Source organism: Colwellia sp. TT2012 (assembly GCF_001440345.1).
GTDB lineage: Bacteria > Pseudomonadota > Gammaproteobacteria > Enterobacterales > Alteromonadaceae > Colwellia.
Genome location: NZ_LJYX01000025.1, coordinates 1 through 57,671, shown reverse-complemented (window position 1 = coordinate 57,671; position 57,671 = coordinate 1). Strand labels below are relative to the sequence as shown.

General features: G+C 37.8%; 42 protein-coding genes (1 of these 42 running past the window's edge). 28 read left to right on the top strand and 14 right to left on the bottom strand.

The annotated features are described in order from the left end of the window. From ASU03_RS17785 to prsR, 4 genes are all read left to right on the top strand, one after another. A protein-coding gene (locus ASU03_RS17785) for an efflux RND transporter periplasmic adaptor subunit (protein WP_057833132.1) crosses the window boundary here: on the top strand, positions 1 to 930 show its 3' portion. Its footprint begins 141 nt before the window's first position; only the last 930 of its 1,071 coding nucleotides appear in the window; its start codon lies beyond the left edge, outside the window; the stop codon is at positions 928 to 930. Between the two features lie 6 nt (positions 931 to 936). Further along, positions 937 to 4,011 (top strand): efflux RND transporter permease subunit, encoded by a 3,075-nt coding sequence (locus tag ASU03_RS17780; protein WP_057833131.1) that lies wholly within the window; start codon positions 937 to 939, stop codon positions 4,009 to 4,011. A gap of 112 nt (positions 4,012 to 4,123) precedes the next feature. After that, positions 4,124 to 6,166: an XrtA/PEP-CTERM system histidine kinase PrsK gene (gene prsK, locus ASU03_RS17775; protein ID WP_057833130.1), complete on the top strand. Its 2,043-nt coding sequence runs from the start codon at positions 4,124 to 4,126 to the stop codon at positions 6,164 to 6,166. Between the two features lie 21 nt (positions 6,167 to 6,187). Then, positions 6,188 to 7,537: a PEP-CTERM-box response regulator transcription factor gene (gene prsR / locus ASU03_RS17770; protein WP_057833129.1), complete on the top strand. Its 1,350-nt coding sequence runs from the start codon at positions 6,188 to 6,190 to the stop codon at positions 7,535 to 7,537. 37 nt (positions 7,538 to 7,574) lie between these two features. Here prsR and ASU03_RS17765 read toward each other — a convergent pair whose 3' ends face one another. The 5 genes from ASU03_RS17765 to ASU03_RS17745 are packed head-to-tail and all read right to left on the bottom strand — an operon-like array spanning position 7,575 to position 13,369. Then, positions 7,575 to 8,615, bottom strand: a complete 1,041-nt coding sequence (locus ASU03_RS17765; protein WP_057833128.1) for an XrtA/PEP-CTERM system-associated ATPase — start codon at positions 8,613 to 8,615, stop codon at positions 7,575 to 7,577. A 1-nt stretch (position 8,616) separates the two neighbouring features. Next, on the bottom strand, positions 8,617 to 10,236 hold the full coding sequence (locus ASU03_RS17760) for a TIGR03016 family PEP-CTERM system-associated outer membrane protein (RefSeq protein WP_057833127.1): 1,620 nt from the start codon (positions 10,234 to 10,236) through the stop codon (positions 8,617 to 8,619). Then, a complete protein-coding gene (locus ASU03_RS17755) occupies positions 10,196 to 11,092 on the bottom strand; it encodes an XrtA-associated tyrosine autokinase (RefSeq protein WP_057833126.1) in 897 nt (298 codons plus the stop codon). Before ASU03_RS17755 ends, ASU03_RS17760 begins: the two co-directional genes overlap by 41 nt. Positions 11,093 to 11,094: 2 nt before the next feature. Continuing rightward, positions 11,095 to 12,681, bottom strand: coding sequence for an XrtA system polysaccharide chain length determinant (locus tag ASU03_RS17750; protein ID WP_057833125.1), 1,587 nt, complete (start codon positions 12,679 to 12,681; stop codon positions 11,095 to 11,097). Positions 12,682 to 12,733: 52 nt separating this feature from the next. Then, complete coding sequence (locus ASU03_RS17745) at positions 12,734 to 13,369, bottom strand: XrtA/PEP-CTERM system exopolysaccharide export protein (protein WP_057833124.1); 636 nt, start codon at positions 13,367 to 13,369, stop codon at positions 12,734 to 12,736. Between the two features lie 198 nt (positions 13,370 to 13,567). Here ASU03_RS17745 and ASU03_RS17740 point away from each other — a divergent pair, with 198 nt between their 5' ends. The 15 genes from ASU03_RS17740 to ASU03_RS17670 all read left to right on the top strand — a co-directional run bounded on the left by ASU03_RS17740 (position 13,568) and on the right by ASU03_RS17670 (position 32,884). Beyond that, the gene (locus tag ASU03_RS17740; protein ID WP_057833123.1) at positions 13,568 to 14,971 is read left to right on the top strand and encodes a TIGR03013 family XrtA/PEP-CTERM system glycosyltransferase; all 1,404 of its coding nucleotides are present in this window, start codon (positions 13,568 to 13,570) and stop codon (positions 14,969 to 14,971) included. A 5-nt stretch (positions 14,972 to 14,976) separates the two neighbouring features. Then, positions 14,977 to 15,822, top strand: a complete 846-nt coding sequence (locus tag ASU03_RS17735) for an XrtA system polysaccharide deacetylase (protein WP_057833122.1) — start codon at positions 14,977 to 14,979, stop codon at positions 15,820 to 15,822. Between the two features lie 64 nt (positions 15,823 to 15,886). Next, positions 15,887 to 16,945 (top strand): FemAB family XrtA/PEP-CTERM system-associated protein, encoded by a 1,059-nt coding sequence (locus ASU03_RS17730; RefSeq protein ID WP_231731633.1) that lies wholly within the window; start codon positions 15,887 to 15,889, stop codon positions 16,943 to 16,945. Positions 16,946 to 16,950: 5 nt separating this feature from the next. Then, positions 16,951 to 18,225, top strand: coding sequence for a TIGR03087 family PEP-CTERM/XrtA system glycosyltransferase (locus ASU03_RS17725; protein WP_057833121.1), 1,275 nt, complete (start codon positions 16,951 to 16,953; stop codon positions 18,223 to 18,225). Then, positions 18,225 to 19,733 (top strand): exosortase A, encoded by a 1,509-nt coding sequence (gene xrtA, locus ASU03_RS17720; protein ID WP_057833120.1) that lies wholly within the window; start codon positions 18,225 to 18,227, stop codon positions 19,731 to 19,733. Before ASU03_RS17725 ends, xrtA begins: the two co-directional genes overlap by 1 nt. Continuing rightward, positions 19,723 to 20,850 (top strand): TIGR03088 family PEP-CTERM/XrtA system glycosyltransferase, encoded by a 1,128-nt coding sequence (locus ASU03_RS17715; RefSeq protein WP_197411274.1) that lies wholly within the window; start codon positions 19,723 to 19,725, stop codon positions 20,848 to 20,850. Before xrtA ends, ASU03_RS17715 begins: the two co-directional genes overlap by 11 nt. 4 nt (positions 20,851 to 20,854) lie before the next feature. After that, entirely contained in the window at positions 20,855 to 22,777 is a 1,923-nt protein-coding gene (locus ASU03_RS17710; protein ID WP_057833118.1) for an XrtA/PEP-CTERM system amidotransferase, read from the top strand. A gap of 151 nt (positions 22,778 to 22,928) precedes the next feature. Continuing rightward, on the top strand, positions 22,929 to 24,152 hold the full coding sequence (locus tag ASU03_RS17705) for a TIGR04063 family PEP-CTERM/XrtA system glycosyltransferase (RefSeq protein WP_057833117.1): 1,224 nt from the start codon (positions 22,929 to 22,931) through the stop codon (positions 24,150 to 24,152). Then, on the top strand, positions 24,152 to 25,342 hold the full coding sequence (locus ASU03_RS17700; RefSeq protein WP_057833116.1) for a glycosyltransferase: 1,191 nt from the start codon (positions 24,152 to 24,154) through the stop codon (positions 25,340 to 25,342). Before ASU03_RS17705 ends, ASU03_RS17700 begins: the two co-directional genes overlap by 1 nt. A gap of 88 nt (positions 25,343 to 25,430) precedes the next feature. Further along, the gene (locus tag ASU03_RS17695; RefSeq protein ID WP_057833115.1) at positions 25,431 to 26,759 is read left to right on the top strand and encodes a putative O-glycosylation ligase, exosortase A system-associated; all 1,329 of its coding nucleotides are present in this window, start codon (positions 25,431 to 25,433) and stop codon (positions 26,757 to 26,759) included. Then, the gene (locus tag ASU03_RS17690) at positions 26,752 to 27,717 is read left to right on the top strand and encodes a polysaccharide deacetylase family protein (protein WP_057833114.1); all 966 of its coding nucleotides are present in this window, start codon (positions 26,752 to 26,754) and stop codon (positions 27,715 to 27,717) included. The genes ASU03_RS17695 and ASU03_RS17690 overlap by 8 nt, the downstream gene beginning before the upstream one ends. Continuing rightward, entirely contained in the window at positions 27,718 to 28,959 is a 1,242-nt protein-coding gene (locus ASU03_RS17685; protein ID WP_057833113.1) for a glycosyltransferase, read from the top strand. It abuts the gene before it with no gap. A gap of 11 nt (positions 28,960 to 28,970) precedes the next feature. Next, a complete protein-coding gene (locus ASU03_RS17680) occupies positions 28,971 to 30,674 on the top strand; it encodes a hypothetical protein (RefSeq protein ID WP_057833112.1) in 1,704 nt (567 codons plus the stop codon). 171 nt (positions 30,675 to 30,845) lie between these two features. Next, positions 30,846 to 31,361, top strand: a complete 516-nt coding sequence (locus ASU03_RS17675; RefSeq protein ID WP_057833111.1) for an NAD/NADP octopine/nopaline dehydrogenase family protein — start codon at positions 30,846 to 30,848, stop codon at positions 31,359 to 31,361. A gap of 56 nt (positions 31,362 to 31,417) precedes the next feature. Beyond that, positions 31,418 to 32,884 (top strand): oligosaccharide flippase family protein, encoded by a 1,467-nt coding sequence (locus ASU03_RS17670; RefSeq protein WP_082627339.1) that lies wholly within the window; start codon positions 31,418 to 31,420, stop codon positions 32,882 to 32,884. An 11-nt stretch (positions 32,885 to 32,895) separates the two neighbouring features. On the opposite strand, the gene ASU03_RS17665 is transcribed toward ASU03_RS17670, so the two are convergent. After that, positions 32,896 to 34,053, bottom strand: coding sequence for a hypothetical protein (locus ASU03_RS17665; RefSeq protein ID WP_057833109.1), 1,158 nt, complete (start codon positions 34,051 to 34,053; stop codon positions 32,896 to 32,898). A gap of 373 nt (positions 34,054 to 34,426) precedes the next feature. On the opposite strand from ASU03_RS17665, the gene ASU03_RS17660 reads away from it, so the two are divergent. The 3 genes from ASU03_RS17660 (at position 34,427) to ASU03_RS17650 (ending at position 38,732) form a co-directional block, all read left to right on the top strand. After that, complete coding sequence (locus tag ASU03_RS17660) at positions 34,427 to 35,911, top strand: hypothetical protein (protein ID WP_057833108.1); 1,485 nt, start codon at positions 34,427 to 34,429, stop codon at positions 35,909 to 35,911. Between the two features lie 5 nt (positions 35,912 to 35,916). Continuing rightward, complete coding sequence (locus ASU03_RS17655; RefSeq protein WP_057833107.1) at positions 35,917 to 37,116, top strand: hypothetical protein; 1,200 nt, start codon at positions 35,917 to 35,919, stop codon at positions 37,114 to 37,116. Between the two features lie 185 nt (positions 37,117 to 37,301). After that, positions 37,302 to 38,732, top strand: coding sequence for a mannose-1-phosphate guanylyltransferase/mannose-6-phosphate isomerase (locus ASU03_RS17650; RefSeq protein ID WP_057833106.1), 1,431 nt, complete (start codon positions 37,302 to 37,304; stop codon positions 38,730 to 38,732). 56 nt (positions 38,733 to 38,788) lie between these two features. On the opposite strand, the gene ASU03_RS17645 is transcribed toward ASU03_RS17650, so the two are convergent. From ASU03_RS17645 to prlC, 4 genes are all read right to left on the bottom strand, one after another. Beyond that, entirely contained in the window at positions 38,789 to 40,003 is a 1,215-nt protein-coding gene (locus ASU03_RS17645) for a hypothetical protein (RefSeq protein ID WP_157465956.1), read from the bottom strand. A gap of 14 nt (positions 40,004 to 40,017) precedes the next feature. Next, positions 40,018 to 41,580, bottom strand: a complete 1,563-nt coding sequence (locus tag ASU03_RS17640; protein WP_057833104.1) for an MBOAT family O-acyltransferase — start codon at positions 41,578 to 41,580, stop codon at positions 40,018 to 40,020. 77 nt (positions 41,581 to 41,657) lie between these two features. Further along, a complete protein-coding gene (locus ASU03_RS17635; RefSeq protein ID WP_057833103.1) occupies positions 41,658 to 42,389 on the bottom strand; it encodes a DNA-3-methyladenine glycosylase I in 732 nt (243 codons plus the stop codon). 146 nt (positions 42,390 to 42,535) lie between these two features. Continuing rightward, complete coding sequence (gene prlC / locus ASU03_RS17630; protein WP_057833102.1) at positions 42,536 to 44,587, bottom strand: oligopeptidase A; 2,052 nt, start codon at positions 44,585 to 44,587, stop codon at positions 42,536 to 42,538. 249 nt (positions 44,588 to 44,836) lie between these two features. Here prlC and ASU03_RS17625 point away from each other — a divergent pair, with 249 nt between their 5' ends. After that, positions 44,837 to 49,411 carry an EAL domain-containing protein gene (locus tag ASU03_RS17625; RefSeq protein WP_057833101.1) on the top strand — a complete coding sequence of 1,525 codons (4,575 nt, stop codon included), beginning with the start codon at positions 44,837 to 44,839 and terminating at the stop codon, positions 49,409 to 49,411. A gap of 172 nt (positions 49,412 to 49,583) precedes the next feature. Next, on the top strand, positions 49,584 to 50,951 hold the full coding sequence (gorA, locus tag ASU03_RS17620; protein ID WP_057833169.1) for a glutathione-disulfide reductase: 1,368 nt from the start codon (positions 49,584 to 49,586) through the stop codon (positions 50,949 to 50,951). 767 nt (positions 50,952 to 51,718) lie between these two features. On the opposite strand, the gene ASU03_RS17615 is transcribed toward gorA, so the two are convergent. Further along, positions 51,719 to 52,159, bottom strand: coding sequence for a DUF4399 domain-containing protein (locus ASU03_RS17615; RefSeq protein ID WP_057833100.1), 441 nt, complete (start codon positions 52,157 to 52,159; stop codon positions 51,719 to 51,721). A gap of 353 nt (positions 52,160 to 52,512) precedes the next feature. Here ASU03_RS17615 and ASU03_RS17610 point away from each other — a divergent pair, with 353 nt between their 5' ends. The 3 genes from ASU03_RS17610 (at position 52,513) to ASU03_RS17600 (ending at position 54,828) form a co-directional block, all read left to right on the top strand. Beyond that, complete coding sequence (locus ASU03_RS17610) at positions 52,513 to 52,869, top strand: hypothetical protein (protein ID WP_057833099.1); 357 nt, start codon at positions 52,513 to 52,515, stop codon at positions 52,867 to 52,869. 174 nt (positions 52,870 to 53,043) lie between these two features. Next, positions 53,044 to 53,721: a TolC family protein gene (locus tag ASU03_RS17605; RefSeq protein ID WP_231731632.1), complete on the top strand. Its 678-nt coding sequence runs from the start codon at positions 53,044 to 53,046 to the stop codon at positions 53,719 to 53,721. 132 nt (positions 53,722 to 53,853) lie between these two features. After that, a complete protein-coding gene (locus tag ASU03_RS17600) occupies positions 53,854 to 54,828 on the top strand; it encodes a transposase (RefSeq protein ID WP_057833098.1) in 975 nt (324 codons plus the stop codon). 211 nt (positions 54,829 to 55,039) lie between these two features. On the opposite strand, the gene ASU03_RS20910 is transcribed toward ASU03_RS17600, so the two are convergent. Both ASU03_RS20910 and ASU03_RS17595 read right to left on the bottom strand, forming a co-directional pair. Further along, positions 55,040 to 55,207: a hypothetical protein gene (locus tag ASU03_RS20910; protein ID WP_157465955.1), complete on the bottom strand. Its 168-nt coding sequence runs from the start codon at positions 55,205 to 55,207 to the stop codon at positions 55,040 to 55,042. A 136-nt stretch (positions 55,208 to 55,343) separates the two neighbouring features. Continuing rightward, positions 55,344 to 56,015, bottom strand: a complete 672-nt coding sequence (locus ASU03_RS17595; protein WP_057833097.1) for a PEP-CTERM sorting domain-containing protein — start codon at positions 56,013 to 56,015, stop codon at positions 55,344 to 55,346. A 523-nt stretch (positions 56,016 to 56,538) separates the two neighbouring features. On the opposite strand from ASU03_RS17595, the gene ASU03_RS17590 reads away from it, so the two are divergent. Further along, positions 56,539 to 57,249, top strand: coding sequence for a hypothetical protein (locus ASU03_RS17590; protein WP_057833096.1), 711 nt, complete (start codon positions 56,539 to 56,541; stop codon positions 57,247 to 57,249). Between the two features lie 5 nt (positions 57,250 to 57,254). Here ASU03_RS17590 and ASU03_RS17585 read toward each other — a convergent pair. Further along, a partial coding sequence (locus tag ASU03_RS17585; protein WP_157465954.1) for a DDE-type integrase/transposase/recombinase occupies positions 57,255 to 57,671 on the bottom strand: 417 nt, incomplete at its 5' end.

Genomic DNA, 57,671 nt, shown 5'->3' with positions numbered 1-57,671 from the left:
GTTAAACAGATTAACCGTACCGGTAAGTTAGCTTTTAAGCGTACTTTAACGTTGTCATTTAAAAGCAGTGGCTACCTGAGCCAGCTTAACATTGATGAAGGCGAAAAGTTTACTAAAGGGCAATTGCTTGCCCAACTTGACTCAACTGAGCTAATAGCGGAAAAAAATGCCAGTTATGCGCGTTTATTACAAGCAAAGCGAGCTGTTAAGCGTATTAAAACCCTGCTCAGTAAAAAATTAAGCTCACAACAAGCTCTTGATGATGCTAAAACCTTGTTGTTAACGACGCGTGCCAGTTATAAAGTGGCTTCATATAATCTTAGTAAAGCGCAATTACGCGCGCCTTTTGATGGTGTACTAGTAAAGCGCTTTACCGAATTGGGTGAGTTGCAGAGCCCTAATCAAAGTGCATTGCAATTAGCAGCCACCGAAAATAACTTAGTGGTGCGTGTCGCGTTAACGGCAGCAGAAGTGAAATTAGTTAAATTGCGGCAAAAAATTTCGGTAAATTTAACTGAATTTTCTGCTATATCTGGCACTGTCAGTAAAATCCCAGCGATTGCCGATCAACAAAGTCATTTATTTACCATTGAGATATTTTTAGAAAATATAAGTTCTAATCAAGTGGTTGTTGGCCAGTTGGCCCGGATAACAACAGACATTACTACTGATAGCTTGGCTTATCGCTTGCCTATTGAGGCGCTTAATAGTGTTGATAGCCAAGGTCGAGCCTTAATTATGGTGCTCGTCAGCCATTCGACTGAAACTGAACATTACCAGCAACAGGCGTTTGTGATTAAGCAGCTCTCAAATACATATATCTATTTATCAGCTAAACAAAGCGCCCTACCCTTAACCATAGTCACGCTAGGCTGGCAGCAGCTCGTTTTGGCTAAAGAGCCGCCGTTAGATGCAGCTCATAAAGGCTAATAGCAGATGAAACTTCCTCGATTAGCCATAGATAATGCCCAATTCACCCTAACTGTTTTTTTATTATTAGTTTTGGTTGGTGTGCTGTCCTATTTTAATATGCCTCGCTCAGAAGACCCACAGTTTGACTTACCGGTAACCTTAATTGAGGTAGTTTATCCTGGCGCCTCGCCCAGTGATATTGAAACGTTAGTGGTTGATCCCCTTGAACAAGAAATTGCCGATATTGAAAACATTAAAAAAATTGAAGCAAAAATACACAATGGTGCGGTTAGAATTACCATTGATTTTCTTTATGGCACCGATGCGGAAGCCGCATTTAATAAAGTAAAACAGGCAGTAGCAACCGTAAGACCTAGCTTACCTACCGGCATTGCCGAGTTGCTAGTCTTAAAAGCAACGCCGAGCAGTGTCGCCATAATGCAGTTGGCTTTGTGGTCAGAGCCGACAGACTACAAAATCATGGAATTACAGGCCAAGTTACTAGAAAAACGACTCGAAACCATAGCCAGTGTGCGCAAGGCAAGTATATGGGGATATCCTCGGCAAATTGTCGCCATAGATATTGATTTGGCGTTATTGAAACACTATGGCTTAGCACTGACGGATATTAATCAAATCCTTCAGGGGCGAGCAATGAATATCACCCCAGGTTTTGTTGATGCGGGTACTCGGCGCTTTAATGTCAAAGCCAGTGGTAACTTTAGCCAACTAGTTGATATTGAAGATACTATTATTAGTAGCAGCAATATAGCCAAGGCTAATGGCATATTAAAGGTGAAAGATATTGCTCAGGTTAGTTTTGCTAGCGCAGAGCCGAGCTATTTAGCTTATTTTGATGATATACCGGCGATATTTATTACGGTAGAACAACGAGAAAAAACCAATATATTTGTTTTAACGGAGCAAATAAATCAAGAGCTTGAGCTGTTTAAGCAGAACTTACCTAGTGGCCTAAAATTGGAAAAAATATTTCAACAAGCCGATAGTGTTAAGGTGCGTGTGAATGGTTTTTTTGATAACTTGACGCAAGGGCTGGTGATTGTAGGTTTGATGGCCTTGCTGTTTTTAGGTTTTCGCGAAGCTTTAGTGGTGATAATTGCTATCCCCATTTCATTTTTGATGGCCATTGGTTGGTTGGATTTTAGTGGTTATGGTTTACAGCAAATGTCTATCGTCGGTTTAATCATAGCTTTAGGTTTGTTGGTCGATAACGCTATTGTGGTAACCGAGAGTATTCATAGAGAAAAGAAACTTGGTAAAGACATAAAACAAGCGGCAGCAGATGGCACCAGTAAAGTCGCTTGGGCCATAGCCAGTGGCACAATTACTACCATGTTGGCTTTTTTACCTATGCTGATGATCCAAAGTAATACTGGGGATTTTATTCGCTCAATGCCAGTAACTGTGGTGTTAGTACTACTTGCCTCGTTATTAGTGGCATTAACCTTAACGCCTCTGTTAGCCAGTAAGTTACTCGTTGTTATTACACCAAACAATAATCCGAAAGCGTTGAAAATACAGACTTTACAGCATTATGCTAATCAATTTGCCGAAAAAAATTATACCGATATTTTAAAGGTACTTATGCGGCATAAAATAGCCGTTATCATGGTTAGCTTGGTGGCACTTGTTGCTATGTTATCTTTGTTTGGGCAAGTAGGTGTTAGCTTATTTCCTAAAGCGGAAAAACCGATGTTATTGATTAATGTCACCACACCGGCTAACTCATCACTCGCCTATACCGACAAAATTCTTCAGCAAGTACGCCAGCATGTTAAGCAATATACTTTAGTTGATAAAGTAGCACTGAATATAGGTAATGCCAACCCACGTATTTATTATAATGAAGTGCCTAAACGTGGCATGATTCGCTTTGGTCAAGCCTTGTTAGTATTAAAGTCCTATCAAGCGGATGAAGTAACCGCTTTGGTAAAAAATCTACGAGATGATTTTAATCACTGGCCACAGGCTGACATAAGCGTTAAAGAGTTTACTCAAGGACCCGTGACCGATCAGGTTATTGCCATTCGGCTGTTAAGTGAATCCTTAACTGATTTAGAGCAAGTTGCTAATGATTTAGCCGCGAAAATGCGACAATTATCAGGTGTGGTAAATATTGATAATCCTATCGGTATGGCAAATACTGAGTTAGTGCTTACTATTGATTATCAGCAAGCTTCCCTTAGTGGTGTTAGTATTGAACGATTAGATAAGACCATTAGTACCATATTATCTGGCACTAACATTGGTCAGTTTAATGATACTAACGGTGAAGACTATCCTATTATGGTGCGTCGAAATAACCCTAGTCTTGATAGTTTATCGGCAATTGAGGTGAGTAATAACCAAGGTGTGGCTATTCCGCTGGCACAACTAGCGACCATGGAGTTAAAAAAAGGCGGCAGTGACTTTTTTCATTATCAAAAATTACGCATGGCCAAAGTATCTGCCGATGTTGAAACCGGTTATTCAGTGGGTGACATCACTAAAGAATTAGTGGCTTATCTTGAGCAGTATGACTTACCTAAGGGCATGTATTTTACCTTAGGTGGTGAAGAAGAATCACGGCAAAAAACGTTTGCCGGTTTAACTCAAATAATGCTAATTACTGCGATGGGGATATTTGCGGTATTAGTTTTACAGTTTAAATCTATTTTACAGCCGATGATAATTTTTAGTTCAATACCGTTTGCCATGGCTGGCTCTATTATAGGTTTATATTTAACTGGTTTATCTTTTTCTATGATGGCTTTTGTCGGCCTGATCAGTTTATTTGGTATTGTGGTAAATAATGCCATTATTTTGATTGATAGCACCAATGCTAATTTACGAGCTGGTTTAGAGCTGCACTCGGCAATATTAAAGGCCAGTGCAGTTCGCTTTACCCCCATATTACTAACCACGTTAACAACCATAGGGGGGCTAATTCCATTAACCTTATTTGGTGGTGGTTTATGGCAACCACTTGGCGTGGTGTTAATTTCTGGTTTATGTATTTCCGCTATTTCTAGTTTCTTATTGGTGCCTATTTTAACTGAGTTATTTACCCCTAAGGCAAGTCTAAAAAGCCCTAGCTAAACCATTATATTCTTTAATAAAACCAAGACAAAATAATGAATTAATATATAATGGTGTCAATTCTTTTCAATATGTAATCACGTCTAGTTGTACGTTTTCAGGATAACTATAAATGGAAGTTATTGGTAGCTCAGGTTATTTTTTAGCCGCTTGTGCTTATGCAGTTTTTATTTTATTACTGTTAGCGGCACGAAATAAAACCCTTGCCGGTGCTTTAGTCTTGTTAGCGGCCATTTTAGTTTTTGCCTCTAGCCTTAGCGCTGCCTTACAAACTAAGCAAGGTTTTACCTTGCTTATTGTTCTCGCCATCGAGACTTTAAAGTTAGCTGCCTGGTCGCTGCTAATTATTTGCACCCAAGCCAATATTACCTCGGTAAAAGCCTTTATTAGTCACCCCAAAGTTAGGCAGTATCTACAAGTTTGGGCTGGTTTATCGGTACTGTGCTGGGGCGCCGTACTCTTTATTCCGGGTAGCGTGAAGCTGTTATTCTCTTTGTTTTTATTGCTTAATTTGTGGCTTTTGGTGTTACTTGAACAGTTATATAGAAATGCTGATGTTAAAGTAAAGTGGGCGGTATGGTCATTGATCATCGCCCTAGGTATGGCAACCGTATTTGATTTTGTGCTTTTTGCTCAGGCGGCCATGGTTAACCAATTAGACTTTTCTTACTGGTATGCCCGTGGTTTTATTGCGGCTATAGGTATGCCATTAATCTTGGTCAGCACTCGGCGGATAAAAGATTGGTCAGTTGATGTTTTTGTCTCTCGTGAAATGGTTTTTTATAGCTCTATGTTATTAATTTCAGGTGTCTACTTATTGTTATTAGCCATAGCCGGCTATGCGATTAATTTTTTTGGTGGTACCTGGGGGGATGTAATTAGTATCGCTTTTATTCTTTTAGGCGGTAGTGTTTTAGCGGCACTATTAATGACCGAAAGATTACGTCGAGAAGTTAAGGTCTTTATCACTAAACACTTTTTTGCCAATAAATATGATTATCGCATTGAGTGGCTTAAATCGATAGAGCAGCTCGAAATTGGCGCAAGTGATGATTACTATCATACCGCGACTCATATTATTTGTTCATCTTTAAATATCCAGCAAGGGGCATTAGTTAAAAAAGTCTCTAGTGGCAATTATCAGTGCCTTTACCAACAAAATTATCGTCTTGAAGCCGATGACTTACGTTGTTTAGCCACAGTTGATGAATTTTGCCAACAACATGGTTGGATTATTGATGTCCGAGAACTCGCTGTTGTTGAGAACAGTTATCCTAATTTATCGTTAGATGCGCAAGCCTGTCGACAAAAACACATAGATATTATTATTCCCATTTTTATGAAAAAATCTGTGTATGGTTTTTTCTTATTGGCTATGCCGCCAGAGCAAGGCTTATTAAACTGGGAGGACAGGGACTTACTTTTTTCTATCTCTAGGCAACTCAGTAACTATTTGTCCCTTAATGAAGCGAATGAGAGTTTAGCTGAGTCTAAGCAGTTTGACGCTTTTAATCGCATGTCTGCTTTTTTAGTGCATGACTTGAAAAATATTCAAGCGCAATTGGCGCTTATTAGTAGTAATGCGAAACGCCATAGAGATAATCCAGATTTTATTGATGATGTCTTTGAAACTGTGACTTCGGCAACTGGGCGGCTTGATAAAGTACTGACACAATTGCGCAATAAACAACTGGTTGAGTCAAGCAAAAAAAATACTGATGTGCAGGCGTTAATCATGGCGGTAGTTAAACAGCGTAACGTAGACAAGCCGAATATTAGTGTACAGTTAGCACTTGCTAGTAGGATTTGTATTGATGAAGAGACATTTTCTGCCGTGCTAAATCATCTTCTACAAAATGCACAAGAAGCGACAAACGATAATGGCTGGGTTAAGATAATTGCTGAGATGATAAACAATGAGCTGCATATCGAAATTATTGATAACGGCTGCGGAATGTCAGTAGATTTCATCGCTAATCGCCTATTTAAAGCCTTTGATACTACAAAAGGTAATGCGGGTATGGGTATTGGTGTTTATGAAGCAAAACAATTCATTGAGAGCGTAGATGGCACCATGCAGGTAACCAGCCAGGTAAATGAAGGCAGTCATTTTAAAATAATTATACCCGGTAAAAGTATAAATATTAAAAAATAATATAAAGGAAATAGCATTGTGATGGAAAAGTTACTGATTGTTGATGATGATCTCGGTATACAAAAACAATTGAAATGGAGCTTAGCTGATTACGACGTGGTCTTAGCGGATACCCGAGAGAGTGCTATTGCCGCAGTGAGACGACATGAGCCTAATGTAGTCACCTTAGATTTAGGTTTACCGCCAGATGCCACTAATGCGAGCGAAGGCTTAGCCACGTTAAAACAAATACTGGAGCTTGCCCCTCATACCAAGGTTATTGTTATAACCGGTAATGATGATCGAAGTAATGCCTTAAAAGCCATAGAAATGGGCGCTTATGATTTTTACCAAAAGCCCGTTGATGCCGATGTTATTAATGTCATTGTTTCTCGCGCTTTTAGTTTAGCAAAGATAGAAAAAGATAACCGCAATATGAAGTCTGTGGTGGGTTGTGACACAGGTATTATTGGTAGTAGTGAAAGTATTGATAGACTACGCCTTATGGTGCAACGTATTGCACCTACTCAAATCACCACGTTATTACTCGGTGAAAGTGGTACTGGTAAAGAAGTTACTGCCAAAGCTATTCATAAAGTGAGTGAGCGTAGTGATAAACCTTTTATTGCCATTAATTGTGCTTCTATCCCGGAAAATTTATTAGAAAGTGAATTGTTTGGTTTTGAAAAAGGTGCTTTTACCGGGGCTCACAAAACCACGTTGGGAAAAATAGAATGTGCTCAAGGTGGGACACTATTTTTAGATGAAATAGGTGATATGCCTTATCACTTACAAGCCAAATTATTACGCTTTTTACAAGAAAAAGTAATAGAACGCTTAGGTGGCCGTAAAGAGATAGCGGTTGATGTTCGTATTATTTGTGCCACCAACCAAGATCTAGAAAGTATGGTCGCGCAGAAAACATTCCGAGAAGATCTTTTTTACCGTATTACTGAAATAACCCTTAATATTCCACCATTGCGTGATCGAGATGAAGATGTACTTATTTTAGCTAACTTCTTTTTACAGCAATACGCTGGTGAGTATAAGCGCAATGTCAAATCGTTTGCCGATGATGCGCTATATGGTTTAAGACACCATAAGTGGCCGGGTAATATTCGAGAATTACAAAATAAAGTCAAATCGTCGGTAATTATGTGTACCGGTAGTCAAATTAGTGCTTTTGATTTAGGCTTTTTTGATAAGGAAAATGCCGAGTATGAGTTGTCGTTAAATTTACGCGCGGTGCGTGAACAAGCCGAAACTATTGCGATTCAAAAAGCCTATGCCTTGACGGAAGGAAATATGTCAAAAACGTCGGAATTATTGGGTATCACCAGACCGACGCTTTATTCATTAATAGAAAAGTATAAAATTGCCATTAATATTTAAGTGGTTAATATTTGAGGATAAGTAATAGCACGGATAATTATTTATCCTCGGTGCTATTACTTTGTAGTTCAGCTAACTCTCTACTTTTTTGCTTTAAAAGCTTATCAATATAGCGGGTCATTTTAACTTTTTGTTGAATCGAACCTTCTAATATTTCTTCCACTTCTCGTAAAACATTCTTTATATTCTCAACATTTTTAGTTGAGTTTATCACTAAGGGTTGAGCTTTCTTATCGCCGTCAAACTCGGTGCCACTAAGTGAACCCGTTAGCTCTTCAGACATTTCCAGAGCAACTTCATTAATGACTTTACAATTTATGTTAGTAAGTTCTTCTAGGAAACCAAATAGTAACAAGCGATCAACAAATATATTTATTTTTCGTGGTACGCCAAGCGTTTTTTTAAAAATCAGTTGAAAAGCATCATCGCTAAACAAGTCCTCTTTATTGTAATTTGCCTGGGCTAACCTGTGATTAATATAATCTTTAACTTCTTGCTCATTAAGGGGCTTTAGATGTGCTGAGGCAATAATACGTTGCCTAAATTGTTCCATATCAGGTGCAGAAATAATGGTTTTTAACTCTTCTTGACCTAATAAGAAACTTTGAATAAGTGGCTTATTATCAAGCTGAAAGTTAGAGAGCATTCGTAATTCTTCTACGGTTTCTGGTGGTAGATTCTGAGCTTCATCCACTAATAATAAGGCACGTTTGCCTTGTTTATGTAAGTTAATTAAAAACCGTTCAATACTTTGTAGCACATCTGCTTTACTACTGCCTGATACAGTAATGTTAAACTCAGCTGCCACAAGCTCAAGTAATTCATCGGGAGATAAATTTGTGGTAACTAATTGAGCCGCGACTATATTTTCATCAGCAATGTTGGCTAATAAATTCCTAGCTATGGTTGTTTTACCTGTGCCAATTGGACCGGTAATAACAATAAAGCCTTCACCTTGATCTAAGCCGTATTGCAAATAAGATAAAGCACGTTGATGATGTTTGGTGGCAAAGTAAAACCGGGGATCTGGGCTTAACTGAAAAGGTCGCTCACTAAAGCCATAGTAATTTTCATACATGTTAAAAATCTTTTGTTAAATTAATGGAAGCTCGGGCTTCAGTGTAAGTGTAACGCTTAAAATTTGATTGTCTATCAAGGTATTGTAACGTAAAAAAGGCCTTGAGTGATGAAGCTAAGCCTCTATTGTAGGTTGCTGAGAATGTTTTATACATATCTTCTTGTCGAGGGCCATCAGGTCTATACTTGTCAAAAACATTTTTACTGTAATTCACATAAACCGTAACATCGCTTCTAGTCGTCATACGACGAGTAACGCTAAAACGTGCCTCAAGGTAGTTATCTATAATGCCGTTACTTAAACTTTTGCGTTCGCGGTTAGATAGATCGAAGGTAAAAGTAGTACGTGCTAGCGCTAACTGAGATTGCCATGCTAGACGCTTGTTTAAAGTGAACTCATTATCCTCTACTAGTTCAAGCGAACTAACGGGGACACTTTGAAAGTCACTAGTATCATCAGGTATTTGGCCAAAAGGTAAGCAATCACTAACATTAAAGCTATTATTGGGACACCAAACATCACTGTTTACTTCTTGGAAATTACTACGGTCAAAAGCGTCAATGGTTTCATGGTAAGACAGTGTGTTAGTTAACCGTTTAGTACGATGTGAAAAGTCTAACTCATAAGAATTACCAAAAAAACGCTTTGAATAACTAGCCTTAAGTGAGGTACGTGCAGATAGTTGCCAATCTATATCAGCAGCAACATAGTCATCACTGGCTTGGCTATTATCATCTACATAGTTATAAGATAAATCGATGATAAAGTGCTTAGCAACCTGATAGCGCAAACCCGGCCCCCAAGACGGAATTTCCTCAGGGTTACGGCCCGCTAAAGTGCCGGTCACTCTTTCATTATAGAAGCGCACAAAAGGGTTAAGTTTATATGGCGAAATGACGCCAATCTTGGCTTCGAATTGATAATTCTCACTGGTGAAACCACCCTCCATACCACTGAATCCACCACTTGCCCGGTTCGCAAATGAACCGTCGACTTGCCAAAAAATAGTGCGGGCAGCATTACCACTTTTACTATTAATTAGTACCGTGTAACCATGACTTTCACCGATACCATCTTCAGTATCCACTGCGCTAGAAATAAGTGAGGAAAATAGCGAGTAATCACTGTTGGCACTGTTATATTGTAAGCCGGCTGACAGGTATCGTTGCTGAATCGTATCGGCAGTAATTAGGTCGGCTAAACTATTGGCGGTATCATTTTTACTGACATTGCTTATTGAAGCGCTAGCAATGGCGGTTAAATTATCTTGCCACAGTGAATATGAGGTATTAGCAACCAGCGTTTGGTAATCATTATTAAGTCCACTATCATGGCTATAGGCTGCTAGTGTTTCAGTGCCGGCAAATGAGAATTGTAATTTTCTGGAACTAAAATGAATATCAGCACCAATAATGAACTGGCTCACTAGACTCGATTTTTTATCTAATTGATTCAGTTCAATATTATTAGTGTGGGTTTCGGTTAGCCCTAAACTCGGCTCAAAACGCCACTCACCCGCTAATGAGCTGGCAGATAAAAATAAGCAAACTATACCTAAGCAATGTACTAATGACAGATTCTTACTGGGTTTTTCTGCCATAGCCATATCCATAATAGCCATAGATATCCTTTTTAGATCGAATGGTTTTATTCATGACTAAGCCTATAGCAATATCACTATTTAACTGACTTACTGCTGCTTTAACATCATCTATTTTAGTTTTTGACTCTTCTACCACTATGATCGCTTGGCCGACAAGATCCGATAATACTGGCGTTTCGGTAACACCGAGTATTGGTGGGCAGTCAAAGATAACGATACGGTCTGGGTAACGTTCTGCTAGCTCTTTCGCTAATTTTTCCATCCGTTCACTGGCCAATAATTCATTGGTTAAGTGGTGTGGTTTACCGGCAGGAATTAGTTTTAAGTTTTCAATATTTGTACTATAAATAATATCGGAAATCGATGTCACTTCCGCTAATAAATATTCGAGTAAGCCCTTTTTGCTATCAAACTCTAATTCTCTATGCAAACTAGGCCTAAGTACATCGGCATCAATTAGCAGTACTGTTTTATCCTGCTCTAAGGCGATACTTAATGCTAAGTTAATGGCGACATAGGTTTTACCTTCATTAGCATGAGAGCTGGTCACCATAATCAGGTTACTATTATGTAATGTTTTTGATGCTAAGCCAAAGGCATTGTTGATCAGTTTGCGTTTAATATGGCGAAATTCTTCTTGAATATGATGAGTGCTATCTGGGCTATAAATAAAGCCTCGCTCATTTAATCGATCACCATTTAAAATAATTTTATCTTTATTTGTAGTGCTGTTGTGCTCGGGTGCTCCAGCTACTGAGGTATTAGTTGTCTCTGCAGTAGTTGCCGCAGTAATAACTTTATACTCAGAGGTTTGAACAGATTTTACTTGTTGCGCTAATTTTTGTTTAGCCAGGGCTTTTTCAATGGTACTCATGGCTAAAATATCCTTTTCAATGGCGTTGGGACTAGTTCAGGAAATAAAAAATAACTAATAAATAGTACTAATAAAGAGAGTAATAACAGGTTCGAACCAATAAAAATCATGGTTTTCTTTTGATGCCATTTTTGTAAACCTAAGTTGTCATTGGCCGAGACCATACCAAAAATAGGCACTCCCGTGGCTTTTGATAATTGCACTGTGGAGGTAGCTACTGGGTTTAATAGGCTCATTAATAAAGATAAACCAATACCAACACCAAAACCTAGGAAAGTGACAACAGCAAATAAAACATAGCGTTTTGGCCCAGAAGGCTTGGTTGCTATACGCGGTGGATCTAAGGTTCGAAATTGAATTCTATCTGTTGTTTCATCTGCTTGTTGTGCTAATTGTGCGGTTTCTTTACGTGATAATAACTGTTCGTACTTTTCTTTGGTAATAGAGTAACCACGGTTTAGGGCGACTAATTCAGCCTCTATTTCAGGTATAGTATGTATACTACTTTCAAGTTCAATAATACGCTGGCGGTAATGATCAGCCCTGACATTGAGTGAGGCAATCAAGTTTTCCAACTGATTGACTTGAATTTGTAATTCTTGAATAACCGGATTAGCACTTAAGCGTTTTAAGCTGCCGCTATTTTCACTATTTTGCGTGAAATACTTGTCTATTTCAGTACGGCGTAACTTATTTAAGTGCGCTAAATTTCGGCTCACTTCAATGACATCTGGATGTCTGTCGGTATAACGAAGTTTTAAGGTATCGAGATGCACTTCGAGCTCAGTAATACGGTTATCGTAAGTGGTTTGAATAGAGCTATCACTTTTGATTTTATTATTACTGCTGGAATTAGTAACGATCGACTGTGCAAGTTGTTTATTAGCGGATGCTAATCGCGTTATATTTTCCAAAATATCTAGTTCAATGTATTTTAACTTATCTCTACTGTTGTTCAACTTTATGTAATAGCCGCCCGACTGATTAGGTAAAATACCACTATATTTTTGTTTAAAGCTAGTCAGTCTAGCTTCAGAATTACCTAATCGATTTTCATAATCTTTAATTTGAGTACTTAAAAATCTTTGTGCACTATCTGAATCGTTGCGTGTTTCTCCCAAGGTATTTTCAATAAAAACAGTTAAGGCAGAGCGAACAATATTTCTGGCCATTTCGGGGTTTTTATCTTCAATGCTTAGGGTGTAAATATTTTCTCGACCAACCCTAGATATTTTGATGTTGTTTTTTAGTGATTTAATGATTTGTTCATACTCTTCACTATTACTGGCTTGTATATCCAGGTCAGTCATACGTGATATACGTTCTAAATTCGGGCGACTTAATAGTGTTTTAATCATAAGGCGAATTTGAATGTTCGGATTAGTTTCAACGGTTAATCCTTTTAGTAATGGCCGCAATAATGATTGCGTATCAACATAAACCCTTGCTTCTGATTTATAAATATTGGGTAAAGAGGCAACAAAATACCAACCCAGCGGACAAATAAGCCAAGTTGCTATGATGATATAACGACGTTTTAACCAAATTCCCTTTAGATAATCAATTATCTCTTCAAATATTTCTTGCATTACTTGCCTTTAATTTTTACGCTCATTTTAGATGTTATTAGTGATGACAGTCTTAAAACCATGCCTCAGGAATAATGATAATATCCCCGGGTAACATATCTACATTGGCACTAATTTTGCCATCTTTCAGTAATTTATCTATCAGGACTTGATACTGTTTTTGTTGACCATTTTCAATACGTATTAACACCGCATCATTGCCATCGGCAAACTCAGTTAAGCCACCAACTTGAATCATAACATCTAGTAAAGTCATGTGCTGAGTGTAATTAATTGCTCGTGGTTGAGCGGCTTCACCAATAACACGAATTTGCTCACTAAAAGGGCCAACAAAATTTTCTACCGTAACAGTAACAATAGGGTCACGCAGATAAGTTGCTAATATTTCTTCAATTGAACGGGCTAATTCGGTTGGGGTTTTACCTGCAACCTTGATATCCTCTACCAAGGAAGTGGTGATCATACCGTCGGGTCGCACGACAAAAGAGCCTGATACCTCAGGGTTTCGCCAAACAAAAATATTGAGTACATCACCAGAGCCGATTAAATATTTATATGAATTTATATTAATAGTATTTGATGAGTGTAAGGTTGCACTTGGTAGGGTACTGTTTGAGCTACAGCCTGAAAGAAGTGTTGCTACTACCAGCAATACCACTTTAAACTTGCTGACAAAGTGATTATCCATAATTTACACCTTTTTAAAATACATTTTATTTAAAAAAACAATGATCTATTGTAGGGTATTTTACCTTATTTTAACAATGTAAAGTAACAAAGGTAAATTAAATGTTAACTTTAGTGCGTTTTTTGTTAGAATTAACGCTGTTTTATCGGAAGGTACTTGCAGTTTAGCAGTTATCAATTAAAGGGAATCTAGTCGGTTATGTCTAGTGCGAAGTTTCGTGACTTATCAGCAGGAAGTAAGTCTTTAATTATTATAGAGCAAATATTATTTGCCGGTGCTTTGTTATTAGCGGTGCACTTTAATGAGCTATTTAAAGTCATTGAATCTCAGTTGATTCCCGATGGTTTCTTATTGCTCTATGCTGTTATCTTTGCTTTACTTAATCAATTAAGCGCTTTAGCTTTAGGTTTATATAACTCAAAACTGAGGGAAAGCTTTCGAGGCATTTTCCGTCGCATGTTAATGTGTGTTTCGGTGGCCTTTTTTGCTGCCACCATTATTAACCCTTTTTATGGGCCTTATCACCTACCGATTGAATTATTGGCTATCGCCTCATTGATCAGTGTTTTTCTTATTAGCTGTTTCCGTTATTTTACCTTTAAGGTTGATTTTTTTGGCTTTGGAAAACGTAAAATTTTAGTGTTGGGTTCAGGTGAACGAGCATCAATCATTGAAAAACGTATGCGCCGTGATGTTGATAGGCAAGACTTTTCTGTCCATGGTTTTGTCGTCATGGTGGGAGACACACCAGACGGAATTCAATACGAAACACGTATCAATTTAGAGGAATCCTTGGTTGACTACTCTTTAGCCCATGAAATTGACGAAATTGTTGTTGCCAATGATGAACGTCGTAATAACTTACCGGTAGATGAACTATTTGCTTGTAAAATTCGTGGTGTTGAAATAACCGACATATTAGATTTTATCGAACGTGAAACCGGCCAAATAGCCGTAAATCTTATTTACCCAAGCTGGGTCATTTATTCCAACGGTTTTGCCTCTAATAATCACTTGCGTAATACCTTAGATTGGATTTTTAATGCGGTAATGGCAGTGTTTTTATTGCTAATTACTTGGCCTATTATGCTTATTGCTGTGCTATGTATGAAGATCACCGAAGGTTTTAGTGCACCGATATTTTATAAGCAAGAGCGGGTTGGTCTAGACGGCGAACCCTTTAATATTATCAAGTTTCGCAGTATGCGCTTAGATGCTGAAAAGCACGGCGCACAAATGGCCAGTGAAAATGATAGCCGTATTACCAAGGTGGGCCAATATTTGCGTAAGTACCGTATTGATGAACTGCCACAAATATGGAATATACTTCATGGTGATATGGGTTTTGTTGGACCAAGACCTGAACGTCCACAATTTGTGCAAGGATTAATTAAAAATCTGCCTTATTATAACGAACGTCATAATGTTAAGCCGGGCTTAACGGGATGGGCGCAATTGAAATATCCTTATGGCGCAACAGAAGCGGATTCACTGGAAAAGTTAAAATACGATCTGTATTACATCAAACACCGTAGTTTCTTATTGGATTTGTTGATATTAATTAGAACCGTTGAAATTGTCTTGTTTGGTAAAGGTCGTTAATTAGTATGCAAAAAAGTAAAATACCAGATAAACAAGCGTTAACGGTAGATGTAGAAGATTACTTTCATGTCTCAGCATTTGAAAAAGCTATTGCTAAGTCTGATTGGCAAAACTTGGAGATGCGAGTTGAGCGCAATACCTATCGCTTATTAGAGCTATTTGAGCAAAAACAAGCCAAGTGTACTTTTTTTACTTTAGGTTGGGTGGCTGAGCGTTGTCCTAATTTAATTAAAGCCATTGTTGAGCAAGGGCACGAGTTAGCTAGTCACGGCTTTGCTCACCAACGGGCGACGAGAATGACCCCCGATGACTTTCGCGCTGATGTCAGTAAAAGTAAACAGGTGCTTGAAGATATTTCAGGGCAAGCTGTTATTGGTTATCGCGCACCAAGTTTCTCCTTTAACGATAGTAATACCTGGGTTTATGAAATATTGGTTGAGCTTGGTTTTGACTATAGCTCGAGTACCTATCCTATTGAGCATGATTTATATGGTGTACCTAATTGGCCGCGCTTCAAATATCAACGACCGGAAGGGATTATAGAAATTCCTGTGCCGACGGTACGCAAAAACAATCGTAATACCGGTATAGGTGGCGGCGGTTATTTTCGCCTTTATCCTTATTTTTTATCAAAAAGACGTATTGATAGCTACTTAAGTAACGAGCAGCAGCCTTATAGCTTTTATTTTCACCCTTGGGAAATAGACCCTGATCAGCCTCGTGTGGCGGGTGCCTCCATTAAATCAAAACTTCGCCATTACTTAAACTTATCCAGTATGGAAGCCAAGGTAGTGCGCTTGTTAGATGATTATCAATGGCACACCATGAAAAGTGTTTATTTGGATAAATAGTTAAATAGAGATAATGCTTTTATGGTGAATTAATCATAAAGCTAAATATAAAGAGAAGGGACACTTGAAAACTATTTTAATTACTAATAATGCCATTAAGCAGCTAACACCAGCTGACTTTGAACCGTGGGACCACTATGTTAAAAATCACTCACAGGGTAGCTTTTTTCATTTAAGTGGTTGGCAGCAGGTTATCTCAAAAAGTTTTAATCATGACTGTTACTTCTTGTATATCGAGCACGAGGGTAATATTGCCGGTGTGTTACCCTTAGTTGAAGTTAAAAGTAAATTATTTGGTCATGCGCTTATTTCTACGCCTTTTTGTGTGTATGGTGGCGCTATTGCCGATACAACAGAGCAAGTGCGTAAATTAGAGCAAGAAGCTTGTCAGTTAGCCGAAAAACTCTCTGTTGATTATTTAGAACTGAGATACCAAGAAAAACAAGATTCAGCCTTGTTACTTAAACAAGCGCATAGTAGTTTTGGCTGTGAATTAGCCGAAGACAAGGAACAAATTCTAGCCAGTATTAAGAAAAAACAACGGGCGGTGATCCGCCACTCGCTAAAAAATGAACTCAGCTTTTCGCTTGAGTCAGGTAAAGCCAATCTAGCTGATTTCTACCAGCTACTGTCAACCAGTTATCGTAATCTTGGTACGCCTATTTTTAGTAAAGCTTATTTTGAAAACTTGGTAGAGGTGTTTGGCGATAACGTTGATATCGCGGTTATTAAAAATAAAGAAGAGCAGCTATCTAGTGCGGTAATGAATTTTTATTTTAATGAACAAGTATTGCCTTATTATGGTGGTGGTAATGCTAGTGCTCGTGGTCTTAAAAGTGCTGATTTCATGTATTACCAAGTGATGTGTAATGCCAGCGAAAGAGGTTACCGTTGGTATGACTTTGGCCGCAGTAAAAATGACAGTGGTCCGTACAAATATAAGAAAAACTGGGGCATGGAGCCCAAGTCGCTGTATTACTATTACCACTTAGTGAATGCGACTGAATTACCAAATCTCAGCCCAAACAATCCAAAATACAAGATATTTATTCAGCTCTGGCAAAAACTACCGTTAAAAGTTAGCCAAATCATTGGTCCCTTTTTATCTAAGTTTTTGGGTTGATAATCATGACCATTGCTAGTGAGCCAGTGCAAGCCAATAAAAAACCAAGCAAGAAAGAGCCATTATTGTTTCTCTGTCACCGTATTCCTTTTCCGCCCAATAAAGGCGATAAGATCCGTTCATTTAATATTTTGAAAAAGTTAAGTGAACACTATGATATCTATCTTGGCTGTTTTATTGATGACCCTTTTGATAAGCAGTATGTAGCAACCTTAGCTAAATATTGCGCTTCAGTTTTTCATTTAGATCAGCACAAAACCATCGCAAAAATTAAAGGTTTAACGGGTTTTTTTACCAATAAACCAATCACCTTACCTTATTATTTTGATAAACGTATGCAGCAATGGAGCAATCGAATCCTTGCTGAGCATAATATTAGCAAGGTCTTTGTTTATTCATCCTCTATGGCTCAGTACGTTCAAGGGGATGAATACCAATCACTAGAGCGAGTGATTGACTTTGTTGACGTAGATTCTGATAAATGGCGCCAATATGCGGAGAAAAAATCCGGTATCGCCAAGTGGTTTTTCAATCGTGAATATAAATTATTGGCACGAGAAGAAAATGCAATTTGCGCACAATTTACCCATAGCTTGCTTGTCTCTGCCGATGAAGCAAAACTCTTTCGTGATAATCAGCCACAAGCCCAACAAACCAAGATACACGGCGTTCTTAACGGTGTTGATGTTAAATTCTTTGATCCTAGCGCTGATTTTTCAAAAGAAAGTTTAGTGCCAGATGTGCCCTTTATTAGTTTTACCGGCGCCATGGATTATTGGGCTAACGTCGATGCGGTATTATGGTTTGTAGATAAGGTTTGGCCGTTAATAATAGCTAAACAACCGGATGCTATTTTTTGCATCGTTGGTGGCAACCCCAGCAATGAAGTCAGTGCTTTAGCCAAACAGAAAGGTATTATGGTGACCGGGCGCGTGCATGATGTTCGACCTTTTATAGATAAAGCTGAATGCGTCGTTGCGCCATTACAAATAGCGCGTGGCATTCAAAATAAAGTATTAGAAGCCATGTCGTTAAATAAGCCCATAGTGGTAACCAGTATGGCAATGGCAGGTATTAATGCACAACAAGCAGATGGCATTGTTATTACCGATGACCATAATACTTATGCGCAAGCATGTTTAACGTTTTTAGCAGAATCAGCGCTTGAAGTTGAAAGTCGTCAGTGGATACTTGATCACTTTACGTGGCAGCAAACTTTGCAGCCGTTAGCGCAATATTTTTCTGCGGTTAATACGGTTATCAGTAAGGAAACTAGCTAATGAATATTGCAGCGAAAAAAGTTATTTCTATGCAGACAATGCAAGTAACGAATAAACGCTTTTTAGCCTTATTGACGTGTCTGGTTTCTGCATGGGCACTGGTTTATTTTGATGCCTTGCTGGGCATGGAAGCGATATGGTCAACCTCTGATACTTTTGCCCACGGTTATTTCATTTTACCCATAAGTTTGTGGTTAGTCTGGCGTGATAAAGACTATTTATTACAAAGCCGAGTAAGACCAACGTGGCTAGCATTACCTTTTTTAATGGGTTCTTTATTTTTTTGGTTATTTGCTTATGCTGCCGATATTAATGTTTTAGGACAGCTTTCCGCGGTTAGCTCATTGATCTGTTTACTTTGGTTGATGATAGGCAATAAACTGGCGTGGCGTTATAAATTTCCACTGGCGTATTTGTTATTTGCCGTGCCTATGGGTGAAAACCTTATTCCATGGCTGCAAGATGTTACTGCTTGGTTTACCGTGTTTTTCTTGAAATTAAATGGCATACCGGTTTACGTTGATGGCTTATATATTCAAATACCAACGGGCATGTTTGAAGTGGCCGTCGCGTGTTCTGGTATACGTTATTTAATTGCTTCACTGGCGGTAGGCACCTTGTTTGGTTATTTAACTTATAACAAATTATACAAACAGGTTTTGTTTTTCTGCTTTGCCATGTTCTTGCCTATTCTCGCTAACGGTATACGCGCTTACGGCATTGTGGCCATTGCCTATTATTCAGATATGGAATATGCCACCGGTGCCGATCACTTAATTTATGGTTGGTTGTTTTTTGGCCTCGTCATTATGCTAATGTTTTGGATTGGTGGTTTGTTTGCCGATAAAATACTGGTTGATGAAGAACTTACCGATAAAGCGACTCTTAATGAGTTAGCTAATAATGAAGCAAAGAATACGGTAATAAAAGCAAACAAAATGCTTTTATTACCGTTGCTAACTTTTCCCCTATTATTTTTTACTTTATTGATATTAAAAGCTATTCCCGTACTGCAATTGAGCGAGCCTGTTAATGCGACCACTCAGATAAAAAAATCATCGTGGGGCATTCATTTTGAACATGCCTTTGACAGCCGTTTAACGATGGATAATAGCGGTATAGAAAAATTCAGTGCCGTTTATGGTAACAAACAAAATAAAGGTGAGTTAATTTCGTGGGCAAATGTTACTCATGATCACGATCGCTGGACTGAAGTTGCCAGTAAAACGCTGATGCTTGCGGGCAAACCTGCCATGTTAGTACATATGCGTGATATTAATGGTCGACCGCGCAGTTATCTATATCAATATAAAATCGGCGACTTTTATACCGTCAGTAATAACAAAGCAAAATTAATGCAAGCGTGGAATAGTTTATCGCGCCAGTCGGATTATAGTGAAATACGCGCAGTATCACTTGCGGGTATTAGTGATTTAACGCATGTTGAAAAAGTATTATCTAAAGCTTTTTTAACACAGTTATTCAATGGGTCTAATCTTGAACAATAGTGCTGTTGAACTAAGGCCAATTATTGCCCATTTAATTTATCGACTTGATATTGGCGGATTAGAGCGGGTAATGCTTAATTGTATTCATCAAATGCAAGCGGATAATTTTAAGCATATTATTATTTCGTTAACGGATGCTAATAACTTTGCCCAAGATGAAAATAACGCCATTGAAGTATTCTGTTTAGGTAAGCAGCAGGGGGCTGATTTAGGTATTCATCTGAAATTATACCAGCTGTTAAAGCAACTTAAGCCAGCAATATTACATACCTACAATTTGCCAACCATTGAGTATCATCCTATTTCATGGCTTGCAGGTGTTAAAGGTCATATCCATGCAGAACATGGGCGTGATATTGGCGATCCGCAAGGTTTGAATAAAAAGCACAACCTGTTGCGTAAGTTAATGAGTTATTTTATTCAGTCTTATGTTTGTGTTAGTGAAGAATTACATACATGGTTAATTAATACTGTTGGTATCTCTACTAAAAAAGCGTTATTGATACAAAATGGTATTAATACCGAACGTTTTAACCTACCGAAAACGAATAATCAAGAGCATAAAAATCAACTTCGCTTTGCTATTGTTGCTCGTATTACGCCAGTAAAAGATCATCAAAACCTACTCAATGCTTTGGTATTCTTGCAAAAAGAAATTGGCGCCGAAAATATGCCTGCGCTGGCGATTGTTGGTGATGGTGCTCAGCGAAACCAATTAGAAAAATTCTGCCAAAAAAACCAGCTCAATACCGTGGTGTTTTTAGGTGCGCGTGATGACATAGAGCAGATATTAGCGAATACCGATGTTTTTGTTTTATCTAGTATTGCCGAAGGTATTCCGATGACCATTTTAGAGGCTATGTCGGCAAAAACACCGATAGTAGCAACACGTGTTGGCGGCATTCCTGAAGTGGTTACTGATGGTGTAGAAGGCTTTCTGGTAGAAAAAAGTAATGCTAAAGCACTAGCCAATGCACTAAAGCTTTATATCGACCAACCTAAATTAGTTATTGAGCACGGCAAGAATGCTCGTGAAAAAGTACTAAGAAATTTTAATGAAAAAAACATGGTGCAAGCGTATTTAACGCAATATCAAGCACTAGTTAAAGGATTATAAGCAGATGTGTGGTATTACTGGATTTTTAAATTTATCAGCGAAAAAAGCAGTACATCAGCCGTTATTAGCAGAAATGAATCAAGCCCAATTTCACCGAGGTCCTGATGAAGGTGGTGAGTATATCGATGACCATGTTGCTTTTGGGCACAGACGTTTATCTATTATCGACTTATCCTCAGGTCAGCAGCCAATGGCCAGTGATGATGGCGATTATGTGCTGATATACAACGGCGAAGTTTATAATTTCAAAGAAACGCGTATTGAATTAGAAACGCTAGGTCATGTATTTCATAGCCATAGTGATACCGAAGTTATTTTGCATGCCTATATGCAATGGGGTGATGCTTGCATTGATAAATTGCAAGGCATGTTTACCTTTGCTATTTGGCATAAAAGCGAAAAGAGCTTGTTTATCGCCCGCGATCGTTTGGGTATTAAACCGTTATTTTACGCCATTATTGATAACAGCTTATATTTTGCTTCAGAATTAAAAAGCATTACTTTAGTGCCAGGGTTAAGTAAAAAAATTGATGCTAAAGCAGTTGAGCAATACTTTGCCCTAGGTTACGCCGCCGAGCCTCATACTATTTATCAGCAAGTTGCCAAATTACCGCCAGGTCATACCATCAACATTAAGGTTGGTGATAGCAAGCCGACCATCAAACAATATTGGGATGTAAGCTACGCACAGCAAATACAAATGTCAGAAGATGACTATGTGCTGGAAATGGCAAAACAATTTAAAAGCGCTGTTGATAGCCATATGATGGCCGATGTGCCGCTGGGCTCTTTTTTATCGGGCGGCGTTGACTCTAGCGCAGTGGTTGCGATGATGTCTAACCTTTCTCAAGAAAAAGCAGGCAACAATGGCACTGTTAGCAAGCCAGTAACCACCTGTTCTATTGGTTTTGATGTAAAAGATTATAACGAAACTGACTTTGCTCGCATGGTGGCGAAAAGATATAATACCGATCACCATGAAAAAATTATTGCCAGTGATGATTTTGAATTAGTTGATGTACTTGCGGGTTTATATGACGAACCATATGCGGATAGCTCAGCCATGCCTACTTATCGTGTTTGCCAAATGGCGCGTGAGCAAGTCACCGTGTGTTTATCAGGCGATGGTGCCGATGAATTATTAGCAGGTTATCGCCGTTATGGTTTAATGATGAACGAAGAAAAAGTACGTGCCCTTTTACCTTACGCAATTCGCAAACCTTTGTTTGGTATTTTGGGTAAGTTATACCCTAAAATGGACTGGGCCCCGCAATTTTTACGTGCTAAAACAACCTTTCAATCACTTGCTATGGATACCACTGAAGGATACTTCCACGGGGTATCATTGCTTAATAACGCACAGCGTAAAGCACTGTTTTCGGATGAGCTTTATCAAGAATTAAAAGGCTATACCGCGTTAGAAGTATTTCGCGAGCATCAAAAAAACTTTGATGGTGATGATCCTTTATCTCTTATCCAATACCTTGATATTAAAACTTATTTAGTTGGCGATATTCTCACCAAAGTTGATCGTGCTAGCATGGCACACAGCTTAGAAGTTAGAGTTCCCTTTTTAGATCATAAATTTGTCGAGTGGACGGCAAAAATTCCGACCGAGTTAAAGCTTAAAAATGGTTGTGGTAAATATATTTTTAAAAAAGCGATGGAACCACATCTACCACACGATGTGCTTTACCGAAAGAAAATGGGCTTTAGAGTACCTTTGGCTGATTGGTTTAGAGGCCCGTTAAAAGAAAAATTACGTGAAGCACTATTAAGTGACGACATGCGTAATAGCGGTTTGTTTAATATGGCTACTATTGAGAAGTGGCTCAGTGATCATCAATCAGGTCGCAAAGAATATAGTGCTCCGTTGTGGACATTATTAATGTTTGCCTCGTTTTATAAACAAGCAGAGCTGGCTTAATGTTGTTGAGTAAACAAGCGAGTCGCATAAACCTTTCCGTGGGGCACAGTACCAGCATGTATACTGATGAAGTTCGCTCTTTTCACCTCAGCAACACTTATTCTAAAGATTAGCGGATTACAAAATAAACGATGGAACATAGCCAATAATTATGAAAGTCTTACATGTATTTGACCATTCAATCCCACTACATAGTGGTTATACCTTTAGAAGTCGCTCAATATTAAAGCAGCAACATGCTTTAGGTATTGAAACATGTCATGTCACCAGTCCAAAACATGGTAATGACCAAGCTGAGATAGAAGAGCTTGATGGCCTTAAGTTTTATCGCAGTGCACCTATTTCAGGCTTAATGTCTAAATTACCCGTGCTAAACCAAATGGCTTACATTGCACCTATGGTAGAGCGCATTCTAGAAGTCATTGCAATTGAAAATCCAGATGTTATTCATGCTCATTCTCCTGCGCTAAATGGTTTAGCGGCTTTAAAGGCCGGCAGGAAGTCAGGTTTACCCGTTGTGTATGAAATTCGTGCTTTCTGGGAAGATGCTGCTGTTGATCATGGTACCTGTAAAGAAGATGACTTACGTTACCGTTTAACCCGAAAAATGGAAAGCCACGTTGTTAAAAATGTCAATGCAGTAACGACTATCTGCGAGGGGTTACGTGGTGATCTTATCGGTAGAGGTTTCGATGCAAGTAAATTTACTGTTATTGCTAATGCGGTAGATATTGAACAATTTAAGGTGATTACACCACAAGATAAAGCGAATAATGCTGAGTTAGCTGAAGCCTTACAATTAACCGATTGTGATGTATTAGGGTTTTTAGGTTCCTTTTATGGGTATGAAGGTTTAGACCTTGCCATTGCGGCGATGCCAGCTGTGCTAGTTAAAAACCCTAAGGCGCGTTTATTACTCGTTGGTGGCGGTCCACAAGAGCAAAGCCTTAAACATCAAGTCACGTTATTAGGTTTAGAAGGTAAGGTTATATTTACTGGTCGTGTACCTCACAGTGAAGTAGGGAAATATTACAGTTTGGTCGATTTATTGGTGTACCCGCGTAAAGCCATGCGTTTAACGGATTTAGTGACACCATTAAAACCGCTTGAAGCCATGGCGCAAGGTAAGCCAGTGCTCGCTTCTGATGTTGGTGGTCATAAAGAGCTAATTAGTGACAATGAAACCGGCTTCTTATTTAAAGCCGGTGATAGTGTCGAGCTTACCGAGCGTATTACTGAGTTATTGACCGATGAATCTAAGCGTAATAGTGTCTTAGCAAGTGGCCGTGATTATGTTGAAAATGTGCGCAACTGGCGTAATAGCGTCAGTAACTACTTGCCACTTTATCAAAAGCTAATGAAAAATACTAAGTAATGAATATTCTGCTATTAACGACACTTTACCCTAATAATATTCAGCACAGACATGGCATTTTTATTGAAAATAGAGTGAAAGAATTAGTAAATCGTTATCCAGACGCTAAAGTTAAGGTAGTTGCGCCTGTGCCTTACTTTCCTTCTTGGCTACCTATTCATGAATATAAAAAGTACAGTGAAGTAGTGCAGCATGAAACTCGCTCCGATATAGAAATTGTTCACCCCAAATATTGGGTAATACCTAAAATAGGGATGAATATTACCCCGCACTTTTTATATCGAACTTGCTTAAAAGCAATAAGTGCAATTCAAGCGACAGGTTTTTCAATTGATGTCATAGATTCTCATTATTTTTACCCTGATGGTGTCGTCGCCAGCTGGATTGGGGAAAAGTTAAATCTTCCTGTAATGGTCACGGCCCGAGGCAGTGATATCAATATTATTCCTAAAAATAAAACGGCGAAAAAGCGTATTGTTAAGGCATTAATGGATATACAAGCCAGTGCCGCTGTATCACAAGCCCTCGCTGATGAAATGATTAAATTAGCACCTGCAGCAAAAGCGCCTATAGTGTTAAGAAATGGCGTGGACTTAGATTTTTTTCATCCTAATGCTGAGGAACCTGTGCTACCTTTTTCCATTGACGGGGATGAAAATCTTATTTTGAGTGTCGGTAATTTGATTGAACTAAAAGGGCATCATCTTGTTATAGAGGCACTTGTCTCTATGCCTAAAGCTAAATTAGTGATTGTCGGTGATGGGGTGATGAAAGCTAAGTTACAGCAACAAGTACAGCAGCTTGGTTTAACAGCAAGGGTTCACTTTACTGGTAACATCCAGCAAAGTGAGCTGCCAGGTTATTATGCTTGTGCTGACTTGTTGGTATTAGCGTCAAGTAGGGAGGGCATGCCGAATGTACTGCTTGAATCATTAGCCTGTGGTACTCCTGTAGTCGCCACAAATGTTGGTGGTAGCTCCGAAGTAGTTAGCCAAAGTGAAGCTGGTGAGCTCATTAAAGATCGAACTGTTGTAAGCATAACAGCGGCGATAGTTTCAGCATTATCTAAAAACATTCCACAACAGTCTGTTCGGTTATTTTCTGAAAAATTTAGCTGGCAAGAAATAAGTTTAAAGCAATATAATTTATTAACAGAAGTGATTGCAAATAATTGTAGAGTAGAGCGTTAATATGGATAGTATACTGTTTTTAGTTAATTTGATTTCTATCGCCTTTTTATGTTATTGGGCCGTCAAAAATGATACTGAGGATAAATAGTTGCGCGATATATTATTAGTTTTAGTTTTTCCTATACTGTTATATTTTATTTTTAGGCGGCCCTATATTGGTGTTTCTTTATGGATCTGGAGTGCCATGTTTTTTCCAAACGGCTGGGTTTGGGGCTTCGCTTCATCTATACGTTATAACATGCTGATAGCAGCTGCGACTATTATCTCTTATGTTTTTCAAAAAGATAAAATAAAAACAGATAGCTCTGCGTTAACGACTCTAATTCTATTATTTTTTATTTTGACCACTATTTCTAGTATTTTCACTATTTCGAACCCTGATATTGTTTGGTTTGAATGGAATATATTTTTTAAAATAATAATTTTTTATATTTTGTGTATTTTAACCATTAAAACTAAACACCATGTAAATATATTTATTTGGGCTATTACTTTATCGGCAGCGTACTTCGGTGCCGCAGAAGGTCTTAAATATATTGTGACAGGTGGAGGTCATACGGTTGCAGGTATTCCCGGTAGCCGCTTAAGTGATCGTAATGAATTAGCTCTTGCGGTTAATATAACATTACCTTTGATTGTTTTTTTATTGTCACAAACAACATCTAAATGGTTGAAAATAGCTTTGATTTGCGCTGTTGTCTTTAATGTCGTGGCAATTATAGGCTCTTATTCACGTGGAGGTTTACTGGGCTTGATTGTCATTGGTGGTTATTTCTTTTTGCAAAGTAAGCGGAAATTACTGGTATCCATCGTTTTAATTTTAAGTGTATGTATTGGCGGTGTATTTGTTTCTGATAAATGGACAGATCGCATGGATACTATAAGCACCATGGGGCAGGATAACTCATTTCTTGGACGTGTTGTAGCTTGGAAGCAAGCAGTGTTAATGGCTGTTGATAACCCTATATTGGGTGGTGGATTTAAGGCAGGTCAAAATCCGAGTGTTTGGTACTTATATGAAGATGACTTTCATCATCTGGATTTTATTATTGATACGGGTGACTATAAAGTTACTAGGCCAAAGGCAGCCCATAGTATTTATTTTCAAGTATTAGGTGATCAGGGCTTTGTCGGCTTATTTGTTTTTTTGGCTATTTTGTTACTTGCTTATCGTAAGTTAGTTTGGGTTACAAAAAATACCACTGATGAATGGGTTATTGGATTAGCGCGAATGCTGAAAGTCTCCTTAGTTGCTTATTGTGCTGGTGGTGCAGCGCTTAGCTTGCCTTACTTTGATTTATCATTTGCTATATTTGCCTTAAGCCATATTTTATACGAAATAATTAAGCGAGAGAAAAATAAAAAATCTTTGCCTGTAACGGAAGAAAATAAAGCTAGAAGGACTCGATATGTTTAGTTGGATGTTATCTTCAGTAATTAACAGTGTAACGGCTTTATCGGGGGAGAATAAATTGAGTGTATTGACCTACCATCGTGTTGGTGAGTCTTACAATCAATTATTTATGGATGAATATTTATTTGAACAGCAGCTTATATGGATAAAAAATTACTTTAATCCTATAGGGTTGACTGAGGCATTAGAGTTACAGAAAAAAGGAGAGCTGCCTAGGCGATCGATAGTCATAACTATTGATGATGGGTATGTTGATAGCTTTACCACTATATTTCCTTTGCTTAAGAAACATAACCTAACGGCCACTTTTTTTATCTGCACCTCAGGTTTAGAAAAAGGGTATTTATGGGATGAACTTATTTCATCAGCAATATTGACTATGGATTTAGGTGTTGAAGAGTTGGTGTTTTTAGACAAAACCTACCCGTTAATGACTTATAACCAAAGATTAGCCTGTGCTAAAGAAATAACCGGTAAAATAAAATACAGCACCATGGTAGAGCGAGAACTATTAATAGAGCAGTTATTACATATAACAGGACAGTCTAATTTAAATCATCAGTTTCTAAATGAACAACAAATATTGTCATTACATCAAGCTGGTATGGGTATTGGTGCCCATACGGTTAACCACCCTATATTGTTTTGTGAAGAAAATCATATAGCTAGAGCTGAAATTATAGAATCAAAGAAAGTATTAGAACGTATTATATCTGCACCAGTGGATTTTTTTGCTTACCCAAATGGCAAAAAAGGTATCGATTTTAATGAGTATCATCAACAGCTAGTTAAGGAGTGTGGTTTTAAAGCAGCCTTTACTACAGACTGGGGTTGTATTGATTCATCATCCAGTACACCTTATGCGCTAAAACGATTTACTCCATGGTATCTAAGCGAAGTGATGTTTAATCTGCGCTTGGCACTAAACTTTAACAAGGTTTTTACGGAGCTATTTAATTAAATGGAAGAGCAGACAAACCGCACTATTTTAATGGTGGCGTTAGAGTTTCCACCTTGTCAGAGTGCGGGTGTACAACGAACCTTAAAATTTGCCGAGTATTTAGCTGAGTTAGGTTGGCAGGTCATAGTCTTAACGGTTGATGAAAGTGTTTATGTGGTAAAAGATCAACAGATAAGTATTCCTGAAAATATAAAAGTATATCGTTGCCATGCTTATGACTCGGCAATAGATTTTTCAGTTAAGGGCAAGTACTTTGCCTGGAGTAAAGTGCCTGACCGTTGGTGGACATGGGCAATAAAAGCAATCCCCTTAGGTAAAAAACTGATTGAAAAATATCAACCAGATATTATTTGGTCTACTTATCCAGTGTCAACGGCGCACTTCATTGCTTATAAATTACAGCAATTTAGCAAGCGTCCTTGGATTGCTGATTATAGAGATCCTTTGCAATGTCGTTATGATAATAAAGTATTAAAATATAGCTATATAGCCAAGTGGATTGAGAAAAAAACCATTCTACATTGTAGTAAAGCAGTATTTACAACCGAGCGGGCAGCACAGTTATATCGTCGGCTTTATCCTGATGAGCAGCTAACTAAATTCAACGTTATTGAGAATGGTTTTGATGAAGCTAATTTCAATGATTTACCAAAATTGCCTGACATAGAAAATTCTCGCTTTACTTTACTTCATAGCGGGGCTGTTTATTCTCAAGGGAGAGATCCGAAAGCTTTATTTGAAGCTATACACCTATTAAAAAATGAAGGTATTGTGGATAGCAGTAATTTCACGCTCATTTTTAGAGGTGCTGCAAGTAATCATGTGATTAAATCTCAAATTCTTCAGCTAAAAATTGAAGACCTAATTGAGTGTAAACCCAGTATTCCCTATAAAGAGTCATTAGCAGAAATGAAGTCCGCCAGTGTTTTAGTTTTAATACAAGGGGAGTTATTTAACAATCAAATTCCCGGGAAAGCGTATGAATATATAAGAGCTAATAGACCTATATTGGCTCTAACACCTAAGACAAGTGCAACAGGAGAACTCTATAGAAACTATGCGCTTAGTCGGACGGAGGATAATGCTGATTTAATAAAGCAGGCAATCAAAATTTTTATTGAAAATCGGGACGAATATGTAGATAAACCAGACGTTAATATGTATTCACGACAACAAAAGGCACTGGAGTTGGGTACTCTGTTGAATGAACTTTGCTTGAATAGCGTTAAAATTATTAACTAAAAGGAATGTAAGTGAAAATTGATATTAAGCAACTAAGTCAATCAGCATTTAAAGAGACAGAATTCTTTATCTGCGTTTTTGATCCTGAAAACAGCATAGAGTTAGACTTAGTTGATAATCAGGATTTTGATATATATCACGAGAATAATTTTTTTATCATATCCTCCAAATCTAACGCAGCAGAAGGTTCTTTAATTTCGAGGTATGAAGGTCACTGTATTCTATTTCGAGGTTATGATTTAGATTTATCCATACATAGTTACTCTAACGATGCAGACAAAGCAGTTTTACTTCAGGGTTCAGATGTTAATAACGGTGTTTATACTTACCTAAATTATAATAGTAAATTAAATGAGTTATCTGTTAAATCAGACCCTTTTGGTGTTTCTCCGTTATATATGCGGACAGTAGGTTCTACGGTTTTTTTCTCTACTCACCCATCGTTGATTAAATTGGATAATGACAAACCTGATTTAATGAGTTTTTTGTCTCTGATTCAAAATGGTTTTATTTTTGGTGATAGAAGTTTTTATCAGGATATTAAGCGGGTTTCTGCTGGCACAAAGATAAACGTAAGCTCGACAGCTATTGAAATACATAATTGGTTTAATTTTTCTGAATTACCTAAAGGTAATAAAAATATAACCGAGCAATCATTCGTCGATGTAGAGCAGGCCTGTCAATCGTCAATTAATAAGTGCCTTAAATTAAAACAGAAGCAAGTGCTGTTACCTTTTTCAAGTGGTTTTGATTCTAGGCGATTCTTTGCCTATTTTCAGAAGAAAAAAGTGAAATTTAAAGCCGTAACGGCTCAATCATTTCATATGAAGAATGGTAAGCTTTATGATATTGATGCGCCATTCGCCACTATTATTGCGAAGAGTTTTGGCGTGGACACTACTATTGTTTCTGCAACTAAACCTGAAGACTTAGCTAAAGATTTTACTAAACGTAATACGCTAATTGGCTCAGAGACATTTATGCACTCCTGGTCAATTCCCTTAATTAACTGGCTCATTAAAGAGCCACCTTCATTAATTTTTGATGGACTAAGTGGGGATACATTTGGTAATGGTGGTTTCGAATTCCCAGGCTTACACCAATCAGCAGAGAAAGATATTGAGATAGCGCTTAAAGAAATGGTGAACAATGATATATTTTCTCACTTAAATGCAACTTGGCCATCTGCTGAAGAGTACAAAGAGGCTTTTAGAGAGGAGATGAATAAAATTCCAAGTTCCTTGAATCAAATTGAGCTGGTTTTTTTACAGTTCAGGAGTCGCCGAGCGATCAGTCCTTGGATAACTATGATGCATCCTCCTGGACATGTTGTTGTGTTTCCGTACTATGATTTAAATTTTGTTAATATTTGCTTGGCTCATAATCCAAAAGACAAATTAGCGGTATTCTTTCAAAAAGAATGTTTGAAGCGTTTTTGGCCGGAGTATTATGAATTTCAAGGGAGTCGAAACTTACCAAAAGACTTTCATTCATTAGGCGAAGTAATGACAAAACAGATAGACAGCGCAAAAAAAGAGTGGCTAAAAAATTCCACAAAGTTAGAAAATGAATTGCTTAGTATGATTAGTATGAAAAACTATCTATTAAGAAAGCTACCAGTTTTAAATCAAAAACGCAGTTGGCTTTTTGAACCATTGTCTCAATTACTAAAGTTTGATGAAGAGTCATTACCTATAATCAAAAATATAAAATAAGGAATGTTATGAAAATCACAATTGTTGGCTAAGGGAATGCGGGCTGTGCTCATGCTTGTATTCTTTCAGATACAGGAAATGAGGTAACTTTAGTAAAAACTTCATTTTCGTTGCATGATGATAATTTTGAAGCAATACGGCATTCAAAAGTAATTAATTATAAGTTACCCAATGAAAATACGTATAAAGCCAGGGTATGTTGAGATATTGTTTAAAAATGCTAGAAATTCCATAGGTGTACTTCAAAGTGAAAGAGTAACAGAGGCTGTAAATTTAATGGGGTCTTTAATAGACACATATCAGTATGCTCGTACAAATATTGTCGAGTCTGCATGGCATAACCCTAATTTAATAGTCCATACGGTGGGGGCAATAATGTCTGCTAGCCGTATCGAGTATAGTAGAGGTGATTTTTGGATGTACAAAGAAGCATTTACACCATCTATTTGGAATATTATTAAGCAATTAGATGCTGAAAAAAATAGTGTAATTAAATCCTTCGGAGGTAAAGAGTCTGCGTATATTGATGAATGTAAGTTTAGAACTGAAGATGATTTACAACAAGACTCCATGGAAGTTTTTAAGTCATATGCCGCAGAAGGTGGGCCAAAAGGGCCTGACTCATTAGATACACGATTTATATATGAAGATGTACCCGGATTCAATGGGTGTTATGAACAAAGCTAATTTTCACCTAAGTTACACAGCCTTATAAATTACCAATTGGATAAATTGTTGCAACCATGAATGATAATATAGGAAAACAGATAGCCAGAGGAACTTTTTGGACTGTCTTTATGAGGTTGTCTATTCGTCTTTTAGGTGTTATTAGCCTTTTAATTTTGGCAAGAATTTTGCTACCTGAAGATTATGGACTGATTGCCAAAGCAGTGCTTATTGGCGGTTTTTTAGAGCTTATAACTGAGCTGGGCTTTTCTGCAGCACTAATTAAGACTCAGAATGCAACCAAGCAGGATTATGATACGGTATGGACGCTAAGTGTATTACGCGCACTTATTTTAGGGGGAGTCCTAGCGTGTAGTGCTCCTAGTATAGCAATATACTTTGTGGAGCCAAAAATTGAAACGTTAGTTTATTTTTATGCGTTCGCTAATATTATCACTGGTTTTAATAACGTTGGTATTGTTGATTTTCATAAAAAGATGGAATTTGATAAAGATTTTACCTTTAATGTAATAAAAAAATTAAGTTCTTTTTTCACGACTATCTTTATAGCTGTTTTTTGGCAGAGCTATTGGGCCTTTCCTGTGGGGGTGCTTGTTGGTAATATTACCGCACTTATTACTAGTTATATTATGTCTTCTTATCGCCCCTCTATTTCATTTTCATCATTCAATTCCATTTTTTATTTTTCCAAGTGGATATTTCTATATAGCTTTATGAAAGCCCTTTCTGAAAAAATGGATGCTTTCTTAATGAGTAAATTAGCCTCAGAGTCAGAACTAGGCCTATATACCGTGGGCAAAGAAGTATCTACTATGCCCTCCCTAGAATTGGCCATGCCGGTCGCTAGGGCTGCACTGCCAGGGTTGTCATTACTCAATCATGATGTCGGGAAATTTAATTTAATGTATAGCAATATTCTCGTATCAGTACTGTTTTTAGCTATACCCGCAGCACTTGGCGTCTCTGTTTTAGCAACGGAAATTACTTTTGTTCTACTTGGTGAAGCATGGGCAGGAGCAGCACCTTTTATTGAAGTATTGGCGCTGGTTGGTCTCACTCAAGTTTTTGGTGCTTGTTCAGTATCGTCATTAATTGCTTATGATCGTCCGGATTTACTGGGTAAAGTATCAATAATTACTTTATTGGTAAATATAGTCGTTCTACCCGTGGGCTATTTTTTAGCGGGCATTAGTGGTTTAGTCTTAGGAGTTTTAGTGGCAAACTTTATCAGAATGTGTATTTTGATTTTCCTGCAAAGATACCTTGGTATTTTATCGTTAACCATATTATTTCAAGGGCTCTGGCGAGTCGTTATAGCTACTACGGTTATGTATTTACTATTAGTGGCTTTGTTACTTTGGATAAACAATGATTCAATGCTAGCTAGCCTTATATTTTTAATTGCAACAGGGGGGGCTGTTTTTTTTACCACATTATTATTGCTCTGTTTATTGACTGGATGTAAAAATGGACCTGAAATTAAGTTTTATCACCTTATTAAAAATAAGCTAATAGCTAGATGATGCTATTTATCTTAGGTAAGCGATTTTTTAATTTCTCGGTTATAAAAAAAGGCAGCTATTCGCCATATTACCGGTAATTTTGTTAGCTTTTTTAGCCAATCAATTCGATTAGAACGTTTGATGCTTTGTCTTATTGCCCTTGCTAATATTGTATTATCCATTTCTATAGCGAAGGAGTATATTTCTTCTAGAAATATTCGGTCGCCATAGAGTAAGGTTAACTTTTCAGGAGTTAGGGGGGCATTGTTAAATAGGGTAGCTTGCTCTAGTTTACCAAGTAGCTCCAGCACTACCATTGTACGATAACATTTTTCACAGTTACAGCAGTTACCTTGATCTTGACCCAAACCATCACTTCCTCTAAAACAAACGTGTAAATTTTTTAACACATGGTCATATTGACATAGTTTTTTTATTTTTTCGGTTCTAGAGTAACCGCAGCCGTCATGTATAAAGTGTACATTTGAGGTAGTAAACAAGTTGTCTACCATAGGGTGAGATCCCCAAGGATGTAAAATTTTATACTCATAAGATGAAGGGATAAATACTTCGCCAAAATGTTGTTCAAATAATAATGCTATGGCGTTAAGCGCTGGACCATGACCCAGTAATTCCCAATGGCACCTTGACCAACGAGTATCTCTAATATTTGTTGCTGTGGGAATCAACTCACCACCACACTCCTGTGCACTCTTAGCGATCCTAGCACAGTGAACATCGAACTCATCAACATAGCTATAAGGCATATCAAAGCCTCGAGTGATCAGCATATATTTGGCGTTAGGGTGGCGAACGGTGGTGAAATATGAATCAACTCCAGAAGAAAAAAATGTAGCACAGTCTTTAGTTTGTTGTGGTGCAACAGCCGTCTCAGCAAATATTTTTATATTATGTAGCTGAGGGTACCAAGTTTTCCATAACTTAATTAAGTCATCGGTAGCATTTAACAGCAGAGGATCAATAGGCAATGATATAGTTAAGTCTTCACCGAGAGTAACTGCTAAAGGTAATAAACAGGCAAACCATGGGTTGCCGGATAGACTGACATTATAATTATCAGGTAATTCAAAGTAATAATCTTCAGAAAAACCATCATCATAACGAACCGTACCACAAAGACGCTGCATTTTACCTGTGATTTTAGTCACTATAACTTGAGTTAATTCCATTAATTATCCTTAATATAACTTACTCAAGAAATGCACTTATTTTTTTTATTCCCTAGCAAGTAGATTAAAACTTTTCACACTCAAAATAATAATTATAGTCTTTATTATATTTTTTACTTAAATCGTTTGATTAGCGCTGTTCTATACTGTTTTTTATTTTTCAGTGAAATAACCAAGCACCAAAGCGGTTGCGATCATGGTTAATAAAATAGCTGTTATTAGATAGTCTTTACCTGGAATGTCTGTGAGGTAGGAAAAACAGCGGGCGCGGTTACAAGACCAATTAGGTCGAGGCAGATAGAAAGAGATTTATTCGTTATGGTGTAATATTATAAACAAATACGGCCCTAACTATGAAGATTTAAGACGTTTTATGAAAAAATACTTTGTTATCATCGGAGCATTATTGAATACAGGTATTATTTTTGCCATTATTTTTGTCTTTCAGTATATTTATTCCTCGGGTTTATCTTTACCACTATTTAGTGATAAAGTTAAAGAAAGCTTAATGGTAAACCAGTCTAACCTCTATAAAATAGTAGCGCCGGCATTAAGTGCACTAAGCTATTTTGAAGTGAAAAACCATTACTTTCGCCAAGTAGACCTTGCGCACTGGGTTGGCATAGGAGCAAATAAAAACGACTCAAATAAGCAAAATTCAAATAAAATCAATTTCTCAAGCGTTAATAAAAATATTGAGGTTCATAATACACCTGAGCTTATTTTTGCTTTAAAAACAGCACAAGCAGGACAAACAATTATTATTAGCCCTGGTGAATATCATCTCACTTCAAATCGGATAACTATTGGTCAAAGTGGTACCGCTGTTATGCCTATTCACATGACGGCACAAAAGTTAGGAACGGTAACGATATTCTTAAAAGGCGAAGGGATTGTGGTAAATAAGCCTTTCTGGCAGTTCAGTAATTTACACTTTATTGGTAACTGTAAGAGCCATACACAATGCGAGCATGCTTTTCATATTGTCGGAAAAGCGCAGTATACGGTCATCAAAAACAATATAATGCAAGACTTTAACGCCATGATAAAAGTAAATGGCGTTGGAGACAATTACCCTGATTATGGCAAAGTTATTCAGAACACATTTTTTAATACCACAGCAAGAAAAACAGCTAATCCAGTAACCCCTTTCGACTTAATGCATGCTAATTATTGGCAGGTAAGTGATAACTTTATTTTTGATATTCAAAAGTCGGCTGGCAATAAAGTGAGTTATGCCGCTTTTTTTAAAGGAGGCTCAGAGTATGGTGTTTTTGAACGTAATCTAATCATTTGTGCAGCTAATTTACCCGATAAATACACCGCGCTAGGCTTGTCTTTAGGTGGCGGCGGATCGGCTAAACGACATAGACGTAATCAAAATAGCGCAGAGCATGTAGGTGGGATTATTCGTAATAATATAATTATGCATTGCTCTAATGATGTTGGGATTTATCTTAATAGAGCACGTGATAGTTTAATTGAACATAATATTCTTTATAACACTCTAGGTATTGATATTAGATATCCGGAAAGCGATGCTAAGGTGAGTAATAACATTCTTTCGGGCCGGATAAAAATTCGCGATAACGCGAAGCTAATTAAACGTAATAATATTGTTGTGAGCCGTAACTTTATTACCGGGGAAGATAACTTGTCAGATTATTTCGTTGCGCCAGATATTGGTGATTTTACCTGGGGAAGTACACCTGACACTCACGTAGCTATTAACTCTACGGGCTCAATAGCGTTTGATTTTTGTGGTGCAACGCCAAATAATCAATATATTGGTGCTTATTCAGCAATCAGCTTTTGTCTGGATAAACTGAATATTAATAATAAGATCAATGGTGAGTAAATACGATGAAAGCATTGATTAAAAAAACTGTCACAAGCTATTTATTTTTATCAGGTGTTTTAGTACACATATTTGTTATTGCTCTGTTTGTAATGCAGCCGTTTCTGTTTCATAAATTGACCAGTAAGGTCACCAACTATTATTACGCATGGCAAAAAAAACAGGACTATCATGCATTGACGCAAGGTAAAAAATATACCTTGGTAGATGAAATTAATAGAGTCTTTTCTCCATGGCAAGCAGAGCCACAAAGTAAAGTAATGTTGCAAAATTTTGAGGTTAATGGCATTGGTTTTTCTGACGTTAATGCTGCGGTTTCTGCATTGAAAGGGGGTGACGAGTTATTCATTGCCGCAGGAACCTATAATACACCATTCACCATTCGTAAAAGTGAGATTACTATTACCGGAGTCGGGCATGTTATCTTTCAACGTGGTGTTGTTGCAGGTAAAGGTTTTATTTTAAGTAAAGGCAATGATTTAACTATTAATAATATAGAGTGCAGGGATATTGCTGTAAGGGATGGTAACGGTGCCTGCGTTCGCCACGAGGGTGTTAACTTAACCCTAAACCATGTTTTTTTTCATAGTAGTCAGGAAGGTGTATTAGAAACAGCACGCCAAGCTGGTGTGATAAAAATAATTAATAGTCGTTTTGAGCGTTTAGGGCACAACGGGCAAGCTCACGGTGTTTATACTAATAAAGCGGAACTGTTTATTTATCAGTCGTTGTTTATTGCCACGAAGAGTGAAGGACATGCCATTAAGGCCAGAGGAAAAAAATTAACGATAGAAAATAGTATTATCGTGTCACTTTCATCTGATGATAGCCGCTTAATTGATATGCCTAACGGTGGGGAGTTGTTAGTCGTTAACTCTTTACTAGGTCAAGGACCTAATTCGGTTAACGGGCAAATGATAGGCTATGGTTTAGAGGGGATGACGCATCAACGTAATACGATAAAACTTCTCGACAATGTTGTATATTTAGAGCGATTAGGTTCAAATTATTTGTTAGCTTTACCTAAAGATGAGCTTTCAATTACTCTCATTCAAAATAATAATCTGATAATCGGCAAAGATAATTCGCAATATAAGGATACAGCGAATGCTTATTTTAGTGATAGAGCTGAAATAGGTTTGCCTCTTTACCCAAATCTACCAAAGAAGTTCTGTGATTCATGGCGTTATTGTCCAATAAATTAAGACCACTTCTAGATTTGTGAAAACAGCAGGCCTTATGTTGCATTATTGTGTTATGTCTTATTTTAAAATCTCAGGCTAAAGCTTTGTTTATTTCTTTTAGTTAAGGTTTTTCAGTCTTATTATGTAGGAAATGATATAACGATAGCTTAGTATTACTGCATTATAATCTCATCGACGGAATAAACATGAGCTCAGCTAAAATTTACCCAGCAATTATGTGTGGCGGCAGCGGTACACGCCTTTGGCCTCTTTCCCGTGCACTTTTTCCTAAGCAATTCATTCCTTTAGTTAACGATACCAGTATGCTGCAAGACACGCTTTTACGCTTGCCTGAAAATAGCCAAGAGCCAGTATTTATTTGCAATGAAGAACATCGGTTTTTAGTAGCAGAGCAAGTTAGGCAACTATCACAAAGCCAAGGCACTATTTTACTTGAGCCAGAAGGGCGCAATACCGCACCTGCCGTTGCCTTAGCAGCTATTCATGCCTTAGAAAAAGATAAAGATGCCTTGTTGCTGGTGTTAGCGGCCGATCATGTTATTCAAGACAAAGACGCTTTTCATCAGGCGGTTGCGCAAGCAGCTATTTCAGCACAGCAAGGTAAGTTAGTTACCTTTGGTATTGTGCCTACTCATGCGGAAACAGGTTACGGTTATATTAAAAAGGGTACCGAACAAAGTTCAGGTGTTTTTGAGGTTAAGCAATTTGTTGAAAAGCCTAATCAAAATGTAGCAGATGAGTATTTAGCCTCAGGTGATTATCTGTGGAATAGCGGTATGTTTTTATTTAAAGCCTCTCGTTATTTAGAAGAGTTAACTAAATACCGTGGTGATATCTTTGAAAGCTGCCAAAAAGCCATGACTGATGTTGAGCTAGATTTAGACTTCTTACGTCCTAATAAGGATGCTTTTTTGGCTTGTGCCAGTGAATCGATTGATTATGCGGTGATGGAAAAAACTGATGCAGCGGTGGTTATTCCTCTTGACGCAGGGTGGAGTGATGTTGGCTCTTATTCGGCATTGTGGGAAGTCTGTCAGCAAGATAACAATAAAAATGTTATTAAAGGTGATGTCATTGCCCATACCACCACTAATAGTTATATCCATAGTCAACATAAACTGATCGCAACGGTTGGTGTTGATAATTTAGTGATAATTGAGACTCATGATGCTATTTTGGTTGCCAATAAAGATAAAGTGCAAGAAGTTAAAAATATTGTAGAGCAACTGAAAAAAGAGCAACGATCTGAAGCTGTTATTCACCGAGAGGTTTATCGCCCTTGGGGTAAGTACGATAGTGTTGATGCGGGTGAACGCTTTCAAGTAAAACGTATTACGGTAAAACCTGGCGCTAAGTTATCGGTGCAAATGCATCATCATAGAGCCGAGCATTGGATCATTGTTTCGGGCACTGCAAAAGTTACCATAGATGATAAAACAGTATTGTTGACAGAGAATCAATCGGCGTATATTCCGGTTGGTGCAGTGCATGCCTTAGAAAACCCAGGAATACTGCCTTTAGAAATGATTGAAGTGCAATCAGGTAGCTATTTAGGTGAAGATGACATTGTTCGTTTTGAAGATAGATATGGTCGTATTACCGCTGATAATAAATAGTTGATTAAACTTGAGACCATTAGCGTTTATTAACATTAATGGTCACTTTATGTTATTTACAAGTTTTTTTGTAAATTTTTCCACTGTACTAAATGCTCTTGTAAGCAGGCTTGATTTGTTTTGAGTAAGCCTGCAATATTCTCTATAGTCAGTATCTTACCAAAATGAATATTATCGTTATTTTTCTTTGCAAGTAAGGTTGCTAACATTATATCTCCTAATTCCTGACGATAGTGTGCCGGCTCCCAAAACCATTGCATTTGTTGTTTTGGCTTAGTTAGTGGTACCGCTTCATTAACAAAATTACTGGCACCACTAAAGTCCCATAAGTTAAAATCATTGCCATATACTTGGTTAAGGTACTGTACTAAGGTCTGTTTCCATAGTTGAAAGTTTTGCCATTGACCGCTATCAGCTAAGGTATGTAAGTAACTGAAATGGTAGGGATTGATAAAGAATATCACATTAATTTTATTTTTTTTTGTAATGTTAATTAATCGACCTAAATGGGCGAAAGCTGGCGAGTATGGGGTAGTTTCTTGGGCTTTAATAACCCATGATTTACTTGTTAGTCGAGTTGATATTTCTTGCAACTTTTGTCTGAAAAGTGGTTTTATTCCCTCGCTATCCATAATGGCAACGTAAGATAAAGCATTGTTAAAGCCATGGGCGTTTATGCTGCTAGCCATGGATCTTTGTTGGAATATGGTCCTTATGCTGGCGCTAAAGGCGTCTAGAGAAAATACCATGGTCATCTTTTCTTTTAAACGAGCAAAGCTAGCAGGATTAAAATCATTGCCAACTGAATTTAGTCGGAAGGCATAACTTGGTTGGGTATGATGATGAATTTCGGCTTTGAAGTTAGTTACCTGTTGCTCGCTTAATAAGAAATCGAGAAAATCTACGCCAACAAGTAATTGCTCTATGGTGTCGTTGTTGTTAATGGCATCTATAGCATAATCAACCTGCATGGCAATACCAGCCCCCGGCATCCCTTGGTTATAAACAGCTTTCCCAGTAAAGAGTCTATTAGTTGGGTTCAAGCCCATTTCGACTCTTGAATTACCGACAATTAATATTTGTGGTTTAATTTTATGCACTTGATAGGCTTTGCTTATGCGTGAACGTTTGCCAGCTTCTGGTTTTATTTGGTTAATTCTATCGATTTGCGGAGACCAAAACATGCCGAAAGGGTCGATAAACCAGTTAAATGTTGCTATGAAAAAAAGTACGATAGCGAAACTGGTGAAGTATGTGCTTATATATTTCATTACGACAGTCAGACCTAAAATTGAAAGTATAAAAATTCACTAACTTGTGAAAGTGTTAACATACCTAAGGCTAAACAAGCGCCAGAGAATAATGCCCATTGGCGAGTATCCGACCAAGTAAAGCTTAAAGTTAACTGCCTAGCAGGCCAAAAGGTGCTTCGACTTTCATAGTTAAACCTGCTTAATGTACCTTGTTGTTTGAAAAATAGATCTTGAATATTAGGTAGTGTTAGTACAAATATTAATAAAACACTATTCCACAACCAAGTCATTATAAATACTTTACCGCCGTTGGATGGTGTTACTCCCCACGATTGCAACATGTCACCGAGTGAACCTGTACGTGCAAGAAGCGCATTGGGTATTTCAATACCATTTAAACCAAGCATGCCTTTAATGATGATAAGTGCGCCGTCTAGTGTTACCGCCCTAAAAAACACCCAACCGATAACTACGGCAATAAAAGTAATTAACCAAGTAGTAAAAATATAAAGCTTACTTTCAGCGGTGAATAATGAATACTTAACCTTCATTGCTTGCCAGCCAAGGTTAATCATCAAGTAAGTACCATGCAAGGCACCCCAAATAATAAAGTTCCAGCCAGCACCATGCCATAAACCGCCAAGCAGCATAGTAATAAATAAGTTACTATAACGTTTTATTTTACCGTTACGATTACCGCCAAGGGCTATATAAACATAATCTCTTAAAAAGTGAGATAGGGTTATATGCCAACGACGCCAAAATTCAGCAATATTAGCGGCTTTATAAGGTGAGTAAAAGTTAAGTGGTAAGACAATGCCGAACAGTCTAGCCAAGCCTATGGCCATATCAGAGTAACCAGAAAAATCAAAATATAATTGGAAGGTATAAGCCAGAGCGCCGCCCCAAGCCATAAAAAAATCGACGTTATTACCAGCATCGGCAATATTAAATATCGGGTTGGCATAAACCGCAATACCATCGGCTAACACTGTTTTTTTAAATAAACCAATAGCAAAAATGGTCAAACCAATTTTAAAGTTAGTACTATTTATTTGATATCGTTTGAAGCTAGAAAATTGTGGCAGCATGTCTTTGTGGTGCACAATAGGGCCGGCAATTAATTGCGGAAAAAAAGAGACAAATAAAGCGTAATGCAAAAAGCTATATTCTTTAGTAATGCCTTTGTACGAATCAACCAAGTAGGCAATTTGCTGAAAGGTAAAGAAGGAAATGGCTAAGGGCAGAATGATATTGCCGAGACTCCAACTTTCACCTATCACTGCATTCAGGTTAAAGACGATAAAACCCGCATATTTAAAATAGGCAATAGCGGCTAGATTGAGGGCTATGCCAAAAACGAGTCGTTTTTTATTATTATTATTACCGAGGTGTTTACCAAGATGGTAATTGAGTGCCATTGAAATTAATAATAAAACTAGATAGCTAGGGTTCCACCAACCATAGAAGAATAATGAAGATACAACCAAGCTAGCGATTGCTACCTCATTACCCCAACGCTTAGCGAGATAAAAGAATAGCAATAAACTAATAGGTAAGAAGAGAAAAATAAATTCAGCAGAATTGAATAACACAGCTATCTTCCATGAAGACTATTTACAAATGGGCAATATGTTAATCTTTTCTCGATGTATTGTCTTTAGATTTCACTTTACCTCTCAATCTGCACATAATTATCACCACAAGAAAAAGCAATCAATCGGCTCAGTTGCGTTAAGCTATAGCCACTTTCTTTTTGTAATTTATTAAAGTGTGCTTGTATAGCAGTTAAACTTTTTTTACTTTGTAAACCACCATCAATAATTTCTTGTGCTCTTAAGTAAGCTTCAACATCGCTGCTTAAAATAAAAGTATCTTTACCTAACAAGCGCAGGGCATAAGGACCGGTATTACCGCCTAAGCGTTGACCGTGCTTTTTCAGGTAAGCCCATAAACCAATAATGTCGGTACTTGGCCAGTCGTTGATAAACTGGGCAAAACTCGTATTTGTATCAATGTGGTGATCGAACATCATTTGTGCGTTGGCTTGAATGGTTTTTACTTTATTAAAGTTACGAATTATTTTTGGATCCGCCGCTTTTCGTTCCCACATTTCTTCTGGCATCATCATTATCTTTTCCAGGTTGAAATTGAAAAAATGCTCTTCAAAGTCCGGCCATTTTTTTTCGACCACTCGCCAGACAAAACCTGATTTGAAAATTTGTTTGGTAAAAGCGGCAAGGATACGGTCATCGCTTAACTCAGCGATACTTTGTTGTGCTGCGGTATCATCGAGTAACTTCTTACCAAGGATTTTTTTCCCTAATAAAACCTTAAGTGCAGGAACACCACCTTTTCGTTCGGCAGCGCGTTTAAATAATGATTTAAATGATTCGTGAGTCATAACTTCTTCATAAAGGCAAATGTATTGCTAAGTGGTGTCATTCCCGCACTCCTGCATTCGCTGAGCGGAAGCCGGTATTATGCCTTAGCCTCTGGTTTAGGCTAAGGTGCTGTTAATGCGAGAGCTTGCTTTTCGCTAACGGCTCGTTACGCTTCAATACCACAGTGACGTAATAAAGCCTCAATCTCAGGTGCTCGGCCACGGAATTTTTGGAATAATTCACTCGGCTCTTCACTGCCACCTTTCTCAAGGATATTCGTTAAGAATGATTGTCCAGTTTGCTCATTGAAGATACCTTGCTCTTCAAATAAACTAAAGGCATCAGCCGATAATACTTCTGCCCACTTGTAGCTGTAATAGCCGGCAGAATAACCACCACCAAAGATATGACTAAAACCGTGTTGGAAGCGATTAAATTCAGGTGCTTTGACTACTGAGTACTGCTTTCTAACACTATCGAGCACTTGTTGAATGTGTGTTTCATTGTTTGATGCTTTGGCATTATAACTTTCATGCATGGTAAAATCGAAGATACTGAATTCGACTTGACGCAACATTTGCATGGCCGATTGGAAGTTTTTGGCTGCTAGCATTTTGTCTAACATTTCTTGAGGTAAGGGTTCACCACTTTCAAAATGACCAGAAATAAAGGCTAACGCTTCGGGTTGCCAGCACCAGTTTTCTAAAAATTGACTAGGAAGCTCAACCGCATCCCAAGGCACGCCATTAATACCGGCAACACTGCTAGCATTTATTTGGCTTAACATATGGTGAATACCATGACCAAACTCATGGAACAAGGTAACTACTTCATCATGAGTAAATAACGCCGGTTTATCGCCTACAGGGCCATTAAAATTACAGGTTAAATAGGCAACTGGGTATTGAATCGAACCATCAGCTTTCTGGCTGCGACCGACACAGTCATCCATCCAGGCACCACCGCGTTTTTTCTCGCGCGCATAAAGGTCTAAATAAAAGCTACCACGTTTTTCTCCGGCTTTATCAACTATGTCATAGAAGTTAACATCGTCATGCCAAACATCAACACCCGCTCGGTGTTTGATAGTTAGACCAAATAATTTATGCACTACGGCAAATAAACCCGAGACAACTTTGTCTTTCGGGAAGTAGGGGCGTAATTCTTCATCTGAAATGGCGTAGCGACTTTGTTTTAATTTCTCGCTGTAATAAGCCAAATCCCAGGCCTGTAAGTTATCTTGCTTGAACTCACTGGCAGCAAAGTCGCTTAGTTCTTTAAAATCTTGCTTACCTTGCTGTTGTGATTTAAGGGCTAAGTTCTCCAGGAAGGCCATCACTTCACGGGTAGAGTTTGCCATTTTGGTTGCCAATGAGTGTTGGGCATAGTTGTCAAAATCGAGCAAAATCGCTAGCTCATGTCTCAAGCTTAGTAATTCATTCATAATGCTGCTGTTATCAAACTCACCGGCGTTAGGACCTTGATCTGAGGCACGGGTAACAAAGGCAGTATAAAGCTGTTCACGTAAGTCAGTATTATCACAATACATCATCACTGGTAGGTAGCTTGGAATATCTAGGGTGAAACTGTAACCGGTTTTATCTTTACTTTTAGCTAACTCTTGCGCTGCTGCTAAGGCGCTTTCAGGTAGACCTGTTAGTTCTTCTTTATTTTCAATGGTGATACTAAAAGCTTGGGTCGCATCAAGCACGTTATTGCTAAAACTTGAACTGAGTTCAGACAAGCGCGTCTTTATTTCACCGTAACGTTTTTTATTTTCATCATTTAGCGCTATGCCCGATAACTTAAAGTCACGCAGTGCATTGGTTATTACTTTTTGTTGCGCTATATCGAGCTGTTCAAATTGCTTACCCTCTTTAACGCTAAGGTAGGCTTGATATAAACCCTGATGCTGACCAACAAAAGTGCCATATTCAGATAAAAGTGGCAGACAAGACTCATAAGCTGCACGCAATTCATCACTACTCACCACGGAATTCATATGTGACACCGGAGACCAAAGTTTAGCTAACACATCGTCTACTTCATCAATGGGCAATACTAAATTCTGCCAAGTGAATAGCTCATTGTCAGTGAGAACCTGCTCGATAACTTTTTTACAATCGTTAATGGCTTGTTCTACAGCAGGTTTTACGTGCTCAGGTTTTATTTTTGCAAAGGCAGGCAGTTCGCTAGATACTAATAATGGATTGGTCATGATACTTAAAAATTAGTTTATGTTATTAGTGATGTAAGACTGAGAGAGGCTTTATTCAAGGCAATTGCAGCATATAGTTATAAAATATTTATTACTCTATTACCTCTTGTTATCATTTTATTTTATTGAGTAAGTTAACTTGCTGTTAACAGCCGCTTTTTAGTTAACTTTTCATTTGCACAAAAACACAAAGAAGTTATAGTTTGTAGCACCGTTGGTTTTTTTTGTTAAGTTTGTTATTGAGTGATTATGTTTAAGAAGTTACTTATTACCTTGTTATTAATATTAAGTGTATTACTTACCCTTTTCATGGTACCAACCAGTTATGCCGTAATAGAAAATCTGTCCTTAGACCATCTATCTGTTGATGATGGTTTATCGCAGGGTAGTATTCATGCAATTATCCAAGATAAAACCGGTTTCATATGGCTAGCCACAGAAAATGGCGTCAATATTTATGATGGTAATAAAGTTAGGCAATTGCCTGGGCCAAATAATAATTTTGAAGATGTTGCTATCTATACGTTACTTGAAGATAAAAATGGTTTGATTTGGTTAAATGTTGATGGTCGAAAACTTTATAGCTATAACCCTAAAACTAATATCTATCGACATATACCAATAAAAATCTCGCCCAATTCAAACTATTATATTGCCGATCTGCTTAACAGTAATGACAATAAAATATGGCTATTAACCTCTAAAACACTCGGGTTTTATAATCAAGTTACCAATGAATACCAGCAAGTAATAGACTTGGCAGCAGAATTAGCCGGTGACCTTTCATTGTTTAAAATGTCATTGCATGAAGGAGTCATGTATATAGGCTCACAGGTAGGTGTTTTTGCCTATAACATTGATAAAAATCACTGGAAAAAATTACCTCAAATACCCGCTGATATCACTGTACAGTCGAACATTGAAGAGCTCAACAAAATATATACCGTACACGCGGATATTAATCAGACCTTATACCTAGGCTCTAACGATGGCTTTTTTGCTATCAATGTTGCAGATATTAAAGCATATATTGCCGGTGAATCATCATTACCCAACTACCAACGACTTATTGAAAATATGGCGGCATGGCAGACATTATCTGATGGGAAAACGCTTTATATAGCTGCTGATAAAGGTTTGTATTCGATTAATACAGTCAATAATAGCAGTGAGTTTTTGTTTGGTTTTAGTGATTATTTTGACAATATCAGCGATGACAACATACCAACCTTGATTAAAGATAATCAAGGTGTTTTTTGGTTAGGTTCAAGGGCTATGGGTGCCTATCAATGGGATCCCAGAAGAGAATTAATTAAAAATTACGGCTATAAAAAAAATCATGCAGCTAGTTTAAGTTATAACGAAGTTTGGCATATTTTACCTGATGGCTTAAATGATGATTTTCTCTGGGTTGCTACTTCAAATGGTTTGAACTTAATTGATCAGGCAAAACAGCGTGTTACCCCATACTTAGTGAATAATGACTCTAAAAGTATATATACCAAAAGTCACCTTTATAGCCTGCTAAGTTTAACACCTGAGCAACTCCTTATCTCAGCTGCTAAAGGTGTCTATCTATTTGATAAAAAGCAAAGGATAGAGTTGGCCTTACCCTTTAATGATGAAATTAAGCAACTGCTTGCAGTAGAGCAGTATGACATCATAAAAGAAGACGAATTTCTCTGGTTAGTGAATGAAAAAGGTGTCTTTAAAATAAATTTAATCACTGATGAAATCGATATTTTAAGTGAAATTACCGAAATTTTTCCTCCTGAAAAATTATTGTCTTTATTAGGTTCCTTACCTGATAGCGACTGGTTTTTACTTTCAAGTAATGATGGTTTATGGGGATTTAATGCGAATACACGACAATTTATCCAGCTTTATAAGTTGCAAGGTGTGCTGGCTGGTGAATATACCTCTATTGATAATTGGGCAATAGATAAAAACCAAATTATGTGGTTGAGCTTTAGTGGTAAAGGTCTGGTTGGTTTAACCTTGCCTGACTTTAAAGAGCAATATTTTTACCATAAAGGCAACTCTATTATTGATAATAATATTTACGGTGTAATGGCCGATGAGGCAGGAGATATCTGGTTCTCTAGCCATAATGGTTTATTTATGTTGGACTCCAATAGTCAACATATCAGTCATTTCACCCGTAAAGATGGCCTTGGCGCGACTGAATTTAATGGTAGGGCTTATGCAAGATTACCTAATGGTCGTTTTGTCTATGGTTCAATGGAAGGTATTAGTATTTTCGATCCGTTAAAACTAAAAAAAGTACACCATAGCGAAAACTTTAAAGTCAAAGTGACCGCTATAGCATTGTTATCCCGCAAATTAGCCCTACCTTTGATCATTGAAGATAATGCCGTTATTAACCTTCACTATGATGATGTAGGTATTCGCATTGATTTTTCCACCTTTTCTTATGGCAATGAGAAAAACATCAGTTATAAGTATCATGTGACGGGGGTAAATAATATTGACTACCCCGCAACTAGAGAAGGCCATATTACCTTTCCTAGCCTAGCATCAGGCAAGCATACCTTCTCTATTCAGGCTAAGTCACCCTACTCGGGAGAATATTCAACTCCCGTACATATTAACTTTAACGTCAGCTTTGCTCCTTGGCGTTCACCTTTGGCATTGGCTTTTTATTTCATTGTGTTCCTACTAATGACGTTAACTTGGTATCGTTATCGTAAAGGCCAGCAACAGTTGTTGCTTGATGCGCATGAGCAAGTTAAGTATCGAGAAAATCGTTTACAACTAGCCTTAACGGGTAGTAATAGTGAGGTCTGGGACTGGCAAGCGGATGAAAATCTAATGTTCGGTAAACGCATAGTGTTAGATTTAGGCTACAAAGAAGAAGCGTTATTTTATAGTTTTTCAAAGCATATTGCCCTTATTCATCCTGAGGATCATGATGATTTTATTCGCAGCTGGCAATTATTTATTAGCAGCGCCAGTTTAGAGGATAACTTTTCTTGTACTTATCGTTTGAAAACAGCAGATGGTCAGTGGCTTTGGTACAAAGACTTAGGAAAAACAGTCGCGGTAGATGCTAATAATAATCCCATTAGAGTTACGGGTTCTTATACTAATATTACCAAGTCTCGTGCTAACGAAGAGCGCGCGCAATATTACGGTGATGCATTTCAGCAAACTCAAGACTGGGTATTTATTATTGATGAAAAAATATCGAAAGTAACGGCAAACCAATCAATGCGAGTTGTTTTTGATTGGCCCGAAGAAGAGTTTGATTTTAATGCGAAATTATTAGGTATTAGTCAAAAACGACGCAGTTTTTACCGTAAATTAATGCTGTCTTTAAACGAAGGTGAACATTGGCGTGGCGAGGAGTTAATCGATACCCCTAATAAGGGGGAGTACCACGTTATTATCAATGTGACGGTAGGCCGAAACTCCGTGAGTAACGCTTTGCATTATTTGTTTGTATTAACGGATATTAGTGCACAAAAAAGTGCCGAAAATGAATTAAGGCTATTAGCAAATTATGATCATTTAACGGGATTGCCTAATCGTACTTTATTGCTTGAACGCATTAAACATGCAATAGACTTTTCCCACCGAAAAACTAAATCATTGGCACTTTTTTTTATCGATTTAGATCGCTTTAAACAAGTAAATGACTCTTTAGGGCACGAAAGTGGTGATTTTTTATTAAAAAAAGTGGCTAAACGATTAGGAGATGTATTGCTGGTAGATGATACGGTGGCACGTATAGGTGGTGATGAGTTTGTGGTTTTGTTGGAGAATTTTACTAATAATAATCAACTTAGCCGCATCGCCAATGAAATTATTGAAACGATTGGTAAACCCATTGATTTAGGCGGCCATTTAGTCAGTGTTGGCGCGAGTATTGGCATTGCGGTATATCCCAATGATGGCCATAACTCAGACGAGTTGTTACGCCATGCTGATGTTGCTATGTATCATGCCAAACAAGCAGGGAAAAATAACTTTAAGTTTTATACTGCACAAATGAACATTGAAGCCATGGAGCGCTTAAGCAAGGAGTCGGCGTTAAAGTTAGCGGTAAAAAATAAGGAGTTTATTAATCACTACCAACCAATAATTGATGCGCATACAGGTAAGGCGGTAGGTGTAGAGATGTTAATGCGTTGGCAAACACCGACGGGTTTAGTGCCACCTAATGAATTTATTCCTTTATCAGAGGAGCTAAATTTAATTATCACTATGACAGAGTCTGCACTTGAACAGGCATGTAAACATCTAAAAGAGTGGCATGCCATCCGACCCGATTTTTATGTGTCGATAAACTTATCAGTACAACACTTTGTTGAAGCAGATATAGTCACATATATTAGCGATTTATTAGCGCGTTACCAATTGCCAGCCAAAAATTTACGTGTTGAAATAACAGAAAGTGTGTTAATTTTACAACCTGAAAATGCCATAATCACAATGCGCAAACTATCGGAACTTGGCGTGGTTTTAGCGCTAGATGACTTTGGCACAGGCTTCTCTTCATTATCTTATTTAAAACAATTACCCTTAGATATCATAAAAATAGATCGCAGTTTTGTTGCTGGCATTGGTATTAATGAAGCAGATGAAGCGATTGTGGATACCACGTTAGTTTTAGCCAAAAGGCTTAATATGTACTGCATTGCTGAGGGGGTGGAAACGGTTGAGCAGTTACACTATCTAGTTGCCAAACAATGCCATTATATACAAGGGTATTTATACAGTAAGCCAATACCGCCGGAGAAAATCATGCAAAATCTGTTGTTAAATAAAACAGAAATTATCTCTACTACTCGGGGTTTTTGACCTTTCGATATAACTAATATCCCTAGTAAATTTACAAACGTTAGCAGCCAAGTACCGAGAACGGCTATAAATATTATGCTTTTCTCCTTGAATAAAGCCTTTTTTGCGCCCACATCCTATTTAAGTAATACATTAACTAATTGAAACACTACACTAACTAATGAGTAATACCATGATACAACATTTTGATTACCTTGCCATTGGCGGTGGCAGTGGCGGCATAGCATCTGCTAACCGCGCAGCAAAACTAGGTAAAAAAGCAGCCGTTATTGAAGCCAAGTATATTGGTGGTACTTGTGTCAATGTTGGTTGTGTGCCTAAAAAAGCCATGTGGTATGCCGGGCAGATAGCCGATGCCTTAAAATATGCCAATGATTACGGTTTCGGTCAGCAGCTAAATCAAGGCGAATCTCAGTTTGATTGGGCAAAGTTGGTTGCCAACCGCGAAGCTTATATAAAACGAATTCATGCCGCTTACCAACGTGGTTTTGATGCCAATAATGTCACCGTGATTAAGGGTTTTGCCAAGTTTATTGATAAAAATACCGTGGAAGTAAATGGTGAGTTAATCACCGCTGATCACATTACTATTGCCACTGGTGGTCGACCTGTTATTCCTAATATCGAAGGTGCCGAGTATGGCATAGATTCGGATGGTTTCTTTGCGCTAACTGAGCAGCCTAAAAGTGTTGCTGTTATTGGTGCAGGTTATATTGCCGTTGAATTGGCCGGTGTTTTTCAAGCCTTGGGCACAGAGTCCTACTTAGTCGTGCGCAAAGAGAAACCATTGCGTGGTTTTGATGACATGTTAAGTGATACTTTAGTTGAGCACATGGCTAAACATGGTCCTAAGCTACACAATCACAGTACACCAGCACGCATTGAAAAATTGAGTGATGGTCGTTTAGTTGTTCATTTTACTAATGGTAAGTCATTAGAACCGGTCGATACTTTGGTCTGGGCAATTGGTCGTGAGCCAGCTACTGACAATATTAATTTAGCGGCTGCTGGCGTTGAAATTAATGATCGAGGTTTTATTGAAACGGATAAATATCAAAATACTAATGTCGCTGGTATATATGCGGTCGGAGATAACACTGGCCGTGCGCAGTTAACACCGGTAGCTGTTGCTGCGGGTCGCCGTTTATGTGAACGTTTATTCAATAATAAACCCGATGAACATCTAGATTATTCTGGCATCGCTACCGTAGTGTTTAGTCATCCGGTTATAGCTACCGTAGGTTTAACGCAAGATGAGGCTATTGCTGAGTACGGTGCAGAAAATATTACCGTATATAACTCACAGTTCACCGCGCTTTATCAAGCTATTACCGAGGATTATCGTGATCCTACTCGCATGAAGTTAATTTGTGCTGGCAGTGAAGAAAAAGTAGTTGGTTTGCATAGTATTGGCTTTGGTAGTGATGAACTCATACAAGGCTTTGCTGTTGCCATGAAAATGGGCGCTACCAAGGCTGATTTTGATAACACAGTTGCCATACACCCTACCAGTGCGGAAGAGTTTGTTACCTTGAATTAAGTAACAGAGCATAAACGTAAGCTTGCTCGCCTTTATGCTCAAACTATATCCATGTGCTGAGCTATTATGGTTTCAGCGAATGCAGTTAGCATTCGCTACTAAGTGGTATAACTTCTTGCCGTTTTAACTTTAAAACTGAAAATCAATTTTAAAGTTAAAAGCACTATCCGATGAATGATAACCAGCCCAATTGCTACTTGAATAAACCAGTTCGGCGCCGATACCCAAGCCATAAGTAAATCGATGTTCAATGGCTATATTCGCGCCGATACTGCTGCCGTTACTATTGAGGTTTTTACTCGTAATATTAGAAACGTTTTTATTGCCTTTTAAAGCACCCCATTGATAAAATGGACCGCCGTAAATAATGTTGTGTGGTGATAATTTATAACCGACAATCCAAGCAACATCGTAAATACCAGTGTTATGCTGCCAAGAGCTATCATCATAAGTATAGCTATAGTCACTTTGTATCCCTGTAGTACTAGTGCCCTTTTTTTTCGTCTCGTAACCTAACGTAATTGCTTGGGAAATATTACTTGTTTTTGATTGGTCACTATATTGGCCATAAAATTGATATTTAGCAGCAAAGTGTAATACAGAGCCTGCGCCATCATTTACGGAGTCACCTTGATAACCGAGCTAGGTATAGCGCTTTATTTAGTTAATCTTGTTTAAGAAAAAGCCCTTAATACTTATTTGAACATAGGTATTAGGGGGCTTTGTTATCGATGTGTTTTATCTAACGGTTTTTACTTAAAGCTAGTTTACTCAACAGTAATGGTTATCTTCTTAGAAACAACTGCTGGTTTGTGAGGGATATGGTGATGATCGCCTAAAATCAGCTGTAGCGTATGTTTGCCTTTAGGCAGGGTTAAAGTCGTTTGTGTTTGTCCGCCACCGAAGTGTTTAACGTCACCACCCATAGGCATATCAAAGGCTGGCAGCGAGTCTTTATCGATTAATAAGTGATGATGACCGGTATTTTTTTTCTCCATACCCGCTGGTGAAACGCCCATATCTTTTAAACCAAACGTTACGGTAAAGGTAGCTGGCACTGTGGCACCATCGGTCGGTGAAATAATGTAAACATTAGCACTCGCTGGAGCAACAGATTGCGGCATACTGCTGGCGTTAGCTAGTTCAGAGGTTAATAGTACAGGGCTTAAAGCCAAAGTTAATAGTGAGAACTGGATGATTTTTTTCATAATATAATTCGCTTATTTCAAGTAGAATAGTTTCAATTGATTATTTTAATTGATTTTTATAGGGTTGTGATAAAAATAGCGGTACTCAATACACCAGTCAATAGTTATAACAATTTTATGTGAATATTTATTCTAACCATAATAGGGTAAATTTATTTGTGGACTCATTCATACACTACCAAAACCCCTAGTTCAAAATATAATCATTCAGTTGTCCTAGGGTGGTTACATTTCATTACTTAATAGCACTTTAATGTTTTGAGACAACTTGTAATACTGATGTATCGCGAGGTAGGCGAGATGATTAACATCTGCCTCCACAGGTTCTTATCTTTAGGGTAAATGTAATACAGATGAAAAACACTTGGCTTGGCTTAGTATTAGTATTATTGATTGCATTGCAATCGTATGCTGCTGTGGCTAATTCAGATAAAAATCATCTAGTTGACTCTCAACATATTCAAACAGAACATTCTCATGATGTTGATGACATCGCACTTTTCGATGGATCATCTGACAGCGAACATAATATTAAAGATTGTCATCATTGTCATCATTGTGGTCATTGTCAAGGCGCTCACACACAATGGGGCGTCAGTAACAAATCTGCTTTACCGAAACCTGAATTTATCACCATAAATCAATATTTCTATACTGACGCTCTTGATAAGAGATTTATTGAAGAACTTATACGCCCCCCAATATCTTAATTTAATTTAAAAATTACCCGCAACAAACTTTATTCATCCCTAAAGCTTAACTAAAAATCAAGTTAGCTTATGTTGACTTAGTTGCGACATTCTATTGTTAAATTAATACCATTGCGCATAAAGAATTCTCGCTAAGCGAACACTTTCTTATGCGGATTGGTATAAGAGATTATTATGAAATTTTTCTCAGTGAAATCTGCTGGAATAGCCTTATTCATTAGTTACTCGGCAAGCTTATCGGTAAGTTGTTTTGCTTTTACTAATACAACGTTATCAAGTGGTTGGCTTGATCGGCAAATCAATAAACACCCTGATATTGTCTCAGCGCGTGAACTTATGAATGCTGAATTTTCAAAAGCACAGGGCAGTAAATTACCACTTTATAACCCGGTATTGTCGACAGGTTATGAGCGAGAAGGTGAAGGCAATAACTTTAATATCGGTATTAGCCAGACCATTGACTTGTGGGATAAACAGGCAGTTAATGCCGCCATTGACGATAAAATATTAACTGCAGCCAGTAAAGAATTTACTTACGCCGTAGCGCAAAAAAAAGCCCAAGCATTAAAAGCATTGATAAATTGGCAACTTGCCACGGACAAATCGGTACTTACTTTTGAGCAGGAGCAACAATTAGAAATTCTGCTCAACATTGTTACTAAAAGGCTGAAGGTTGGCGATCTTGGTCAGGTTGATGCTGAATTAACTTTCTTGAATTTATCACAAGTACTTAATAAAACCGCGAAAATACAAGCACAATTAAGCCAAGATCAAGCGGAAGTTAATGAACTACTGCCTGACTGGCGTCCGAATACTCAAGTGTATCCAGAGCAGGGCTTGGGAGTAACATAAATAGAAAATAAATAGAATAAATAGAAGACACCCCTCCCAATTAATTAAATAGAAGACACCCCTCCCAATGGAAATAAACAAAAGCCTCAACTATGCTTATTTAATCAGCAATAAAATAAGGTTGAGGTTACTATGGCAACAGCAAGAAAACAGCAAATCAGTTTAATTGATACCTGTTATTATCACTGTATCTCTCGTTGTGTTCGTCGTGCTTTTTTATGTGGCGAAGATAAAGTGACAGGGCAAAGTTATGAGCACAGGCGAGGTTGGGTTGAAGATAAACTATTAGCGTTAAGCCAAACCTTTGCCATTGATGTATGTGCTTATGCGGTAATGAGTAATCATACCCATATTGTTTTATATGTTGATGTTGAACAAGCCAAAATATGGTCATTACATGAAGTTATCACCCGTTGGCATCAGTTATTCAAAGGCACATTAATCACTCAACAATACTTACGTGGTGATAAACTGATTAAGCCTCTGCAACAAATACTGGAAGAAACCGCAGAGGTGTATCGAGCCCGGTTAACCGATATCAGTTGGTTTATGCGCATTATAAATGAAAGCATTGCCGTACAAGCCAACAAAGAAGATAAATGCACAGGACGCTTCTGGGAAGGTCGCTTTAAATCTCAAGCCTTACTGGATGAAGCCGCTATTATAGCCTGTATGGCGTATGTTGACTTAAACCCAATACGGGCCAATATAGCCATAAGCCCCGAAACATCTAATCACACCAGTATTCAACAACGTATAAGTGCGGCTAAAAAAGCAAAACAACCCAAAGTACTATTCCCCTTTATTGGTAATCCCCGAAAAAACGCCCCAAAAGGCTTAACATTTGAGCTAAACGATTATATTGAACTGGTCGACTTAACGGGTCGTTGCATTAGAGAAGATAAGCGTGGTTATATTGACAATAACCTGCCTAACATATTAACGCGATTAAACATCAGCACTGAAAATTGGCTAATATTAACCACACAATTTAGAAAGGTATTTCATGGCGCAGTGGGTAATCCCGAAGCGTTAACGGAGTTTTGCCAGCATCAACACCTTAAAAAACGTGCAGCAGTGTCTGTTTGTCAAAAGCTATTTGCTTAGCATCACTTTATAACCAAAAACATCACAAAAAGTCATAACCAATTAAGCTTATTTATTGAGAATTAAAGCTTAATGACGCCTAAAATTTATCAAATATCATATTTTATCCAAACCTCTCAATAATTTATTTTTTGTTCATATAAAAATCAAGATATCAGGTGATTTTAATGATGAATATTAAAGGGCTTGTGATAATTTATGGTGATTGTTTTTAGAGGGGTGTCTTCTGTTTTTTCTGTATTCTGTTCTTTTCTGCTTTAGCAACTCCAGATTGTGCTAATGCATCAGCAACGAGGTTAGGCTCTAATAGCTCACTTAGTGCAGTAAACTCGGTGAAATTGTTTTGTGAAACTTGTGATAAAGCGGTAGATAGCTGCAAAAGAAAAGGTTCCTGAATAAATTCAGAAGCCTTTATAACCTAACCAGAAGATCGGTTAATGGATCTTAAAGATTTCCTAACTGATCGGCATTACCTAAATAGGTACTTCAAAGATTCATAAAACTTTTTAACGTTATTACTTTTTAAAACGACGTGCAGATAAACCCATCATTCCTAATGCAAAAATAGCAAGTGTTGATGGCTCTGGAACACTAGTAGCTGTTAGGCTGACAGCACCTTGGGGATCGTTAAAATGCATAAAATTTCGAGAAGAATCAGCAATACTAAACTCTAGGGATGCTTCCCCACTATTCTCGAAAAAATATAACTCAACAGAATGAGAGCCAACATCAAGAGATTTTGAACCTTCAAAACGTCGTTCTGGATGTAGGCTCGAATCATCAATAACAAGCTCACCATCTATAAATACAAAGACACCGTCATCATTGTAAGTCTGAAAGAAATAAGTATCTGCTACACTGGTGAAAAAATCTCCGGTAATCTTGGCGAAAAACGTCTGGTTTATAGCTTGTCCGGTTCCAATTGCTCCATTTGCTGAAGGCCAAGGATTGCTTCCTGCAATATCTCCAGCAAAACCATCTGGATCATCTGTAAAATCGATAGCGCCCCATAATGCAGACGAGCTCGCAATATTATTATCAGCGTAGTCCTTCAATTGATTAACATCCGTAGACCAAAAGTCGTCATATTGCTCAACGAGAAATAACCCTGCGTTAGCAGTACTAACTAAACTGCTGACAGAGAAAAGTAAAGCTGCCAAAGTCATATTTAAAAATTTAAATTTCATTTAAAAAAGTCCTGTAATTACTTTCCATTAAAAATGGGTATAGTATTGATATGATGAATTCTCACATGCCTTAAGCATATAACGTGCCAATAAATTAAATGATTGATTTTAAATGAGTTTTGTTTTCGTGACTTGTAGTCTAATAAACTCTGTAAAAATAACTGACACTAAAAAGTTACTCACCAGTTAAATTAAAAGGAGGCTTACGACCGCTTTGTGCTTAGCAATGTCATTAACTTAAGGATTTAACACATACGTTTATAATTCATCACCCACAGTGGGACATCCATAAACTGGTTAATTAAAAGTCAGGCTTGATAGTTAATAAATCCGTACAATTTTATTAACTAAGGTGCCTGAAATGACTCAATCTCGCAGTAAGCAAGTTTCCTTGCAATATACCCGTTATTATCATTTGATTTCACGCTGTGTTCGCCGTGCTTACCTTTGTGGTGTTGACCCTTACAGCTAACAAAATTATGAACACCGTCGTTAGGTAGACAGAATTCGATTTTTAAGTTCAGTGTTTGCTATCGATATCGCCGCCTACGCGGTGATGTCAAATCATTACCATTTAGTGGTTTATGTTGATGAGACAGAATCTAAAGCATGGAGTGATGAAGAGGTATGCCAACGTTGGTTGCAGCTTTATCATAACCATCCCTTGGTTAATCGATTGCAAGCGGGTCATTGCAGCTGCAAAGCTGAGGCCGATAAAGCACGAGATATTATCAATGAGTGGCGTGCCCGTTTGGCTGACTTGTCATGGTTTATGCGAAATTTGAATGAATATATGGCACGCAAAGCCAATAAAGAAGATGCCTGTAAGGGACGGTTTTGGGAAGGCCGTTTTAAATCACAAGCATTATTAGATGAAAAATCGGTGTTAGCCTGCATGGCTTATGTTGACTTAAATCCTATTAGAGCCAAAATGGCTACTTCGGTTAATAGCGCGCAATATACCTCAATATTTGAGCGTATTCACGATAAAGCCAGTGATAACGAGGATAAAAACCAATTGCCATTTGCCGTTAAACCTTTGCTGGGTTTTATCGGTGATGAGCATAAACAAAGCCCTAAAGGCATTGCCTTTTCATTACTAGATTACTTAACGTTAGTAGAAGAAACCGGCAAAATAATGAGGGAAGATAAGCGTGGTTATATTAACCAACAAGCGTTTCCACTATTGCAGCAATTAGGATTCAGCAGTGATGACTGGTTACAACTAGCCTGAAGTGGTCAAGTAATATTGGCCACGAGTTTGTAAGTTTTCCAATATCTTCGCTCAGACTCATTCGGTGTTAATTCACCATTATAACTGTGAGGCCTGACTTTGCTGTAATATCCAGTAATGTAATTAACCACAGCAGATTTCGCTTCATTAAAAGATTTATAACCTACTGTTGGCATCCATTCCGATTTAAAACTTCTAAAAAATCGTTCCATTGGCGCATTATCCCAACAATTACCACGACGACTCATGCTTTGCTTTATTTGGTATCGCCATAATAATTGGCGGTACTTTTTACTGGTATAGTGACAGCCTTGATCAGAGTGAAACATCACGCCTTTAGGTCTGCCACGCGATTCAAATGCCATTGATAATGCTTTGGCTGTTAATGCCGTATCAGGTGATTGGGACATTGCCCAACCAAT

Coding starts and splice junctions, on each gene's coding strand:
- ASU03_RS17745 (WP_057833124.1), bottom strand. CDS start 13,369: ATGGATAATCACTTTGTCAGCAAGTTTAAAGTGGTATTGCTGGTAGTA.
- ASU03_RS17625 (WP_057833101.1), top strand. CDS start 44,837: ATGTTTAAGAAGTTACTTATTACCTTGTTATTAATATTAAGTGTATTA.
- ASU03_RS17645 (WP_157465956.1), bottom strand. CDS start 40,003: ATGAAATATATAAGCACATACTTCACCAGTTTCGCTATCGTACTTTTT.
- ASU03_RS17615 (WP_057833100.1), bottom strand. CDS start 52,159: ATGAAAAAAATCATCCAGTTCTCACTATTAACTTTGGCTTTAAGCCCT.
- ASU03_RS17705 (WP_057833117.1), top strand. CDS start 22,929: ATGAAAGTCTTACATGTATTTGACCATTCAATCCCACTACATAGTGGT.
- ASU03_RS17755 (WP_057833126.1), bottom strand. CDS start 11,092: ATGAGTACCATTGAAAAAGCCCTGGCTAAACAAAAATTAGCGCAACAA.
- ASU03_RS17650 (WP_057833106.1), top strand. CDS start 37,302: ATGAGCTCAGCTAAAATTTACCCAGCAATTATGTGTGGCGGCAGCGGT.
- ASU03_RS17660 (WP_057833108.1), top strand. CDS start 34,427: ATGAAAAAATACTTTGTTATCATCGGAGCATTATTGAATACAGGTATT.
- ASU03_RS17685 (WP_057833113.1), top strand. CDS start 27,718: ATGGAAGAGCAGACAAACCGCACTATTTTAATGGTGGCGTTAGAGTTT.
- ASU03_RS17655 (WP_057833107.1), top strand. CDS start 35,917: ATGAAAGCATTGATTAAAAAAACTGTCACAAGCTATTTATTTTTATCA.
- ASU03_RS17750 (WP_057833125.1), bottom strand. CDS start 12,681: ATGCAAGAAATATTTGAAGAGATAATTGATTATCTAAAGGGAATTTGG.
- ASU03_RS17760 (WP_057833127.1), bottom strand. CDS start 10,236: ATGGCTATTATGGATATGGCTATGGCAGAAAAACCCAGTAAGAATCTG.
- ASU03_RS17670 (WP_082627339.1), top strand. CDS start 31,418: ATGAATGATAATATAGGAAAACAGATAGCCAGAGGAACTTTTTGGACT.
- ASU03_RS17725 (WP_057833121.1), top strand. CDS start 16,951: ATGACCATTGCTAGTGAGCCAGTGCAAGCCAATAAAAAACCAAGCAAG.
- ASU03_RS17735 (WP_057833122.1), top strand. CDS start 14,977: ATGCAAAAAAGTAAAATACCAGATAAACAAGCGTTAACGGTAGATGTA.
- ASU03_RS17780 (WP_057833131.1), top strand. CDS start 937: ATGAAACTTCCTCGATTAGCCATAGATAATGCCCAATTCACCCTAACT.
- ASU03_RS17710 (WP_057833118.1), top strand. CDS start 20,855: ATGTGTGGTATTACTGGATTTTTAAATTTATCAGCGAAAAAAGCAGTA.
- ASU03_RS17740 (WP_057833123.1), top strand. CDS start 13,568: ATGTCTAGTGCGAAGTTTCGTGACTTATCAGCAGGAAGTAAGTCTTTA.
- xrtA (WP_057833120.1), top strand. CDS start 18,225: ATGAATATTGCAGCGAAAAAAGTTATTTCTATGCAGACAATGCAAGTA.
- prlC (WP_057833102.1), bottom strand. CDS start 44,587: ATGACCAATCCATTATTAGTATCTAGCGAACTGCCTGCCTTTGCAAAA.
- ASU03_RS17675 (WP_057833111.1), top strand. CDS start 30,846: ATGAAAATACGTATAAAGCCAGGGTATGTTGAGATATTGTTTAAAAAT.
- ASU03_RS17595 (WP_057833097.1), bottom strand. CDS start 56,015: ATGAAATTTAAATTTTTAAATATGACTTTGGCAGCTTTACTTTTCTCT.
- gorA (WP_057833169.1), top strand. CDS start 49,584: ATGATACAACATTTTGATTACCTTGCCATTGGCGGTGGCAGTGGCGGC.
- ASU03_RS17605 (WP_231731632.1), top strand. CDS start 53,044: ATGAAATTTTTCTCAGTGAAATCTGCTGGAATAGCCTTATTCATTAGT.
- prsK (WP_057833130.1), top strand. CDS start 4,124: ATGGAAGTTATTGGTAGCTCAGGTTATTTTTTAGCCGCTTGTGCTTAT.
- ASU03_RS17600 (WP_057833098.1), top strand. CDS start 53,854: ATGGCAACAGCAAGAAAACAGCAAATCAGTTTAATTGATACCTGTTAT.
- ASU03_RS17690 (WP_057833114.1), top strand. CDS start 26,752: ATGTTTAGTTGGATGTTATCTTCAGTAATTAACAGTGTAACGGCTTTA.
- ASU03_RS17665 (WP_057833109.1), bottom strand. CDS start 34,053: ATGGAATTAACTCAAGTTATAGTGACTAAAATCACAGGTAAAATGCAG.
- prsR (WP_057833129.1), top strand. CDS start 6,188: ATGGAAAAGTTACTGATTGTTGATGATGATCTCGGTATACAAAAACAA.
- ASU03_RS17610 (WP_057833099.1), top strand. CDS start 52,513: ATGAAAAACACTTGGCTTGGCTTAGTATTAGTATTATTGATTGCATTG.
- ASU03_RS17635 (WP_057833103.1), bottom strand. CDS start 42,389: ATGACTCACGAATCATTTAAATCATTATTTAAACGCGCTGCCGAACGA.
- ASU03_RS17765 (WP_057833128.1), bottom strand. CDS start 8,615: ATGTATGAAAATTACTATGGCTTTAGTGAGCGACCTTTTCAGTTAAGC.
- ASU03_RS17700 (WP_057833116.1), top strand. CDS start 24,152: ATGAATATTCTGCTATTAACGACACTTTACCCTAATAATATTCAGCAC.